The organism is Ramlibacter ginsenosidimutans (genome assembly GCF_016654015.1).
Classification (GTDB): domain Bacteria; phylum Pseudomonadota; class Gammaproteobacteria; order Burkholderiales; family Burkholderiaceae_C; genus Ramlibacter; species Ramlibacter ginsenosidimutans.
This window is the reverse complement of sequence record NZ_JAEPWM010000017.1, coordinates 1-55647: the sequence shown is the minus strand read 5'-3', so window position 1 is coordinate 55647 and position 55647 is coordinate 1. Positions and strand designations below refer to the sequence as shown.

51 protein-coding genes, 1 tRNA gene and 1 pseudogene (1 of these 53 only partly in view) are annotated in these 55647 nt (G+C 70.2%); 27 read left to right on the top strand and 26 right to left on the bottom strand.

The features are described 5' to 3' along the window. Positions 1 to 545, top strand: the 3' end of a protein-coding gene (locus tag JJB11_RS24710) for an ABC transporter ATP-binding protein (protein ID WP_201177811.1). It extends 1267 nt beyond the left edge of the window; the window shows 545 of its 1812 coding nt (coding positions 1268-1812); its start codon lies beyond the left edge, outside the window; its stop codon occupies positions 543 to 545. A 45-nt stretch (positions 546 to 590) separates the two neighbouring features. On the opposite strand, the gene JJB11_RS24705 is transcribed toward JJB11_RS24710, so the two are convergent. After that, entirely contained in the window at positions 591 to 1472 is an 882-nt protein-coding gene (locus JJB11_RS24705) for an MBL fold metallo-hydrolase (RefSeq protein ID WP_201177818.1), read from the bottom strand. Positions 1473 to 1773: 301 nt separating this feature from the next. On the opposite strand from JJB11_RS24705, the gene JJB11_RS24700 reads away from it, so the two are divergent. After that, complete coding sequence (locus tag JJB11_RS24700) at positions 1774 to 4485, top strand: response regulator (protein WP_201177809.1); 2712 nt, start codon at positions 1774 to 1776, stop codon at positions 4483 to 4485. Between the two features lie 222 nt (positions 4486 to 4707). On the opposite strand, the gene JJB11_RS24695 is transcribed toward JJB11_RS24700, so the two are convergent. Continuing rightward, complete coding sequence (locus JJB11_RS24695; protein WP_201177807.1) at positions 4708 to 6540, bottom strand: ATP-binding protein; 1833 nt, start codon at positions 6538 to 6540, stop codon at positions 4708 to 4710. Between the two features lie 589 nt (positions 6541 to 7129). Here JJB11_RS24695 and JJB11_RS24690 point away from each other — a divergent pair. After that, positions 7130 to 8707 carry a phospholipase D-like domain-containing protein gene (locus JJB11_RS24690; protein WP_201965091.1) on the top strand — a complete coding sequence of 526 codons (1578 nt, stop codon included), beginning with the start codon at positions 7130 to 7132 and terminating at the stop codon, positions 8705 to 8707. 61 nt (positions 8708 to 8768) lie between these two features. On the opposite strand, the gene JJB11_RS24685 is transcribed toward JJB11_RS24690, so the two are convergent. The 3 genes from JJB11_RS24685 to JJB11_RS24675 all read right to left on the bottom strand — a co-directional run bounded on the left by JJB11_RS24685 (position 8769) and on the right by JJB11_RS24675 (position 10378). Beyond that, positions 8769 to 9158 carry a hypothetical protein gene (locus tag JJB11_RS24685; RefSeq protein ID WP_201177805.1) on the bottom strand — a complete coding sequence of 130 codons (390 nt, stop codon included), beginning with the start codon at positions 9156 to 9158 and terminating at the stop codon, positions 8769 to 8771. 97 nt (positions 9159 to 9255) lie between these two features. Beyond that, positions 9256 to 9633 (bottom strand): response regulator transcription factor, encoded by a 378-nt coding sequence (locus tag JJB11_RS24680; RefSeq protein WP_201177803.1) that lies wholly within the window; start codon positions 9631 to 9633, stop codon positions 9256 to 9258. Between the two features lie 70 nt (positions 9634 to 9703). Next, complete coding sequence (locus JJB11_RS24675) at positions 9704 to 10378, bottom strand: response regulator transcription factor (RefSeq protein ID WP_201177801.1); 675 nt, start codon at positions 10376 to 10378, stop codon at positions 9704 to 9706. Positions 10379 to 10654: 276 nt separating this feature from the next. Between JJB11_RS24675 and JJB11_RS24670 the strand changes: the two genes are divergently transcribed. Continuing rightward, complete coding sequence (locus tag JJB11_RS24670; protein WP_201177799.1) at positions 10655 to 12742, top strand: MASE1 domain-containing protein; 2088 nt, start codon at positions 10655 to 10657, stop codon at positions 12740 to 12742. A 10-nt stretch (positions 12743 to 12752) separates the two neighbouring features. Here the strand turns inward: JJB11_RS24670 and JJB11_RS24665 are convergent, their stop codons facing one another. Further along, on the bottom strand, positions 12753 to 13979 hold the full coding sequence (locus JJB11_RS24665; protein WP_201177797.1) for a hypothetical protein: 1227 nt from the start codon (positions 13977 to 13979) through the stop codon (positions 12753 to 12755). 138 nt (positions 13980 to 14117) lie between these two features. Between JJB11_RS24665 and JJB11_RS24660 the strand changes: the two genes are divergently transcribed. The 4 genes from JJB11_RS24660 (at position 14118) to JJB11_RS24645 (ending at position 18417) form a co-directional block, all read left to right on the top strand. After that, positions 14118 to 14741: a response regulator transcription factor gene (locus JJB11_RS24660; RefSeq protein ID WP_201177795.1), complete on the top strand. Its 624-nt coding sequence runs from the start codon at positions 14118 to 14120 to the stop codon at positions 14739 to 14741. Between the two features lie 13 nt (positions 14742 to 14754). Further along, positions 14755 to 15537 (top strand): DUF2092 domain-containing protein, encoded by a 783-nt coding sequence (locus tag JJB11_RS24655; protein WP_201177792.1) that lies wholly within the window; start codon positions 14755 to 14757, stop codon positions 15535 to 15537. Positions 15538 to 15575: 38 nt separating this feature from the next. After that, positions 15576 to 16130, top strand: a complete 555-nt coding sequence (locus JJB11_RS24650) for a lipid-binding SYLF domain-containing protein (protein ID WP_201177790.1) — start codon at positions 15576 to 15578, stop codon at positions 16128 to 16130. A gap of 145 nt (positions 16131 to 16275) precedes the next feature. Next, the gene (locus tag JJB11_RS24645) at positions 16276 to 18417 is read left to right on the top strand and encodes a patatin-like phospholipase family protein (protein WP_201177789.1); all 2142 of its coding nucleotides are present in this window, start codon (positions 16276 to 16278) and stop codon (positions 18415 to 18417) included. 23 nt (positions 18418 to 18440) lie between these two features. Here JJB11_RS24645 and JJB11_RS24640 read toward each other — a convergent pair. Beyond that, a tRNA-Leu gene (locus tag JJB11_RS24640) sits at positions 18441 to 18525 on the bottom strand. Between the two features lie 578 nt (positions 18526 to 19103). Here JJB11_RS24640 and JJB11_RS24635 point away from each other — a divergent pair. Further along, positions 19104 to 19499, top strand: a complete 396-nt coding sequence (locus tag JJB11_RS24635; RefSeq protein ID WP_201177787.1) for a carboxypeptidase regulatory-like domain-containing protein — start codon at positions 19104 to 19106, stop codon at positions 19497 to 19499. A 52-nt stretch (positions 19500 to 19551) separates the two neighbouring features. Here the strand turns inward: JJB11_RS24635 and JJB11_RS24630 are convergent, their stop codons facing one another. Next, complete coding sequence (locus JJB11_RS24630) at positions 19552 to 20022, bottom strand: hypothetical protein (RefSeq protein ID WP_201177785.1); 471 nt, start codon at positions 20020 to 20022, stop codon at positions 19552 to 19554. 193 nt (positions 20023 to 20215) lie between these two features. Between JJB11_RS24630 and JJB11_RS24625 the strand changes: the two genes are divergently transcribed. Then, positions 20216 to 22384, top strand: coding sequence for an FUSC family protein (locus JJB11_RS24625; RefSeq protein WP_201965090.1), 2169 nt, complete (start codon positions 20216 to 20218; stop codon positions 22382 to 22384). Positions 22385 to 22411: 27 nt separating this feature from the next. Here JJB11_RS24625 and JJB11_RS24620 read toward each other — a convergent pair whose 3' ends face one another. Next, positions 22412 to 22804: a hypothetical protein gene (locus JJB11_RS24620; protein WP_201177782.1), complete on the bottom strand. Its 393-nt coding sequence runs from the start codon at positions 22802 to 22804 to the stop codon at positions 22412 to 22414. A gap of 223 nt (positions 22805 to 23027) precedes the next feature. On the opposite strand from JJB11_RS24620, the gene JJB11_RS24615 reads away from it, so the two are divergent. Further along, positions 23028 to 24251: a YhjD/YihY/BrkB family envelope integrity protein gene (locus JJB11_RS24615; RefSeq protein WP_201965089.1), complete on the top strand. Its 1224-nt coding sequence runs from the start codon at positions 23028 to 23030 to the stop codon at positions 24249 to 24251. Between the two features lie 9 nt (positions 24252 to 24260). Here JJB11_RS24615 and JJB11_RS24610 read toward each other — a convergent pair whose 3' ends face one another. From JJB11_RS24610 to JJB11_RS24595, 4 genes are read right to left on the bottom strand one after another with little or no spacing between them, the layout of a single operon-like run. Then, a complete protein-coding gene (locus JJB11_RS24610; RefSeq protein WP_201177780.1) occupies positions 24261 to 25469 on the bottom strand; it encodes a CaiB/BaiF CoA transferase family protein in 1209 nt (402 codons plus the stop codon). Continuing rightward, positions 25469 to 26443 (bottom strand): Bug family tripartite tricarboxylate transporter substrate binding protein, encoded by a 975-nt coding sequence (locus JJB11_RS24605; protein ID WP_201177778.1) that lies wholly within the window; start codon positions 26441 to 26443, stop codon positions 25469 to 25471. Before JJB11_RS24605 ends, JJB11_RS24610 begins: the two co-directional genes overlap by 1 nt. Further along, a complete protein-coding gene (locus JJB11_RS24600) occupies positions 26440 to 27591 on the bottom strand; it encodes an acyl-CoA dehydrogenase family protein (protein ID WP_201177776.1) in 1152 nt (383 codons plus the stop codon). The genes JJB11_RS24605 and JJB11_RS24600 overlap by 4 nt, the downstream gene beginning before the upstream one ends. After that, positions 27588 to 28748 (bottom strand): acyl-CoA dehydrogenase family protein, encoded by a 1161-nt coding sequence (locus JJB11_RS24595; protein WP_201177774.1) that lies wholly within the window; start codon positions 28746 to 28748, stop codon positions 27588 to 27590. The genes JJB11_RS24600 and JJB11_RS24595 overlap by 4 nt, the downstream gene beginning before the upstream one ends. A gap of 100 nt (positions 28749 to 28848) precedes the next feature. Between JJB11_RS24595 and JJB11_RS24590 the strand changes: the two genes are divergently transcribed. The 4 genes from JJB11_RS24590 to JJB11_RS24575 all read left to right on the top strand — a co-directional run bounded on the left by JJB11_RS24590 (position 28849) and on the right by JJB11_RS24575 (position 31889). After that, positions 28849 to 29673 (top strand): IclR family transcriptional regulator, encoded by an 825-nt coding sequence (locus tag JJB11_RS24590; RefSeq protein WP_201965087.1) that lies wholly within the window; start codon positions 28849 to 28851, stop codon positions 29671 to 29673. A 121-nt stretch (positions 29674 to 29794) separates the two neighbouring features. Continuing rightward, positions 29795 to 30094, top strand: coding sequence for an HAD family hydrolase (locus tag JJB11_RS24585; protein WP_201177770.1), 300 nt, complete (start codon positions 29795 to 29797; stop codon positions 30092 to 30094). A gap of 8 nt (positions 30095 to 30102) precedes the next feature. After that, the gene (locus JJB11_RS24580; RefSeq protein WP_201177768.1) at positions 30103 to 30870 is read left to right on the top strand and encodes a fumarylacetoacetate hydrolase family protein; all 768 of its coding nucleotides are present in this window, start codon (positions 30103 to 30105) and stop codon (positions 30868 to 30870) included. Positions 30871 to 30881: 11 nt separating this feature from the next. Continuing rightward, positions 30882 to 31889 carry a 2-dehydropantoate 2-reductase gene (locus JJB11_RS24575; protein ID WP_201177766.1) on the top strand — a complete coding sequence of 336 codons (1008 nt, stop codon included), beginning with the start codon at positions 30882 to 30884 and terminating at the stop codon, positions 31887 to 31889. 45 nt (positions 31890 to 31934) lie between these two features. Here JJB11_RS24575 and JJB11_RS24570 read toward each other — a convergent pair whose 3' ends face one another. Beyond that, positions 31935 to 33470: a tripartite tricarboxylate transporter permease gene (locus tag JJB11_RS24570; protein WP_201177764.1), complete on the bottom strand. Its 1536-nt coding sequence runs from the start codon at positions 33468 to 33470 to the stop codon at positions 31935 to 31937. Between the two features lie 133 nt (positions 33471 to 33603). On the opposite strand from JJB11_RS24570, the gene JJB11_RS24565 reads away from it, so the two are divergent. Both JJB11_RS24565 and JJB11_RS24560 read left to right on the top strand, forming a co-directional pair. Next, positions 33604 to 33810, top strand: coding sequence for a hypothetical protein (locus JJB11_RS24565; RefSeq protein WP_201177762.1), 207 nt, complete (start codon positions 33604 to 33606; stop codon positions 33808 to 33810). A gap of 37 nt (positions 33811 to 33847) precedes the next feature. Continuing rightward, positions 33848 to 34354: a hypothetical protein gene (locus JJB11_RS24560; RefSeq protein ID WP_201177760.1), complete on the top strand. Its 507-nt coding sequence runs from the start codon at positions 33848 to 33850 to the stop codon at positions 34352 to 34354. Between the two features lie 22 nt (positions 34355 to 34376). Here the strand turns inward: JJB11_RS24560 and JJB11_RS24555 are convergent, their stop codons facing one another. Beyond that, complete coding sequence (locus tag JJB11_RS24555; protein ID WP_201177758.1) at positions 34377 to 35183, bottom strand: class I SAM-dependent methyltransferase; 807 nt, start codon at positions 35181 to 35183, stop codon at positions 34377 to 34379. Between the two features lie 141 nt (positions 35184 to 35324). Between JJB11_RS24555 and JJB11_RS24550 the strand changes: the two genes are divergently transcribed. Continuing rightward, positions 35325 to 35687, top strand: a complete 363-nt coding sequence (locus tag JJB11_RS24550; protein ID WP_201177756.1) for a hypothetical protein — start codon at positions 35325 to 35327, stop codon at positions 35685 to 35687. A gap of 19 nt (positions 35688 to 35706) precedes the next feature. Here JJB11_RS24550 and JJB11_RS24545 read toward each other — a convergent pair whose 3' ends face one another. Next, positions 35707 to 36378 carry a YoaK family protein gene (locus tag JJB11_RS24545; RefSeq protein ID WP_201177754.1) on the bottom strand — a complete coding sequence of 224 codons (672 nt, stop codon included), beginning with the start codon at positions 36376 to 36378 and terminating at the stop codon, positions 35707 to 35709. A gap of 202 nt (positions 36379 to 36580) precedes the next feature. Between JJB11_RS24545 and JJB11_RS24540 the strand changes: the two genes are divergently transcribed. Then, the gene (locus JJB11_RS24540) at positions 36581 to 37699 is read left to right on the top strand and encodes an ABC transporter substrate-binding protein (protein ID WP_201177753.1); all 1119 of its coding nucleotides are present in this window, start codon (positions 36581 to 36583) and stop codon (positions 37697 to 37699) included. Positions 37700 to 37747: 48 nt separating this feature from the next. Here JJB11_RS24540 and JJB11_RS24535 read toward each other — a convergent pair whose 3' ends face one another. From JJB11_RS24535 to JJB11_RS24525, 3 genes are all read right to left on the bottom strand, one after another. Beyond that, on the bottom strand, positions 37748 to 38989 hold the full coding sequence (locus tag JJB11_RS24535) for a DUF3443 domain-containing protein (protein ID WP_242529109.1): 1242 nt from the start codon (positions 38987 to 38989) through the stop codon (positions 37748 to 37750). Between the two features lie 2 nt (positions 38990 to 38991). After that, a complete protein-coding gene (locus JJB11_RS24530; RefSeq protein ID WP_201177749.1) occupies positions 38992 to 39447 on the bottom strand; it encodes a DUF2844 domain-containing protein in 456 nt (151 codons plus the stop codon). Between the two features lie 147 nt (positions 39448 to 39594). Next, positions 39595 to 40701, bottom strand: coding sequence for a porin (locus tag JJB11_RS24525; RefSeq protein ID WP_201177747.1), 1107 nt, complete (start codon positions 40699 to 40701; stop codon positions 39595 to 39597). A 222-nt stretch (positions 40702 to 40923) separates the two neighbouring features. On the opposite strand from JJB11_RS24525, the gene JJB11_RS24520 reads away from it, so the two are divergent. Continuing rightward, positions 40924 to 42150 (top strand): serine hydrolase, encoded by a 1227-nt coding sequence (locus tag JJB11_RS24520; RefSeq protein ID WP_201965086.1) that lies wholly within the window; start codon positions 40924 to 40926, stop codon positions 42148 to 42150. A gap of 148 nt (positions 42151 to 42298) precedes the next feature. Here the strand turns inward: JJB11_RS24520 and JJB11_RS24515 are convergent, their stop codons facing one another. Further along, the gene (locus JJB11_RS24515) at positions 42299 to 42601 is read right to left on the bottom strand and encodes an ATPase with chaperone activity (protein ID WP_201177744.1); all 303 of its coding nucleotides are present in this window, start codon (positions 42599 to 42601) and stop codon (positions 42299 to 42301) included. Positions 42602 to 42905: 304 nt separating this feature from the next. On the opposite strand from JJB11_RS24515, the gene JJB11_RS24510 reads away from it, so the two are divergent. Then, on the top strand, positions 42906 to 43340 hold the full coding sequence (locus tag JJB11_RS24510) for a hypothetical protein (RefSeq protein WP_201177743.1): 435 nt from the start codon (positions 42906 to 42908) through the stop codon (positions 43338 to 43340). A 74-nt stretch (positions 43341 to 43414) separates the two neighbouring features. Here JJB11_RS24510 and JJB11_RS24505 read toward each other — a convergent pair whose 3' ends face one another. From JJB11_RS24505 to rfbC, 5 genes are read right to left on the bottom strand one after another with little or no spacing between them, the layout of a single operon-like run. Continuing rightward, positions 43415 to 44764, bottom strand: coding sequence for a Rieske 2Fe-2S domain-containing protein (locus tag JJB11_RS24505; RefSeq protein WP_201177742.1), 1350 nt, complete (start codon positions 44762 to 44764; stop codon positions 43415 to 43417). A gap of 19 nt (positions 44765 to 44783) precedes the next feature. Then, positions 44784 to 45608, bottom strand: a complete 825-nt coding sequence (locus tag JJB11_RS26475; protein ID WP_201177741.1) for a pyridoxamine 5'-phosphate oxidase family protein — start codon at positions 45606 to 45608, stop codon at positions 44784 to 44786. Next, positions 45605 to 46576 carry a Bug family tripartite tricarboxylate transporter substrate binding protein gene (locus JJB11_RS24495; protein WP_201177740.1) on the bottom strand — a complete coding sequence of 324 codons (972 nt, stop codon included), beginning with the start codon at positions 46574 to 46576 and terminating at the stop codon, positions 45605 to 45607. Before JJB11_RS24495 ends, JJB11_RS26475 begins: the two co-directional genes overlap by 4 nt. Beyond that, entirely contained in the window at positions 46576 to 47538 is a 963-nt protein-coding gene (locus JJB11_RS24490; protein WP_201177738.1) for a Bug family tripartite tricarboxylate transporter substrate binding protein, read from the bottom strand. Before JJB11_RS24490 ends, JJB11_RS24495 begins: the two co-directional genes overlap by 1 nt. Continuing rightward, a complete protein-coding gene (gene rfbC / locus JJB11_RS24485; protein ID WP_201177736.1) occupies positions 47535 to 48107 on the bottom strand; it encodes a dTDP-4-dehydrorhamnose 3,5-epimerase in 573 nt (190 codons plus the stop codon). Before rfbC ends, JJB11_RS24490 begins: the two co-directional genes overlap by 4 nt. A gap of 93 nt (positions 48108 to 48200) precedes the next feature. Here rfbC and JJB11_RS24480 point away from each other — a divergent pair, with 93 nt between their 5' ends. From JJB11_RS24480 to JJB11_RS26260, 6 genes and pseudogenes are all read left to right on the top strand, one after another. Then, positions 48201 to 49181: a DODA-type extradiol aromatic ring-opening family dioxygenase gene (locus JJB11_RS24480; protein WP_201177734.1), complete on the top strand. Its 981-nt coding sequence runs from the start codon at positions 48201 to 48203 to the stop codon at positions 49179 to 49181. A gap of 144 nt (positions 49182 to 49325) precedes the next feature. Beyond that, positions 49326 to 50186, top strand: a complete 861-nt coding sequence (locus JJB11_RS24475) for a helix-turn-helix domain-containing protein (protein ID WP_201177732.1) — start codon at positions 49326 to 49328, stop codon at positions 50184 to 50186. 13 nt (positions 50187 to 50199) lie between these two features. After that, positions 50200 to 51684: a carboxylesterase/lipase family protein gene (locus JJB11_RS24470; protein WP_201177730.1), complete on the top strand. Its 1485-nt coding sequence runs from the start codon at positions 50200 to 50202 to the stop codon at positions 51682 to 51684. A 220-nt stretch (positions 51685 to 51904) separates the two neighbouring features. Next, positions 51905 to 52783 carry a glutathione-dependent disulfide-bond oxidoreductase gene (yghU, locus tag JJB11_RS24465; RefSeq protein ID WP_201177728.1) on the top strand — a complete coding sequence of 293 codons (879 nt, stop codon included), beginning with the start codon at positions 51905 to 51907 and terminating at the stop codon, positions 52781 to 52783. A gap of 6 nt (positions 52784 to 52789) precedes the next feature. Beyond that, on the top strand, positions 52790 to 53422 hold the full coding sequence (locus JJB11_RS24460) for a glutathione S-transferase family protein (protein WP_201177726.1): 633 nt from the start codon (positions 52790 to 52792) through the stop codon (positions 53420 to 53422). Between the two features lies 1 nt (position 53423). Next, positions 53424 to 53624: pseudogene (locus JJB11_RS26260) on the top strand (aldo/keto reductase); the annotation flags it as partial. Between the two features lie 143 nt (positions 53625 to 53767). On the opposite strand, the gene JJB11_RS24450 reads toward JJB11_RS26260, so the two are convergent. After that, positions 53768 to 55168 (bottom strand): MFS transporter, encoded by a 1401-nt coding sequence (locus tag JJB11_RS24450; RefSeq protein ID WP_201177722.1) that lies wholly within the window; start codon positions 55166 to 55168, stop codon positions 53768 to 53770. Positions 55169 to 55647 lie beyond the last annotated feature (479 nt).

Genomic DNA, 55647 nt, shown 5'->3' with positions numbered 1-55647 from the left:
CGCTGGAGGGCATCGCCGAGGAGAGCTTCCGGGCGAGCATGGGCCTGGTGCCGCAGGACCCGTTCCTGCTGGCGGCGAGCGCGCGCGAGAACATCGCGCTCGGCCGCGCCCTGAGTGACGAACAGGTCGAGGCGGCCGCGCGTGCCGCCCACGCGCACGGATTCATCACGGCGCTGGAGAACGGCTACGACACCTTCCTGGGCGAAGGCGGCGCCCGCCTTTCCACGGGCCAGAAGCAGTTGCTCGCGATCGCGCGCGCGCTCGCCGGCAGCCCGCGCATCCTGCTGCTGGACGAGGCCACGGCGCACATCGACTCGGAGACGGAGCAGGTGGTGCAGCAGGCGCTGGCGGAACTGCGGGGCCGCGTGACGATCGTGGCCATCGCGCATCGGCTGTCCACCGTGCGCGATGCGGACCGCATCGTGGTGCTGAACCACGGCCGCATCGCCGAACTCGGCACGCACGGCGAGCTGATGGCCATCGAGGGCGGCCTGTACCAGCGGCTGTATCAGTTGCAGCAGCTGGAAGAGGAACTGCCGCCGTAGCGCAGCCTGTTCAGTTGAACAACGACGGCGCGAAAGGCGCCTCGCTCAGACCCGGTCCACCGGGATCTTCAGGTAATGCACGCCGTTGCTCTCGGGCGGCGGCAGGTGGCCGGCGCGCATGTTCACCTGAACCGCGGGCAGGATCAGCACCGGCATCTCCAGCGTGCGGTCGCGCGCGGTGCGCATCGCGACGAACTCCTCCTCGACTATGCCGTCGTGCACGTGGACGTTGTGCGCGCGTTGCTCGGCCACCGTACTGACATGGCGCATCTCGCGGCCGCCGGGCTGGTAGTCGTGGCACATGTACAGGCGCGTTGCGGGCGGCAGCGCGAGCAGCTTGCGGATCGAGCGGTACAGGGTGCGCGCATCGCCGCCGGGGAAGTCGCAGCGGGCGGTGCCGTAGTCGGGCATGAGCAGCGTGTCGCCGACGAACGCGGCCGTCTGCTGGCCGTCGCCGACAAGGTAGGTGACGCAGGCCGGCGTGTGGCCGGGCGTGTGCAGCACGCGCGCCTGCAGCCCGCCGATCGCGAAAACTTCGCCGTCGGCTAACAGGCGGTCGAACTGTCGCCCGTCGCGCGCGAACTCGTCCCCGGCGTTGAACAGCTGACCGAACACTTCCTGCACCCGCGTGATCCGGTCGCCGATGGCGATCCGTCCGCCCAGCTGCTGCTTCAGGTAGGGCGCAGCGGTGAGGTGGTCGGCGTGGACGTGGGTCTCGAGGATCCACTCCACCCGGGCGCCGAGCTCGCGCACGCGGGCGACGAGCCGGTCGGCGCTGGTGCGCTGCGTGCGTCCGGCTTTCGGGTCGTAGTCGAGGACGCTGTCCACGAGGGCGCAGTGACGCGACTGCGTGTCCAGCACGAGGTAGCTGAGGGTCGAGGTGGCAGGATCGAAGAAGGCTTCGACCTGCAGGCGGGCTGTCTTCATCCGGTGGCTCCTGGCGGCGAAGGACAAGGGACGAGCCACTCTACGCGAGACACGCGCGGCTGCAAGATCGCTGCGCCGGGCGTCGCGGTCACTGGCGCTGCCCACGGCATAGGTGAGGTCCACCAGCGCAGCGCGGGGGATCACGATGGCGAAGGCGCCGCTCGCGGCCACGGCGAGGCGGGGCGGCGTGAACTCCAATTGCGCACCGGGATCGCGGGAACGCAACATCCGGCCGCTGCATGCCCCGCGTCTCGCGGCCTGCGCGCGAGACGCCGCAGGGCAAGCTCTACACTGCGCGTTCATGACCGGCCGGTGCCTCCTCGCCCTCCTCGCCACGCTCTGCGGACTGCTCGCGGCGCCCGCCGGCGCCGCGGAAGCGGCGCCGCTGGCCCGGGCCGGCCGGCTGGAACTGCCCACCCTGCCGGCCGAGGCGGTTCCGCTGCGCGGCGAATGGGGCTTCGCCTGGCACCAGTTCGTGGACCCGTCGTGGCAGTCCCTGCCCGCGCAAGCCGTGGCGACCGTGCCCTCGCACTGGAACGAACTCACCGCCGACGGCAAGCCGCGCGGCGAAAACGGCTGGGGCAGCTACGTGCTGCAGGTGGATTGCCCGCGCGGCCAGTCGCTGGCCGTCGAGGCCATGGGCGAACGCACGACCTCGCGCCTGTTCATCAACGGCACGCTGGTCGCCCAGCATGGCACGCCCGCCCCGGACGCCGCGCACAACCAGGCGGCGATCTACAACCGCGTGCCGATCACGCCCGAATTCGCCTGCCCGCTGCGCCTGACGCTGCATGTCGCCAACTACGACCACCGCGCCGGCGGCTTCGTGCGCCCGATGATGGCGGGCACCGAGGCAGCGCTGGAGCGCCAGCGCGAGCGGCAGGTGGTGTACGGCGCGGGACTGCTCACCGTCTACCTGCTCACCGGGCTCGTGTCGCTGATCATGTTCGCGGTGCGCCCGCGCGAGCGCGTGCCGCTGGTGTTCGGCCTGTTCTGCGTGGCGATGGCGATCTACACCGACATGATCGGCGAGCGCCTGTTCCTGCGCGGCCTGCCCGACGAGATCGACTGGATCGCCTACATGCGGGTCGAGTACGTGTCCTGGATCGCCGCGATGGCGCTGTTCCTGGTGACGCTGCGCGGCCTGTTCCCGCAGGAGATCCACCGCATCTTCATGCGCGTGGCGCTGGCGGTGCTCGCGCTCGCGGCACTTTCCGTGTTCGTGCTGCCTCCCGGGATCTACTCGTACGTGGCGACACCGGGCCAGGCCATTGCCGTCGGCGTGGCGATCTACATCGCCGACGCCCTGCTGCGGGCCGGCCGGCGCGCGCCCGCGGACGCGCGCGTGCTGCTCGTGGGCCTGTTCGCCGTGCTGGTGACGATGGGCGTGGACCTGCTGCTGATCGACGCCCCGCGTCCCGACAAGAAGTTCGCACCGATCGGCTTTGCGCTGTTCATGCTCTCGCCCGCCGTGGTGATCGCGCGCCGCCTCGCCTCCGCGCTCAACGCCGAGGAACGCAACCGCACGCTGGAAGAGAACGCCCGGCTGCGCGAAGACGTGGAACGCATGTCGCGCCACGACCTGAAGACGCCGCTGAACAGCATCCTCGGGGCCTCGCGCCTGCTGCGCGACGAGGGCCGGCTCACGCGCGAGCAGGGCGAGCTGGTCGACGTGGTGCAGCAGGCCGGCACGCGCATGCTGGAGATGGTGAACCTGTCGCTCAGCCTGTTCCGCATGGAGACGGGCAGCTACGAGTTCCGGCCGCAGTCCGTGGACTTGCGCGAGGTGCTCACGCGCGTGCTGGTCGACCTGCACGCGTACGCCGAGGCCGCGCGCGTGACGCTGCACCTGCAAGGCTCGCCCCGTGCGCCGACCTGGGTGCGCGGCGAGGAGCCGCTGGCCTATTCCATCCTCGCCAACCTGGTGAAGAACGCGGTCGAGGCAACGCCCCCCGGCGGCACCGTGACGCTCGCGCTGCAGCCGGGCGACCCGGTCGTGGTCACCGTCCACAACCCGGGCGAGGTGCCGCCCGCGATCGCGCAGCGCTTCTTCGAGAAGTACGTGACCAACAAGAGCGGCGGCACCGGGCTGGGCACCTACTCGGCGCGCCTGATGGCCCGGGCGCAGGAGGGCGACGTGCAGGTGCGAACGGGCGCCGCCGAAGGCACGACGCTGAGCGTCAGCCTGCCGGCCGCCCGCAGCGAGAGCGCGGACGCGCAGCCGGCTCTCGCGCACGAAGACTCGCTGCTGGAGGCGGTGGCCAGGCTGCCCGCGCGCGACGTGCTGGTGGTGGACGACGACGAGTTCACGCGCCTCGTCACACGCCGGCTGCTGCCCTCGCCTCCGTTCCGCGTGCAGACCGCCAGCAACGGGCTGCAGGCGATGGAACTCATGGGCCGCCACTGGCCGGACCTGGTGCTGATGGACATGGAGATGCCGCAGAAGAGCGGGCTGGAGACGGTGCGCTGGATCCGCGAGCAGGAGGCGGCGCTGGGACGCCCCCGCTGCCGCATCGTCATGCTGTCCGCCAACGATGGCGAGACCGTGCCGGGCCGCGCGCTGCTGGCCGGCGCGGACCGTTTCCTCGCCAAGCCCGCCACCCGCGAGCGCCTGCTGGCCACGCTGCTGGAACTGGAGCGAGCGCTGGCAGAGGACTCCGCCCTTGCCGCCGCACGCACGAACGGACCGGCGGCGTCAGGCGAGCCGCCGGAGGGGGGCGAGGAGATCCTGGTGGTCGAACCGGAATGGGCCGAAGCCTTCCCCGCCTTCCTGAGCGGCTTCCGCGACAGCGTCGAGGGCATGGCGCGCGCGCTCGCGGAGGGCGACCGCGTGGACCTCCAGTTCCTCGCCCACCGGCTCGCCGGCGGCCTGTCGGCCATGGGGCTGCACTGGGCTTCGCGCGAGAGCCGCCAGCTGGAACGCGACGCGCTCGAGGGCGCGGCCGAGCAGCTCGACACGCGCATCCGGGGCTTGCGCGAACACCTGCGCAAGGTGCGCATCGAAACGGCCTGAGGCCCAGAAGCTGTGAATGGATTGATCGCGCCCGCGACGGGGTGCCTCAGGGTGCAGACGTAGGCGCGGGCCGCAGCCCAGGCTGGCCGCCTGGGCAAGGCGCGCAACGCCCGCCTGCGCCCTGAGGCGCCCCGGCCCGAAGGGCGAGCCGGGAGACGACGCTTGTGAATCGACGTCCTTGAGCACGGCTCGCGCGGGTGCGAGCAATTCGTTCACAGCTTCTCAAGCCGCGGCCCGTTGCGCGATGAGCTCGGCGATCCGGGCCTGCAGTTCCCTGGGGTCGACCGGCTTCACCAGGTGCAGGTCGAAGCCGGCCTCGCGTGTCTTGCGCCGGTCCTCTTCCTGGCCCCACCCGGTGATCGCCACCAGCACCGGCCGGGCGCCGGCAGAGCGCGAGCGGATGATCGCCGCCACGTCGTTGCCGCTCATGTCCGGCAGCCCCAGGTCCAGCAGCACGATCTCCGGCTGCGCACTGTCGAAAGCGCGCAGCGCGCCGGCGCCGTCGTAGCCGGTGGTCACCACGAAGCCCTGCGCCTGCAGGATGCCGGCCAGGGTGTCCGCCGTGTCGCGGTTGTCGTCCACCACCAGCACGCTGCGCTGCTGTCCCGGCAAGGCCACGGGGGGCGCATCGCTGCCGTGCACAGGCGCATCCGGCAGGCGCGCGAGCGGCAGGCGCATGGTGAACTCGCTGCCCCGGCCGGCGCCTTCGCTGGCCACGGTGATGCCGCCGCCGTGCAACTCCACGAGTTGCTTGACGACGGCCAGGCCGATGCCCAGCCCGCCGCGGCCGCGACCCGGCTGCTGCAGCTGCGTGAAGAGCTCGAACACCTGCGCCTGGTCCTGCGGCGCGATGCCGATGCCGCTGTCCTGCACGCGCACCACCGCGTACTGCTCGTCCCGCGTGACCGCCAGCAGGATCTGCCCGCCCCGGTCCGTGTACTTGGCCGCGTTGTCCAGGAGGTTGCCCAGCACCTGCTGCAGGCGCGTGGGATCGCCGTTCACCAGCACGGGCGTGTCCGGCAGCTGCAGCGTGAGCCGGTGCGCCATCTCGGCGCACAGCGGCCGCACGTTGTCCGCGGCCAGTTGCGCGGCCGCGCGCAGGTCGAACACTTCGCGCTGCAGCGTGATCGCATTGCGCGTGATGCGGCTCATGTCCAGCAGGTCGTCGAGCAGGCGCGCCATGTGCGCCGACTGTCGCGCGATGATGGCGCGGGCCTGCTCGCGCACGCCCGGCGGGGCGTCGTCGCGCAGCAGCGCCACCGCGTAGCGGATCGGCGCCATCGGGTTGCGCAGTTCGTGCGCCAGCGTCGCCAGGAAGGCGTCCTTGCGCTCGCCCTCCCGCCGCAGCTGTTCCTGTGCCGCGCGCAGGTTGGTCACGTCCGCGGTGATGCCCGTGACGCGCACGGCCCGGCCCTGCTCGCCGCGGTGCACGTGCCCGTGCGTCTGGACCCAGCGCAGCTCGCCCGTGTCGGCCCGCTGCATGCGGCTGACGAAACTGTAGTCCGTGCCCTCGCGCAGCGCCGTCTCCATCACGCCCTTGATCCGCAGCACGTCGTCCGGATGGCTCACCCGCCACGCATCCCGCATGTGCGTCCAGGTGGTCCCGAACAGGGCGCGCGCGCCGTCGGACAGGCGCACCTCGTCGGTGGTCACGTCCCACTCCCACGCCGCCATCCGTCCGGCCGCCAGCGCCATGTTCAGGTGCCGCCGGTTCTCGCGCCCCTCCCGCACGAGGCTGCGCGCCCAGGCCGACACGGCCAGCACCATGCCACCCGCGACCGCGAACAGCGCGAGCAGCAGCAGGTCGGCGGAGCTGGGGACGGCGAACGAATGCCGCGGCGCCATGTTGAAGTACGCGAGCGCCGGCATGGTGACGAGCAGCAGCGCGAGGCCGGGGGCCGCTCCGGCGAAGAAGCCAGTGAGGACCAGCGCCGGGAAGTAAGGCAGCAGCGGCGAGCGGTAGCCCAGGACGGGCTGGATGAGGACGTTCAGCAAGGTCGCCGCCGCGAAGGCGGCGAACGCGAACAGCCAGGCTTTCCACCGCGCGGAAATCATGAGCCACATTGTCACCGGGCCGGGGGGTCATGGGGACATCGTGCTTACCCGGGACGGCGATCGGGGCGCGTTGGTCTCGTCCCTTGGCCCGGACCAGGACGGGCCCAGTGTTGTGGCGGTCGAAGCGGAGCGCGTAGGCTGGTGGTGAGCCGCAGGCGAACCCCAGCTTGGTGCGTTGCGCCGGGTCGCTGGGGTTCGCGTTGCTCACCGCCAGCCTACGCGATCCCCAGCGGGCCTGCACCGCACGCCGCCTGCCGCGACGCCCCCGCACTCCGAAGAGGACGGATGACCGCGCTCCCCGAACTCCAGCCAGCAGGCAAAAAAGAGCCCGTCGGCCTGGGGCCAACGGGCTCACTCCACGCCATCGTGGGCCTGTCGAAGGGGAGACACTTCCAGGCAGGCCCGGCGGGACACCTCGCAATCAGTGCCTGCAGAATGGCGCACGCATGCCGCCGCTGCCATGGGACCTTGGGCCTAGGAACCGGCTCGCAGCGCTGTACTCCCTGCCCCTGGGCCCGATTGCCAGCGCTGCCTCGGCAGGCGACGCTTGCACCGCGCCCCCGTCCACGCACCCCCGGAGTCCAGCGCCTTGTCCACCCTGCCCCTGCCGCGCATCGCGCTCGCCCTGCTCGCCGCCTTCACGCTGGCCGGCTGCGCGACTCTGCCGCCGCCTCCGCAGCGCACGGCCAGCACGGCGTTCACCGACACGGGCCGCACCCGCATCGGACGCGTCGTGGAGGCGCAGGCCGTCGGGCATCCTGGCCGCTCGGGCGTGCGCGCGCTGCCCGATGGACGCGAAGCGTTCGTCGCGCGCTACGCGCTGGCCGAAGGGGCGGACCGCGGCATCGACGTGCAGACCTACATCTGGCGCAACGACACCAGCGGCAACCTGCTGGCGCAGGCCCTGTGGGACGCGGCGGAACGCGGCGTGCGGGTGCGCGTGCTGCTCGACGACGCCAATACCGGCGGCATGGACGCCGGCATCGCGGCGCTCGATGCGCATCCCAACATCGAGGTCCGGCTGTTCAATCCGTTCGCCAACCGCAGCTGGCGCCTGGGCGACATGGTCCTGGATTTTTCGCGCGTGAACCGGCGCATGCACAACAAGTCGTTCACGGTGGACGGCCTGGCGACGGTGGTCGGCGGCCGCAACATCGGCAACGAGTACCTGGGCGCACAGAGCCCCGTGGCGTTCGCCGACCTGGACGTGCTCGCGGTCGGGCCGGTCGCGCGGGAAGTCGACCAGGAATTCGATCGCTACTGGAACAGCGCATCGGCGTGGCCCGCGCGCGCCCTGCTGCCCCCGGCACCCGGTACGGTGAACGCGGACACGCGGCAGCACTGGCAGGAGCAGCGGGCACGGCCCGCGGCAGCCGCCTACCTCGAGGCCGTCGGGCAGCTTCACCTGCTCACGCAATTGCTCGCTGGCACCCTTGCCTACGACTGGGTGCCCGCCCGCGTGATCAGCGACGACCCCACCAAGGTCGTGATGCCGCCGGAACGCCGCGACGCGCACATGGGCCCGGAGCTCTCGGCCGCATTCGGGGGCGCCAAGCGCGAGCTGGTGCTGGTGTCGCCGTATTTCGTCCCCGGCCCGGAAGGTGCCGCCACGCTCGCCGCGATGGCGCGGCGCGGCGTGCAGGTGAAGCTGCTGACCAACTCGCTGGCGGCAACGGACGTCGGCGCCGTGTACTCCGGGTATGTGCACTACCGCGAGGAACTGTTGCGTGCCGGGGTTCGCCTGTTCGAGCTGAAGCCCGCCGCCCTGCCCGTGCGCTCGGACGACGATGAAGAACTGGAGCGCCGGCGCAGCGTCGGCGGCAGCCAGGGCGGCAGTTCCTCGGCGAGCCTGCATGCCAAGACCTTCGCCGTGGACCGCAGCCGCATCTTCGTGGGTTCGTTCAACCTGGACCCGCGCTCGTCGCGCCTGAACACCGAGATGGGGCTGGTGCTGGAGAGCCCGACGCTGGCAGCGAAGTTGGCCGATGCGTTCGAGGGCGCCATCCCGCGCAACGCGTACGAATTGCGGCTGGAAGGCGGGCAGGTCGTCTGGATCGAACGCACGGACGCGGGCGAGGTGCGCCACACGAGCACGCCCGGCGTGGGCGCGCTGCGTTCACTGTGGATCGCCTTCCTGTCCGTGCTGCCGATCGAATGGCTGCTATGAGGTAGCGGGCCGTCCCAAGGCGACTCGACCAGTGCGCCGCGCGCAGCGGCGCCCGCCGCCCTTACTTGACGGAATAGCCGCGGCCCTGCATGCAGGCAGCGTAGGCGTTGCTGTTGTTCTGCTGCGCGGCGCTGGCCTGCGCGTTCTGCTGGCGCCCCGCGCGGACGCCACCGATCACGGCGCCGGCCGCCGCGCCCTTGCCGGAATCGCCATCGGCAACGCCGGCCACGACGGCGCCGCCGACCGCACCACGCGCGGCGCCGCGCGCGACCTGCCCACTCTGCGGAGGCGGGGCGGTGCCCGCCTGGCTCGCCGCCCAGGACTGGCATTCGGCCTGGTCCTTCTGCTGCTGGCTCGCGCTCTGGCCCTTGGCGGGATAGGCGACCTGCGCCTGCACGGCGACGGCGGCGAAGCACAGGACGAGGAAGCTCGATTTCGGATGGATGCGCATGCGGGTCTCCTGAGTTGGGCGGGGATAAGACGATCACCCCTGGACGGGATTGCAGCGGAGTGGAACGCGCATTGCCATGGGACCAAGGGGCCGAGGCTCACGCCGGATCGCGCACCGCGTTCTGGATGGCCTCGATCAGGAGCGCTTCGTCGACCGGCTTGCGCAGGAAAGCGCGGGCGCCGCAGCGCAGGGCGCGCTCGCGGCTGTCGGCCGCGTCATCGCCCGTGATGATCACGACGGGCACCGTGACACCGCTGCGCTGGAGGGCGGACTGCAGCTCGAAGCCGCTCAGCACCGGCATGCGCAGGTCCATGACCACGCAATCGGGACGCGTGCGCTTCAACGACTGCATGAATTCCACGCCCGATCCGAACATCTCCACGCCGTAGCCGGCCGACCGGATGAGCCGGCCCAAGGCCTTGCGGACCGACTCCTCGTCGTCCACCACTGCCACCAGCGAAGGGTCCTTGTTCATGACCCGTGACGCTAAGGCAGGGGGTGCGCCGGACCAATGAGACCTTGGTCTTAGGTAAGGAGGGAGCCGCTCAATCCAGCCAGCCGAGCCCCGGGTGGGCGCGTTCGACCATGCGCACCAGCTCCGCGACGGAGCGCACGCGCATCTTCTCCATCGCGCGGGCGCGGTGCACCTTGACCGTCTTTTCCGCCGTGCCGATGTCGGAGGCGATCTGCTTGTTCAGGCGACCGTTCATCACGTGCTCGAGCACTTCGCGTTCGCGCGGCGTCAGGCTGCCCAGGCGGGCCTCCGTCTTCACGGTGTGCGTGCGCGCGAGCCGACGCACCGCATCGTGCTCCAGCGCCATGGTCACTGCGCGCACCAGTTCCTCCTCGTCCACCGGCTTGGTCAGGAAGTCCACGGCGCCGTTGCGCATGGCGGCCGCGCATAGGGGAACGTCGCCGGAGCCGGTCAGATAGACGATGGGCATCGCGTCGCCCTGGTCCACCAGCCGCTGTTGCAGGCCGGGACCGTCCAGGCCCGGCATGGCCACGTCGAGGACGATGCAACCTGCGGAATCGGGATCGTAGGCGTCGAGGAAGCTTTCGGCATTGCCGTGCAGGGTGACATGGAAGCCCCGGCTGCGCAGCAGGCGCCCCACCGCGGTCCGCACCCACTCGTCATCGTCGACGAGATGGATCTGCGCCGGCTCTTCGCGCACGTGGACTGCCCGCTGCCCCTGCTCCGCCCTGCTTGCCGCTTCCATTGCATTCCCCTTCTGCCATCACGGGTCCAGTTGAATTGCCCGCATACTTTCAGTGTAGAAGCACATCCTGCGCGGTCAAGATACCAAGTCCGGCTTGCCTGATCTACCTCAATTTGTTCGAAAGCCCAGGCCGGGCTGACGGCGCGGAAGTGCCACGGGCGGGGAGTGATCTGCATCAATCGATGTGGACCTGCCTTGCGCGAGGCTTGTCATCGACGGTGCGGGATACGGGTGCGGCGCCCGTGCCTTCGGCGTCCATCGCTCAGGGGAGGCTTCTTGCAGTTCCTGCGGCCATCGAGCCACCAACACCTGCCCGGGTCCAGCGCGGCGGACCCTGCGGGCTCGCTGCTGCGGGTCGCCGCGCTCGTCGGCCTGGGCTATTACGCAGGCGCCCGTGTCGGCGCCACGGTGGCCTTTTCCGAGGTGCGCCTCTCCATGCTGTGGCTGCCCACGGCCGTGCTGATGGCAGCCCTGCTCCTCACGCCGAGACGCTGGTGGTGGGCGGCTTTCGCCGGGGCGCTTCCCGCCCACCTGATGTTCCAGTTGCACGCCGGCATCGCGTTGCCGGTGGTGCTCGGCACGTTCGTGTCGAACGGAATCGAGGCGCTGCTGGCAGCCCTGCTCGTGACACGCTGGTCGCCGGCGCCGGGTTTTCGCACGTTGCGCTCGGTGGTGGCGTTCTGCACCGCCGCCGTCGTGGCGCCGCTCGTGAGTGCGCTGATCTCGGCGGCTTTCCTGCGGCTGGCGGAGTGGAACCACGGCGACTTCGCAGCCTTGTGGCGCATGCTGTTCTTCTCGCACGTGCTGGCCGCGCTGACGCTGGTGCCGGTGCTGGTCAGCTGGAGCGCCCTGGAACCGATGCAGCTGCGCCAGGGGCGGGCCCACCTGCTGGAGATCGGGCTGCTCGTGAGCGGCCTCTTCGCGGTCGGCCTGATCGTGTTCGACTCCAGCAGCGGCTCGCTGCGCACCGGCCCCGCGCTGCTGTACCTGCCGCTGCCCTTCCTGCTCTGGGCGGCGCTGCGCTTCGGCCCGGCCCTCACGAGCGCGGCGTATGCCGTCGTTGCCTTCCTCGTGATCTGGGGGGCGGCGCACGGCCGGGGGCCGTTCGAGGTGCCTGGATTCGCGCCGGACGCGCTCGCCATCCAGCTGTTCCTGGTGAGCATCGTCGTGCCGCTGCTGATGCTGGCCGCCGTGATCGAGGAGCGCCGCGACGGGGAACGCAAGCTGCGCGCGTCCGAGGAACTCTTCTCCACCGCTTTCCGCCGCGGACCGGATGCCATGGCCATTGCGCGCCAGCACGACGGCAGCATCCTGGAGGCGAACGCGCGCTGGCTCCAGCTCCTGGGCTATCCCGGCGACACGGCGGTGGTCGCGCCGCAACCCCTGGCCGCGCACCTGGATGAGGCCAGCCGCAGGCGCATGGAAGCTGCGTCCGGCGACACGGCCGCTCCCCAGGAGTTCGAGATCCAGCTGCGCGACCGCGCCGGCGGCGCGCACGCGGCGCTGGCGTCGACTGCGGCCGTGGAGGTCGGTGGTCAAGCGTGCCAGATCCTCCTGCTGCGCGACATCACGGAACAGCGCGTCGCGGAGCGGGATGCCCAGGACCAGCGCCGGCAGCTCACGCACCTGACCCGCGTCGCCTCGCTGTCCGACTTCTCCAGCACCATCGCCCACGAGCTGAACCAGCCGCTCACCGCCATCCTGGCGAACGCGCAGGCGGCAGTGCGCCTGCTGCAGCTCGATCCGTCGAACGTCGAGGAGATCCGGACCATCCTCGACGAGATCGCCGACGCGGACAAGCGCGCCGGCCTGCTGATCCACCACCTGCGCCTGCTGATGAAGAAGGGCAACGAGGAGTTCGTGCAGGTGGACCTGAACCATCTGGTGCAGGACGTGCTGGACTTCATCCGCGGCGAATTCCTCGTGCGCGGCGTCGAACTCAAGACCAGCTATGCGCGGGACCTGCCGCAGGTGCACGGCGACCGCGTCCAGCTGCAGCAGGTCGTGCTGAACCTCGTCGTGAATGCGTGCGACGCCATGCAGGACATGCGCAAGCCCCGGGTGCTGAGCGTCGGGACTTCGCAGACCGCGGAAGGCCTCGTGCAAGTCAGCGTCTCGGACACGGGCAACGGCATCGCGCCCGAGCAGATCGAACGCATCTTCGAGCCGTTCTACACCACCAAGGAAAAAGGGCTGGGCATGGGGCTGGCGATCTGCCGGCGCATCGCCGGTGCCCACGGCGGCACCCTGTCGGCGCAGAGCCGGACCGGCGAAGGCGCGGTGTTCAAGCTGGCCCTGCCGGCAGTCGTCCCCGCGGGCAGCGCGGGCAGCGCGGGCGTGCGGCAAGTCGCCGGGGCCGGCTAGGAGCCTGCTCCTAGACCAGCACGCCGACCACCAGCTTCAGCAGGGTGTCGAAGGGAAGCGCCAGCAGCGCGACCGGGAAGAACGGCACCAGGGTGGCGATCGCGAGCAGGGCGACATTCACGCGATCGAGCGGGAGGAAACGCATTGCCTTCACGCGATCGACGATCTGGTACAGGTCGGTCGCCGCGGAGAAATCCGGGCGCTCGAGCGTGTCGCGCTCCACCTTGCGTCCGGTGAACCACTCGCTGCGGAACTGCAGGCCGAAGGAGGTCGCGAGCTGCCCGAAGTGCTTCATGCCCGCGCGGCGCTCGGCGGCCAGGCGCGGGGCGAGCACGCACATGGGGGCGCAGAACAGCACCACGCAGACCGCGGCGGTGCCGCCGATCACGTAACGCAGCGACAGGAAGGACACGCCGTTGTGGATCACCTGGTTGGCGACCGCGCCCGCGACGATGGCGCCGAAGGCCGCGGCGACGAATGCGAAGCCGCGCACCGTGTAGCCGATGAAGCCCAGGCCACCCGCCTGGTCCGGGTGCTCGGGGACGATCGGGAGGTCCAGCTTCGCCACCTGCACGAGGAACGAGGTCCACACGACCAGTCGCCAGAGCCAGCCGACCACCAGCAGCAGCAACAGCGGCAGGCTCACCACGGCGTACCACCAGCCGGCGACCGACAGGTGCTCCGGATGCAGCTGGCTGTGTTGCCAGTACGGCAGCTGGTCGAACGGCAGGGTGTGCAGCATGGCGACGATGATGAGCAGCACGGTCGCCGCGATCGCGAACTCCAGCAGCGGGCCGTCGCGCAGCCGCACCGTGGACGCCGCCGCCCGCGTGAAGCCGGCGCGCGCGCTGGGCGACAGCTCGCACAACCAGCCGAAGCGCGTCGCGACCCGGCTCAACTCGCGGCCCGCGAGCACGTCGGCGAGCAGCAGCAGCGGCCCGGCCACCCAGGAGCGCGAGAACGCGCCCAGGTCCACGAGGAAGCCGATCCCGTGCGAGCTTGGCATCAGCGTGCCCTCCAGCGCCGTCATCACGCACAACGGCATCCACGTCAGCACGATGAACAGCACGCAGCGGCGGCCGGTGTGCAGCCGCCCGGGGCGCACGAGCCCCAGCTTGCCTTCGACCAGCATGGGAGGGCCGCGCATGAACAGCTCCTCGTATTCCTGCAGCCGCCCCGGCGCCGCGGCCGGCGTCGCCGGCAGCTCGCTCGTGACCTGCACTGGTACTTCGCCCATGGCATCCCGCTTGCGGTTTCCCCAGGGACAGAGCATCGCCACCCCCTCCCCGCCGGCCTATTGCCCAAAAGTCCAATAGGCCCTGGGCGGGGGCGCGCGGAACATGCCTGCAGGAACGCGGCTTTTCCGCGGCGAGCCATGACCGGAACCATCCACATCATCGACGACGACGCTTCCGTCCGCGCTGCGCTCCAGCGCGTGCTGTCCTCGGCCGGCTACACCACGCGCTGCTACGCCGCCGCGGGAGACTACCTGTTGCCCGCGCCCGATCCGGAGCCGGGCTGCCTGCTGCTGGACCTGCAGTTGCCCGGTTTCAGCGGGCTGGACCTGCAGGACGCCCTGGCGCGCCATCCCGGCTACGAGCACCCGATCGTCTTCCTCAGCGGCGCCGACGACGTGCGCGCCAGCGTCCGCGCGATGCGCAGCGGCGCGCGCGAGTTCCTCACCAAGCCGGTGGACTTCGACGTACTGCTGGCCGCGGTGGAAGATGCGATCCAGCACGACATCCGCCAGCGAGCGCGCCGCCGCGAGGCGGAAGAAGCGCGCGCGCGGCTGGCCGCACTCGGCCAGCGCGAACACCTGGTGCTCGAAGGCATCGCCGCCGGGCGCCTGCACAAGCAGCTCGCGGCCGACCTGGGCGTGAGCGAACGCACGATCAAGGCGGACCGCGCGCGCATCATGCGCACGCTGGGCGTCGACACCTTGCCCGGCTTGCTGCTGGCGCTGCGCTGCGCGAGCGAGCGCGCAGTGTCCCACGCCTGAACGAAGGACCCCGATGCGCCTCGCCATCTCGCGCCGCTCGCTCCGCCGCCTGCTGGTGGTCGCGGCCTGCTGCGCCGCCGCCGTCCCCGCGCTCGCGCAGATCGACAACGGCCCCGCCGTCGAGCCCGAGGCGATGGCCGCGCTCACCCGCATGGGCAAGTTCCTGCAGACCTTGCAGTCCTTCCGCGTGAAGGGCGACGCCAGCACGGAGGAGGTGCTGGGACAGGACCTCAAGGTGCGCTACGACACCGCGTCCACCATGGACGTCACGCGCCCGGACCACGTGCGCGCCGAGCAGACCAGCGACCGCCGGCATCGCCTCGTGGTGTACGACGGCAAGACCTTCAGCGTCTACAGCAAGTCCAGCGGCTACTACGCGCAGGCGCCGATGACGGGCACGGTGTACGAACTGGCAAACAAGCTGGAGAGCGACTACCCCGTGCAGTTGCCGATCCTCGACCTGTTCGCCTGGGCGGACGACCAGGCGAAGCCGCCGGAGATCAGGATGGCGCGCGTGGTGGGCTTCGCCACGATCCGCGGCGTTGCCTGCGACCAGTACGTGTTCCGCGAGGCAGGCCATGACTGGCAGGTCTGGATCCAGCGCGGCGCGCAGCCGCTGCCCCGCCGGCTCGTGGTGACCCTGACCGACAAGGTGTCGCGGCCGCAGTACAGCGCCGACTACGACTGGACGCTCAACCCGCAGATCGCCGCCACCTCGTACCAGTTCACGCCGCCTGCCGGCGCCATCTCGGTGCCACTGGCACGCGTGAAGGAAATCGCGGTGCCGCGCCGCTGAGGCGCCGCACCCGTCCCGTCATCGAAGAGGCATCCAGCATGATCCACCGCAGACATCTCCTGCTGGCCGGCGCGGCACTCGCCGCCGGCTGCAGTTCCACCATGGACCCGGCGCAGGCCAGCGCCAAGCGCCGCGAAATCGACACGCAGGTCGACTCCGCGATGGGCGAGCTGTTCGCGAACGCGCCGGGCGCGCGCGCCATGGCGAACGCGGCGCAAGGCGTGCTCGTGTTCCCGCAAGTGGTCACCGTGGGCTTCGTGATCGGGGGCTCGCACGGCAACGGCGCGCTGCGCAAGGGGAACACCACCCTCGGCTACTACAGCCTCAACAGCGGCTCGGTGGGTCTGCTGGCGGGGGCGCAGTCGCGCACCCTCTACATCTTCTTCATGACGCCGGAGGCGCTGAACCAGTTCACCAGCAGCAACGGCTGGGTCATGGGCGGCGATGCATCGGTGGTCGTGGTAGACGCCGGTGCCATGGCGCGCCTGGACCAGGCGCGCGGGCCTGCCGTGGTGGCGCTGGTGCGCGACCAGCAAGGGTTCATGGCGAACCTGAGCCTCGACGGCACCAAGGTCAGCAAGCTGGTCTTGTAAGCCGGTCTTGAAACACCGCTTCGCCAGGTGCCGCGCGCTCGCGTGCGCCGCCGCCCTGGCGGGGCTCGCGTCGCACTCCCTCGCGCAGGCGCCTGCTTCCGGCGCACCTGCGACAGCCGCGGCACCCGTAGCACCTACCTCACCAATGTCCTTGTCGGGTGCCGCGCGGCCGCGCGTGTGCCTCGTGCTCTCCGGCGGTGGCGCGCGCGGCGCCGCCCACGTGGGCGTGCTCAAGGTGCTGGAAGACCTGCACGTGCCGGTGGACTGCATCGTCGGCACCAGCATGGGCTCCATCGTCGGAGCCGCCTATGCGTCGGGAGCGACGGTGCAGGAGATGGAGGAGGTGCTCTCCAGGCTTTCCACCCGCCTCCTCTTCAAGGAGCAGCCGCCGCGGGAAGAGCGCGCGGTGCGCCTGAAGCGCGACGACGCGAAGAACCTCGCCCCGGCCGAAGTGGGCCTGGGCTCGAGCGGGCTGCTGCTGCCCAAGGGACTCGTCTCCGGCGTGCAGCTCGAAGCGGTGCTGCGGCAATTGAGCAAGGTACGCGGTTTCCGCCAATTCGACCAGCTCCCCATCCCGTTTCGCGCCGTCGCCACCGACCTGGTGAGCGGCAAGGCCGTCGTGCTCAAGGATGGCGAGCTCGCTGCCGCCATGCGCGCGAGCATGTCGGTGCCCGGCGCGATCGAGCCCGTGCGCATCGCCGACCGCCTGCTGGTGGACGGCGGGCTTACCGACAACCTGCCCGTGGATGTGGCGCGTGCGATGGGCGCCGAGGTCGTCATCGCGGTGAACCTGGGCACGCCGCTGCTGCGCGCCGACCAGCTGAACTCGATCCTGGGCGTCACCGCGCAGATGGTGAACATCCTCACCGAGCAGAACGTGCAGGCCTCGCTGGCCAGCCTCAAGCCCACCGACATCCTGGTGGTGCCGCACCTGGACGACTTTTCTGCCACCGACTTCGATCACCTCACCGACGTCGTGCCGAGCGGGGAAGCCGCCACCCGCGCCGTCGCGGACCTGCTGGCACCCTACGCGCTCTCGCCCGATGCGTATGCGCGCTGGAACCAGAAGCGCCAGTCCGCGCCGCCCCTGGAAGCCTTCGTGCCCGACGAGATCCGCCTGAACCCGTTGCAGTGGGTGGACCCGCAGATCGCGCGCGCCGAGATGCAGACGCGCGAAGGGCAGCCGGTGGACCAGAAGGTGCTGGACCGCGACATGCAGCGCCTGTTCGGCACGGGCGACTTCGAGCATGTGAGTTACTCGCTGCTGGAGGAACCGGGCAAGCGCGTGCTGGCCGTGGATGCGGTGGAAAAGAGCTGGGGCCCCAACTACCTGCGTGGCGGGCTCGGGCTGTCGTCCGACTTCCAGGGCGACGCCTTCTTCAACCTGCTGGTGAACTACCGCATGACCTGGCTGAATTCACTGGGCGCGGAGTGGCGCATCGACGGCCAGCTCGGTCGCACCAGCCGGGTCGCCACCGAGTTGTACCAGCCGCTGCAGCGCGGCCCCGGCTTCTTCCTCGCGCCGCGCGCGCTGGTGCAGCGGCGCAGCGTGGACGTGTTCAAGGGCGACCAACGCATCGCGATCTTCGACGGCACGGATGCGACGGTGGAACTCGCCGCCGGCGCGCAGCTCACGCACTACGGCGAGACGCGCCTGGGCCTCGAATACACGCGCCACCGGTCCACGGTGGATACCGGACCGCCCGTGCTCGATACGTCGCGCGCGGACGTGAACTCTTCCGCCGTGACGCTGCGCGCGCTGGTCGACCAGCTGGACAACCTGCATTTCCCCCGCAAGGGCTATGGGGCCACCGTGGACATCGTGGCGGCGCAGAAGTCGCTCGGCGGCGACGTGAACTTCACGCGCCTGGATCTCTCAGGCACCTACGTGCACTCGTTCGGCGACAACACGTTCCAGGTCTCCGGCAAGCTGGGACGCCGGCTGGGCAGCGATGCGCTGCCGCCTTCGCAGATGTTCCAGTGGGGCGGGCTGTTGCAGATGTCGGGACTGCCGACGGGCGCGCTGATCGGGGAGGACCTGCGCTTCGCCCGGCTCGTGTACTACAACCGCCTGAAGAACTGGAGCCTGCTCGATGGCATCTATGCGGGAGGCTCGCTGGAGATCGGGCGCATGAGCCACTCGCTGCTGCCCGGCAACGACCTCGGCACCATCCGCTCGGCGTCCCTGCTGCTGGGCGTGGACACGCCGCTCGGGCCGCTGTACCTCGGGTACGGGCACGCGAGCAAGGGCTACGACAGCTTCTACGTGTTCCTGGGCAGGCCTTGAGTGGCTGCGCCCGCGCGTGCGGCTGGTGCCCAGGAGAGGACTCGAACCTCCACGGTGTTACCCGCTAGTACCTGAAACTAGTGCGTCTACCAATTCCGCCACCTGGGCATCTCAGGAGGCGCGATTGTAGGGGGGCGGCGCGCCGGACCCTGAAGCAAGCCTGAAGAACGGCGCGCGGCGCCACGGCCGCGTGGGCAGGCAACGACAGCAGACGCCCTGCGTCAGTCCCGCGAAAGCGACTGCGTGCGCAACAGGCAGCACCCCGGATCGCCGCACCGGCGCGGCCTGTGGCGGGACTCCACACCCTTGTCCACAGCGTTCTCCACGCCTGCTGTGGGCATCTCGCGCGGCCGGGTGTGCTAGAGAAAGACCGGCCGCACGCGGCGGCCGGGGGAAAGGCCCGCCGTGTCAGAGAGGCAGGCAAGGAGATGACGCACGTTCGCGACCACGCGCCGCGACCTTCGCCGCAACGCGGGAACGCTCCCGCGAAATGAGTGTGGGCCTGGGGTACTGACCCTCACCTGACCCGGCGGCAGCGCAACGCCGGGCGGTCCGGCAACGCGGCACTCCAGCACCCCGGAACGGCATGAAGCGCGCGAGACGCGTCCTACGCCAGGGAATCCCCCTCCCTGACGCGCCTGCCCCGCGTTGGGCGCACGATGGCTGCACAGCCTCAGGAGCACCTCATGAACGCACGATGGTTCAGCCTGGCCATGGGCCCGGCCCTTCTGCTCGCAGCCGCCGTCCCTGCGCTGGCCGCAGGCCACGAAGCGGGCTTCCGCTGCGGTGGTATCGGCGAATCCGAGCAGGCCAGCATCAAGCAGGAAGCGCCGCGCCACGATGCGCTGCTCACGTTCGCGACGCGCGGCGGCGCGTATCTCGCCGGTGTCGACTTCACCGTGACGTCCAGCGACGGCAACGTCGTGCTGCAAGGCACCTGCGACGGACCGCTGATGCTGCTGGACGTGCCGCGCGCCGGCAGCTACCGCGTGCAGGCGAGCTACAACGGCCACGCCCAGACGAAGACCGTGCGCATGGGCGAGCACACGGCGCGGATGTCCTTCCTGTGGGACGCGTCCTGAACCAGCGTCACGCGTCGATCGGAGAGGCCGCGGGCCCGGACCGGCGCAACAGCTAAGGCGCCGCCTGCTCCCACAGCAGGATGGTCGCGCGCCCCGTGGCGGCCTGCGCCTGCTCCCACTGGTCTTCCTGGAACCCCGGGCACCGGCGCCGCAGCTCGGGGAGCAGCCCGTGCCGTTCGGCGACGGCTCCCGGTACCGCCACGCCCGCGTCCCCCGTGCCGTACAGCAGGAACAGCAGGTCCTTGCGCCCCGGCCCGGTTTCGTGCGTCAGCACCTCGATGCGCCGCACCTGGTCCCAGCGCACGCTTTCGTTCTGCACCTTGCGCAGCTTCGATCCGTGCTGGCGCGTGATGCCCTGGTCCGTTAACGACAGCTCGTCCTGGTAGGCGTCCATGCGCGCGATCACGCGCGTGGCGATCACCACCACCGTGAGCAACATCCACAGCCACGGCGACAGCGCGCCGGAGCGCACCAGCAGCAGGCCGGCCGCAAGGAAAGCGACCAGCAGCACGGTGCGGGTCATGGGACTGCGAATCATGATCTCGGAAGGGGCGCAAGCAGGCAGGCGGGGCCGTCGACGATACACCATTGCGGGCGGGACGGACTCGGCCATGGCGCGCGAAGCCGCTAGACTTCGCGCTGGCTGCAGCAAGACCCGTCGCTGCCGTGTTGCACCGGCGTCTTGCGGCCTGATAGCCGGGAGCCCCGACGACGACGTGAAAGAACACCTCCGCACCGCCCGCCGCATCGCGCTCAGCTCCTATGTCGCCAACGGACTCGTGACTGCGCTGGGGCTGCTGCTGGTCTCCACGGTCGTGCACCTGCTGTTCGGGCCGGCCGCTGCCGCGGCCGCCACCGTCGGCGTGATCGTCGTGACGCCGCCCGACCAGCCTGCCCCGCGCAAGGGCAAGTTCACGCACTTCCTGCCCGCCCTCCTGATCGCGATCCCGCTGTTCTTCGCCACCGGCATGCTGCGGCATTCCACCGTGGAACTGGGGACGCTGCTGGTGGGCGCCACGTTCGTCGCCTTCCTGGGCGCAGCCTGGGGCAAGCGCGGCCTGCCGATTTCCGTCTCGATCATGTTCGCGATGATCTTCGCGCTGGCGGCGCCGCCGGCCGAGAGCACGCGCGAGGTGATCGACGCGACGCTCGCCTTCGCGCTGGGCGCCTTCCTCTATGTGTTGTGGGGCACGGCGGCCAACACGCTGCTCAATCCGCGCTACCGCGTGCTGGCGCTCGTCGATTCGCTGCGGGCCGTCGCCAACCTGATGCGCACGCAAGGCATGCACTTCATCCTGCCCGCGCAGGAGCAGCAGCGCACTGCCCTCATGGGCCGGCTGATGAAGCAGCAGGCGGCGCTGGCCGACCAGCTGCAATCCGCGCGCAACATCCTGCTGGAGACCCCCACCACGCCACGCCGACTGCAGCTCGCCGGCATGCTGCTGCAGGTGCTGGACATGCGCGACCACCTGGTGGCCTGCGCGCTCGACATCGACGTGGTGCGCGCCGTCCCGCAGCACCAGGAACTGCTGCGCGTGCTGGGCCTGGAGATCCAGGCGCTCGCGGGCGACCTCGAGGCGCTCGCCGATGCACTGATGCTGGGGCGTGAGCCGCCGGATTTCGTGCATCCCCGCCCGGCGCTGGCGCTGGCCGCGGTGACGGCGCCGCCTGCGCCGGAGCTCGCCGGCAGCGACGAACCGCCGCCCCGGCAGCTCGCCGGTGCGCTGGCGCGGCGCGTCGGCTACGTGCACGACGAGGTCGCACGCCTGGTGGCGCTGGCCCGCGGCGCCCGCGCGCCGGACGCGGAGGTCGTGCGCACGGCCTGGCAGCTGTTCGTGAGCCCCACCAAGTGGAGCTGGCGGCCCTTCCTGTCGCTGTGGCGCTGGGACGCGCCGCCCCTGCGTCACGCGCTGCGCGCAGCGCTGGCCATCGCGGCCGGCTACCTCGTCGGGCTGGTGCTGCCCTGGGGCTCGCACGAATACTGGATCCTGCTGACCATCGTGGTGGTGCTGCGCGGCAGCCTCGCGCAGACGCTGGAGCGGCGCAACAGCCGGGTCGCCGGCACGCTGCTCGGCTGCGTGATCGCCGGCGCGATCCTGTACGCGCACCTGCCCGCGACCGTGCTGCTGCTGGTGGTGACCGCAGGCCAGGGCATCGCGCATGCCTTCGCGCTGCAGCGCTACCTGGTCACCGCCGTCGCGGCCACGGTGCTGGCGCTGGTGCAGGCGCACCTGCTCGGCGCCGCCGGCTCGCCGGTGTTCCAGCTGGCCGAGCGCGTGATGGACACGCTGATCGGCGTGGCGATCGCCTGGTCCTTCAGCTACGTGCTGCCCTCGTGGGAACGCACGCAGGTGCGCTCGCTGGTCGCCCGCACGTTGACGGCGCAGGCGCGGCACGCGCAGCTCGCGCTGGCGCTGGGCCAGCTGCGCGAGCTGGACACGAAGGCGGAACTGGCCTGGCGGCTCGCGCGGCGCGAGGCGTATGACAGCCTGTCGGCGCTGGTACAGGCCATCCAGCGGTCGCTGTCGGAGCCGCGCGCGGTGCGGCCGCCGCTTGCGGAGCTCGAACGCATGCTGGCGCACAGCTACCAGCTGCTCGCCCAGCTCACCGCGATCAAGACGATGCTGCTGCAAAGGCGCGACCGGCTCGACCTGGACCAGTTGCAGGGGCCGCTGGAGGACGCGACACGCGCCATCTCGGCGGCGCTCGCCACCGACGCGCCGCGGCCGGACGCAGCCCCGGCGCACGAGGAAGCGCCACCCATGCTGGAGTTCCCCGACGGGGAGCACGACCTCACGCCCTGGCTGGTGCGCCGCCTGCGGCTGGCCGTGGGCATCGCGCGCGAACTGCAGGTGGATGCGGGGCGGGCGCTGCGCCCCGCGTGAGCCGTCCGGGCGGCCAGCGGCGGGCCGCTACAAGGCCTCCCACTCCGGGATGCAGTGGCGCGCCAGCGCCGTGACCCAGTACGGCTCGCGCGGGTCGAACGCCAGGCCGAAGGCCGGGCTCACCAGGAAACCGGCGCGCTCGAACGCTTCGTCGTCCTGGCTGCGCACGAAGGACGCGAGCGCCTCGAAGGGCATCGCCACGTTGCCGACCGTGATGACCTCGGCCTGGAAGGTGACTTCCTCCAGGCGACCGCCGTCCTGGAAGCGGTACACCTTGTCGCCGTAGTCCAGCTCGTTCAGGCCCACGGCATTGCGGCCGGACTTCCAGGGCTGGCCGCGCGCTCGCAGCAGGTCGGCGCTGCTCGCCGAGAACGGCGTGCCGTCCACCGCGACATAGGGCTGCAGCCTCGCCTTGATCATGATTGCCAGTGTAGGAGCATGCGCGCGCAAATGGCGAGGAGGTCCCGCGCGTGCGCTCGCCGGCGTCCGCGCCTGGCAGCGCGCACGCTGCCGAGCCGCCTGCCCGACAGCGGAACCTTCCGACGATCGCTCGCGGGGCCGACGACACCCCAACCGTGCTACCGTGCCCCACCCTATGGGCTTCCGCGCCCACCCGCGCGCCGCAGCGACTCCTGGAGTGACCGTGAAGCTCAAGCTCCCCAAGAACCTGTTCCGCCTCTTTGTCCAGGCGGCCAAGGCCTGGTCCGACGACTACGCGCCCAGCATGGGCGCGGCGATCTCGTACTACACGGTGTTCTCGCTGGCGCCCCTGCTGGTAATCGTGATCGCGGTGGCTGGGGCGGTGTTCGGACGCGACGCGGTGACCGGCCGGATCGTCGCGGAGATGCGCGGCCTGGTCGGCGACCAGGGCGCGAGCTTCGTGCAAAGCCTCGTGCTGGCTTCCAGCAACCCTCACCAGGGACTCGTTGCCGGCGTCATCAGCATCGTGGTGCTGCTCCTCGGCGCGACATCCGTGTTCACCGAGTTGCAGACCGCGCTGGACCGCATCTGGCACGTGCCGGCATCGGCCCGGCCCACCGGGGTGCGCAGCATCCTGCGCGCCCGACTGATGTCCTTCGGCGTGATCCTCGCGCTGGTGTTCCTGCTGATGGTGTCGCTGATCGTGAGCGCGGCGCTGACGGCCGTGGACAGCTGGACGATCGGGCTGATCCCCGGCATGGCGGTGCTGGCGCACGTCCTGAATTTCGCGCTCTCGCTGGGCGTCGCGACCGCCCTGTTCGCCTTCATCTTCAAGATGCTGCCCAGCACGCGCATCGCATGGAGCGACGTGTGGGTCGGCGCCTTCACGACCGCCGTGCTGTTCGAGTTCGGCAAGTTCCTGATCGGCCTGTACCTCGGGCGCAGCAGCCTCACGCAGCCCTTCGCCGCGGCGGGATCGCTGGTCGTGGTGCTCGCGTGGGTGTACTACGCGGCGCAGATCTTCCTGCTCGGTGCGGAGTTCACCAAGCTGTACGCACACGACCAGGGCTCACGGTGCGCCAATGCCGCCGGGGCCGCCGCCAAGCCGGGGCTGCCCACGGCACCGGCTGCGCCCGTGGAGCCTGCGTCCTCGCACCACGAGCAGCCGGTCCCCGAGCAGCCGGTCCCCGAGCATCCGGGCCACGCGCAGCAGCCCTCGCCGGCGATCGCGCGGCTGGAGCAGACGCGCCACCGGCTGGAAGCGGAAGTGCCGGTGCGCGTGGCGGAGTTGAAGCAGAAGGCGACTCGCGCGTCGACCGTCGGCGGCGCCGCCTTCGCGGTGGGCGCGATGGCGCTGCGGCTGCTGCGCCGCAAGGGCTCGCAGAAGAACGCCGCAGCGAAGTCGCGTCCTGCGCAGCGCCCGCGCCTCTCGCGCCGCAGCGCCTGACCCGCGCGTTCAGATCACCTTGGCTTGCTTCAGCGCGGCCAGTTCCGCCTGCGAGACGCCGAGCGCACCGTACACCTCGGCGTTGTCCTGGCCCGTGTCCGGTCCGACGGTGGGATGCGGCGGAATGCGGCCGGTGAAGCGCGGCACGGGCGCCGGCGCGGGGATGCTCCCGAGCACGGGGTCGCTCATCTCGATGGTCGTGCCGCGCGCGCGGAAGTGCGGGTCCGCCTCGACATCGGCGATCGAGTAGACCTTGGTGAACGGCACGTCCTCGGCCGCCAGGCGCTGCGCCAGCTCGGCGAGGTCGAGGCTGCGGCACCACTGCGCCACCTGCGCGTCCAGCGCGAGCAGGTTGGCCGTGCGGTGCACGTTGGTGTCGAAGCGCGGATCGCGAGCCATCTCCTCGCAGCCCATCGCGCGGCACAGGCGCGCGAAGATCGGATCGGACGAGCCCACCAGCGTGATCCAGGCGCCGTCGCGCGTCTGGTAGACGTTCGATGGCGCCGTGTAGCCGGCGCGCGAACCCGTGCGGCCGCGCACCACGCCCGCGATGCGGTGTTCCGCGGCCAGCGGGTCCAGCAGCCGCATCATCGCCTCGGTGGCCGACAGGTCGATCTCCACACCCTGCTGCTGCTCGCGCGGCTTCGCATTGCGTTCGACCAGGGCCGTGGCGATCGCGAACGCGCCGAACAGTCCGGACACTGCGTCGCCCAGCGGATAGTTCATGTGCTGCGGTGCGCCGTCGGCTTCGCCGGTCAGATGCGTGAAGCCGCTCATGGCCTCGAAGATGCGCGCGAAGCCGGGCCGCCGCGCGTACGGGCCCGTCTGGCCGAAGCCGGTGAGGCGCAGCACGATGAGCCGCGGATTGCGCGCATGTAGAGTCGCCAGGTCCAGTCCCCACTGGTCCAGCGTGCCGGTGCGGAAGTTCTCCACCAGCACGTCGAAGTCCTCGATCAGCCGCAGGAACAGCGCGCGGCCTTCCGGCTTGCGCACGTCCAGCGAGATGCCCTTCTTGCCGCGGTTGGCCGTCTTCCAGAACAGTGCATGGCCCTCGTGCACCGGCGCCAGGCCGCGCAGCGCGTCGTTGCCCTGCGGCAATTCGAGCTTGACGACCTCCGCGCCCATGTCGCCGCACAGCGTCGCGGCAAACGGCGCGGCGAGCACCGTCGCCATGTCGAGGATGCGTACGCCTTGCAGCGGATACCCGGCGTCGGCCATCAGTTGGTCGTCTTGAGGTTCACGTTCTTCAGCACGTCGCCCCAGGAGCGGCGGTCGGTCTTGATGCGTTCCGCGAACGCGGCCGGGGCGGGACTGAGCGGCGCTGCGCCGAGCTTCGCCAGCTTCTCGCGCGTCGCCGGTTCGTTCATCACCTTGGTCAGCGCGGCGTTCAGCTTGGCAACGACGTCCTTGGGCGTGGCCTTGGGCGCCATCAGTCCCATCCACAGGCCGGTCTCCAGGCCGCCGATGCCCAGCTCCGCGAAGGTGGGGACATCGGGCACGGCGGGCGAGCGCGTCTTGCCGGTCTGCGCGAGGATGCGGATCTTGCCGCTGCTCATGTAGGGCAACGTGCCGCCGAGGTTGTTGCACATCACGGGAATCGTGCCCGCCATCAGGTCGTTCACCGCCGGCGCGTTGCCCTTGTACGGCACGTGCTGCAGCTTGATCTTCGCCTCGTGGTTCACCATCTCGCAGACCAGGTGCGAGGGCGTCGCCACCCCGGCCGAGCCGAAGGACAGCGATCCGGGCTTGGCGTGGTCGGCCGCGATCAGTTCGGCGAGCGTCTTGTACGGCGTCTTCGCGTTGACGGCGATCACGTTGGGCAGGTCCGCGACCAGGCCGATCGGCACGAAGTCGTCGATGGCATCGAAGCGCATGTCGGGATGCGCGTAGGGCAGGAACACGTTGGTGAGTCCCGCCATCAGGATGGTGTAGCCATCGGGCGCTGCCTTCGCGACGTATTCGGAGCCGATCAGGCTGCCCGCGCCCGGCTTGTTGTCCACCAGCACGGTCTGCCCCAGGGCCGTGCCCAGGTCGGCTGCTACCACTCGCGCGACGAGGTCCGTGCTGCCGCCGGCGGGGAACGGCACGACCAGCTTGATCGGCTGGTCCGGCCACGCAGCCAGCGACAGCGTGCACCAGAGGGCGGCCGCGAGCGCGGCAGCGCCGCGGCGGAACAGACGGAACGATTTCATGCCTTGTCTCCTTGGGAAATTTTCAGGAAGCGCCGACCGAGGGTGGCGCGATGCAGTTCGGATGCGCCGTCATAGACGCGGAAGGGTCGCAGCTCGCGCAGGATGAGCGACACGGGCGCGTCCTCGGACATGCCCAGCGCCCCCATCAACTGCGCGGCCCGATCCGCCACGCGCCAGAGCGCCTCGGACACGAACACCTTCGCCATCGCGGACTCCGTCTTCACCGACGCTCCGGCGTCCATGCGCGCAGCGCAGTCCAGCGTCATGAGCCGGCTGGCATGCAGGTCGATGTGGCAGTCCGCCACCATGGCCTGGACCTGCTGCAGATCGGCCAGCCGGTCGCCGAAGGACTGGCGCTCGTTCACGTACGCCTGCGCGAGTTCCAGGGCACGTCGCGCGCGCCCCATCAGGCGCATGCAGTGCGACAGGCGGGCGGGCTCCAGGCGCTGCTGCGCATACTGCAGCCCCTGGCCCACTTCGCCCAGCACGGCGCCGCCGGCGACACGGCAATCCTCGAACAGGATCTCGCCGTGGCCGCCGATCGCGAAGGGATCGATCGCGTGGATCGCGCGCACCAGCCGGAAGCCGGGCGTGTCGGTGGGCACGATGAACTGCGTGGGACCTTCGTCAGCGCGGGCCAGCACGATGGCGAACGTCGCGCCCACGGCGCCGGTGATGAACCACTTGTGGCCGCGGATCACCCAGTCGTCGCCGCTGCGCGTGGCCGTGGTGCGCAGCATCGAGGGGTCGGACCCCGCGCCGGGTGCGGGCTCGGTCATCGCGAAGCAGGATCGCACCGTGCCGGCAGCGAGCGGCTCCAGGTACTGGCTGCGCTGCGCGGGCGAACCCTGGCGCAGCAGGCTGATCATGTTGGGCTGGTCGGGCGCGGCGCAGTTCATCGAGCCCGGACCGAGGTAGCTGCGGCCCGCCTCCTCCAGCAGCGCCGCGCGCTCGACCCAGCCCAGGCCGAGCCCGCCGTGTTCCACCGGCAGCTGCGGCAGGTACAGGCCCCACTCGCGCGCGAGCGGGCGCAGCTCGGCCAGGGTGCGATCGAGCGCCGCCGGATCGTGCACGTGCGCGACCGTCTCGCGCGGGATGCAGTGCGTTTCGACGAACTCGCGCACGCGCTGCAGGCGGTCCTCCGTCATGCCGCCGCCCTCGCGCGCAGGACCAGCTTCGCGATGTTCAGCTGGTGGATCTGGCTGGTGCCTTCGTAGAGGCGGAACAGCCGGACGTCGCGGTAGTAGCGCTCGATCGGGCTGAAGTCGGCGACGTAGCCCGAGCCGCCGAACATCTGCACGCAGCGGTCGGCCACGCGGCCGCACATCTCGGAGGCGAAGTACTTGCACATCGAGGCGCTGAGCGCCACGTCCTCGCCGCGGTCGCGCGCGCGCGCCGCTTCCAGGATCATGGAGCGGGCCGCGAAGATCTCGGTCTGGCTGTCGGCGATCATCGCCTGCACCAGCTGGAAGCTGGCGACGGGCTGTCCGAACTGGTTGCGCTGCTGCGTGTGCGCGATCGCGAGATCGAGCATGCGGATGGCCGGGCCGGTGCACAGGGCCGCCAGGTGCAGGCGTTGCTTGTTCAGCACCTTCATCACGGTCTGGAAGCCGACGCCTTCGCGGCCGCCGATGACGTTGAAGGCGGGGACGCGGCAGTTCTCGAACATCACGTCGGACACCGGCGAGCCCTCCTGCCCCATCTTGCGGTACGGGGCGCCCGTGCGCAGGCCGGCGCTCTCGCGCTCCACGATGAAAGCGGTGAGCCCGCTGCTGCCCTTGCTGCCTTCTTCCGTGCGTGCAATCACCGTGAACAGGTCCGCAATGGGCGCGTTGGTGATGAAGCGCTTCGTTCCATCGAGCACGTAGTGGTCGCCTTCGCGGAGCGCCGTGGTCTGCACGTTGCTCGCTTCGGAACCCGCATCGGGCTCTGTCAGCGCGAGGCAACCCGTGAGCTCGCCGCGCGCCATGCGCGGCAGCCAGCGCCGCTTCTGTTCCTCCGTGCCGTCCGCCACCAGCGCCTCCGAGCCGATGCCGGTGTTGGTGCCGACCCGCGCGCGCAGCGCCACGGACGCCTGCGACAGCTCGAAGGCGCACAGCACCAGTTCCTCGGTTGTGAGGCCGAGCCCGCCGTACGCCTCGGGAATGCTCCAGCCGAAATAGCCCTTGCGCCGCAGCTCGTGCACGACTTCCTCGGGCACGGCGTCCTCGCGTTGGACGCGCTCTTCGAGCGGATGCCAGCGTTCGCGCACGAAGGTGCGGATGTCGGCGAGCAGGGCATCGAGTCGGGCAGGGTCGCGAATCATGGTCCGCACTGTAGGCCGGGGCATCGCAAGTTGCGAACCTGCGTTCCGCATATTGGAACGCGGATGCCGGAAAATCGGCGCTGCACCGAGAATGACCGCGATGCGACAACCCCGCTCCCTGCACCTCATCAAGGACCAGCAAGCCCTGCGCAAGGTGCGGGAGGACGATCCCGACTTCTCCGGCACGCTCGCCAAGGGGCTGATGATCCTGCAGAGTTTCGTCAGCGATCCGCGCGCCCATGCGAATAGCGAATTCGCCGAGCGGCTGGGCCTGCCGCGCCCCACGGTCTCGCGTTTGTGCCGCACGCTGCAGGCGCTGGGCTTCCTGGACCACGACGACCGGCTCGATCGCTACTTCATCGGGCCAGCCGCAGTGACGCTCGGCTATCCCTACGTGATCAACACGCCATTGCTGCCGCAGCTGCGCCCGGCGATGCAGGTGCTGGCCGACCGCTTCGAAGGCGCGGTGTCGGTCGGCGTGACGATGGACCTGGACGTGGTGTACGTCGAGACTTCGGCGCACGAGCACGGAACCTTGAAGCGGCCCGGCGCGGGCGCGGTGCGCGGCATCGTCGAGACCGCGATGGGGCGCGCGTGGCTCGCGCAGCTCACGACCGCGGAGCGCAACAAGTTTCTCGCGCGCGCACGCTCGGAGCGGCCGGACGAATACGAGCGCAGCACCGAAGGCCTGAAGGACAGCCTCGCCAATTACGCGAAGCGCGGCTTCTCGATCAACATGGGCGATGCGGGCCTCGGGGTGCTCGCGGTGGGCGTCGCCTCCGGCATCCGCTACGGGCCGCGCAAGCTGCTGTTCAACTGCGCGGTGCCGGGATTCCGCGCGCGCCCGAGCGACTTGCTCAAGACGATCGGGCCGCAGCTGGTGCAGCTGGTGAACATGGCGGACCGGCAGGTCGGCTTGCGCTAGGAGCCTGCGCGACCGTAGTCGCGGTCATTACCGGGAACTTATGAACATCATCAAATAGTTTCACTTTCATTGATCCTCGGCGCAGCCTAGATTGGGTCCACGCCCATTCCAGGAGACCGCCTTGCCTCAAGCCCTGCACGCTCCCGCGCCCATCGACACCGCATCCGAAGCGCACCGCCACGCCTACAACGCGGCCTTCCAGGAACTCGACCTGCCCTGGTACTGGGATGCCCGCCTGTTCGCCACCCTGCAGCCCACCGGCCGCGCCGGCGTGCGCGCGTGGGTCGCGCAAGAGCAGCCGCACCTGCTGCGTGCGTACCCGCTGGACTTCCTCGTCGACGCCATCGAGGCGACGCAAACGCGCTGCCACCAGCGCATCGTCGGCGCCATCGCCGCACCCGCCCCCCGTCTCGCTGCCTAGGAGCCGCCATGCAACTGCACTGGATCCGCTTCCTCGAGGGCGGCAAGGAACAATTCGGAACGCTGGAAGGCGAGCGCGTGCGCGTGTGGCACGGCGACCTGTTCGAGTACCCGCAGCGGGGCGATCGCACGCTCGCGCTGGCCGAGGTGCGCCTGCTCACGCCCGTGCGCCCGACCAAGGTCATCGCGCTGTGGAACAACTTCAAGGCGCTGGGCGAGAAGCTGGGGCTCGCCGTCCCGGCCGAGCCGCTGTACCTGGTGAAGACGCCGAACTCGTATCTCGAACCCGGCGGGACCATCCGCCACCCCGGCGGCAGCGCGAAGGTGGTGTTCGAGGGCGAGCTCGGGATCGTGATCGGCAAGACCTGCAAGCAGGTCGCGGAGCGCGATGCGCTCGCGCACGTGCTGGGCTACACCTGCGCCAATGACGTGACCGTGGCCGACATCCTGAACCGCGACGCCTCGTTCGCGCAGTGGGTGCGCGCCAAGGGCTTCGACACCTTCTGCCCGTTCGGCCCCGCGGTGGCGACGGGACTGGACCCAGAAAAGCTGCGCGTGCGCACGCTGCTCGACGGCCAGGTGCGGCAGGACTATCCCGTGAGCGACATGCGCTTCTCCGTGGCGCAACTCGTCAGCCTGATCTCGCAGGACATGAGCCTGCTGCCCGGCGACATCATCCTGTGCGGCACCTCCATCGGTGTCGGCTCCATGAAGCCGGGCAGCACCGTCGAAGTCGAGATCGACGGCATCGGCCGCCTCACGAACCGGTTCAACTAAGGAGCTTCCCCATGAAGATTGCCATCATCGGTGCCGGCGCCATCGGCGGCTACGTCGGCGCGAAACTCGCGCTCGCGGGCGAGGAGGTCACGTTCATCGTGCGCGGCGAGAACCTGCGCGCGATCCGCGAGCACGGCATGCGCCTGCAGTTCGCGGACGGCAGCGAGCAGGTCGCGCGCGACGTGCGCGCCACCGACGACTACGGCGCCGCAGGCCCGCAGGACCTGGTGATCCTCGCGACCAAGGCGCACCAGGTCGCCGCCGTCGCGGGGGAGCTGCCGCGCCTGTTCGGTCCCGACACGGCCGTCGTGACCATGCAGAACGGCATCCCCTTCTGGTACTTCCACAAGACCGGCGGCCCGCTCGAAGGCAGCCCGGTGCGCAGCGTCGACAGCGACGGCGAACTGGCGCGCCGCATCCCGCCCGAGCGCGTGATCGGCTGCGTCGTGTACCCCGCGTCGGAGCTGGTCGCTCCCGGCGTGGTGCGCCACATCGAGGGAGACCGCTTCCCGCTGGGCGAGCTCGATGGCGGCAGCAGCGAGCGCGTGCAGCGCATCTCCGAATGCTTCACGCGCGCCGGCTTCAAGGCGCCGGTGCTGGACGACATCCGCTCCGAGATCTGGCTGAAGCTGTGGGGCAACCTCACGTTCAACCCGATCAGCGGGCTCACGCAGGCGACGCTGGTCGACATCTGCCAGTACTCGCTGTCGCGCGGCCTTGCCGCCGACATGATGCGCGAGGCGCAGGACGTGGCGGCGAAGCTGGGCATCTCCTTCCGCGTCACGCTGGACAAGCGCATCGCCGGTGCGGAGAAGGTCGGGCGGCACAAGACCTCGATGCTGCAGGACATCGAAGCGGGCCGCGCGCCGGAGATCGACGCGCTGGTCGGCTCGGTGGCGGAGCTGGCCCGCATGACCGACACGCCGACGCCCCACATCGACACGGTCTATGCGCTCGTGAAGCTGCTGGCGCGGAACATGGAAGTGGAGCGCGGGCGGGTGAGCATGCAGCCTGCGTGATGAAAGCAGGCGCAGCGTCCCGCACGGGAGCTGCGCCGGCGCATCTCAGGCGCCTGCTTCCCTCGTCTTGGGCGGCGGTTCCGCCGCGGCCGGCGAGGCGCGGTCGCTGCGCACCTTGAGGAAGAACGCGACCAGCTGCCAGACGATGAAGAGCGCGACGATGCCCATGAGCGTGCCGCTGATGGGACGGTCCACAAAGGTCGCGAAGCTGCCGCGGGACAGCAGCAGGGCGCGGCGGAAGTTCTCTTCCAGCATCGGGCCCAGGATGAAGCCCAGCATCAGCGGCGCGGGGTCCAGCTCCAGCCGCATCATGAGATAGCCCATGAGGCCGAACGCCGCGGTGATGAAGATGTCGTCGACGTTGTTGTTGACCGAGTAGGTCCCGATGCAGCAGAAGAACAGGATGCAGGGGAACAGGACCACGTACGGGATCTTGAACACCGACAGCCAGTAGCGCACCAGCGGCACGTTCAGCACCACCAGGAACACGTTGCCGATCCACATGGAGGCGACCAGGCCCCAGAACAGGTCCGGGTGGCCCGCGATCATGTTGGGGCCCGGCTGGATGCCCTTGATGATGAAGGCGGCCATCATCAGCGCCATCACCGCGTTCTCCGGGATGCCGATGGACATCAGCGGGATGAAGCTGGTGCGCGCAGCCGCTTCGTCGGCCGCCGCGTAGCCCGCCACCCCCTCGATCGCGCCGTAGCCGATCTCGCTGCGGTACTTGCTGACCTTGCGCTCCAGCGCGTAGGCCGCGAACTGCGCGATCACGGTGCCGCCCCCGGGCAGGATGCCCATGAAGGAGCCCACGGCACTGCCGCGCAGTGCGCTGGGGATGATGCGCTTGAACTCGGGCCAGGACGGGATGAGCTTGATCTTTCCGTTGAAGGGCGTGCGCTCGGTCTTCTCGTCGAGGTTCTTGGTGATCTCCGCGATGCCGAAGCAGCCCAGCGCGATGCTCACCACGCCGAGGCCGTCCGCGAGGAAGGGCAGGTCCATGGTGAAACGCTGCATGCCCGAGTTCACGTCCGTGCCGACCTGCCCGAGCAGCACGCCGATCAGGCACATCGACAGGCCGTTGAGCACGCTGCCCGTCGTCACGAAGCTCACGCAGATGAAGCCCACGAGCATCAGCGCGCAGTAGTCGGCGGGCCCGAACAGGAAGGCCACCTCGCCCAGCTTGGGGGCGAACCAGGCGAGCACGATGATCGCGACGGTGCCGCCGATGAAGCTCGAGATGCCGGCGGTGAACAGCGCCAGGCCGGTCCTGCCCTTCAGGGTGAGCGCATACCCGTCGATGCAGCCCACGATCGAGCTGGCGTGCGGGATCTTCATCGTGATCGCCGACACCGAGTCGCCGTACTGCGCACCGTAGTAGATGCCGGCCAGCATGATCAGCGCGCCACCCGTGGGAATGGAATACGTCAGCGGCAACAGGATCGAGATGGTCGCCAGCGGGCCGAGGCCGGGCAGCAGCCCGACCAGGGTGCCGACCACGCACCCGATCGCGCAGTACATCAGGTTGTGAAGCGTCAGGGCGTGCGAGAAGCCGAACGCGAGATTGTGGATAACTTCCATCGGGGCAGTCAGCGAGGTTGGGCGGCGAAAGGACTGACCGGTTTTGTACAAACCGATCTTTATTTGTGCAAAACTATATCCGCATTGCCGCCCCGGGGGAAGACCGTCGGGGTAAGCCCTGTCGGTTGAAAGAATGCATCCGCGCAATGGCCGGGCACTTTCGGCACCGCTGCTGCGCATCGGCAGCCGCCGCCCCGACTGCGGCGCTGCGCTTACACTGGCATCCGTGTTCACGGCCGAGTTCATTGCCCGCGCAGAGTTCTGGGCCTACCGCGTCGGCGTCTTCGTCATCCTGAACGTGCTCGACGATCCGGCCTGGCTCGCGCTCATCTTCTGTTGAGGGCCCGCGCATCCCGCCGGCCCCTTCGCTTCGCTCCATGCAGTACCCCACCCTTTCGACCTGGCGTCACGCGTTCGCGCTCGCCTGCCTCGCCGCGCTGCTGGCCAGCGCGCAGGCGCAAGACCTGCCCGATACCGTGCAGCTCGGGATGACGCCGCAGCAGTTGCAGCAAGCCGTGCCCGGGCTGCGGCCCGTGCATCGCGCCGTGCGCCTGGCCGGCGGACTGGTCGGCAGCTGGGCCGGGCCGCCGGCCGCGCTGGCCGGCGTCGCCATGGCGCCCACCTACTTCTTCGCGGAAGGCGAGCTGCGGCGCATCGAGTACCTCGCGCCGGCCGATGCGGACGCGCACGCCTACGACGCCCTGCTGTCCTGGGGACGCAGGACCTGGGGCCCGGAGCTCGCGTCGCAAGGCCCCGAGGGCGCGTACGCGACCTGGAACTCCGACGCGATGGAGGTCTACCTGCAGCGCACCGGCGACGCGCGCCGCCCGCAACTGCGGCTGGTGATCAAGGCTGCCGCCGGCAAGGACGCGAGCGAGCTCTGAGGCGCAGCGCCGGGCGCCGCCATCACCGCGGCTTCACGAAGCGCAGCACGAATTCGTCCTTGGGCATGGGCGGCTCGGGCGTGTTGCGGTCGCGCGGGTCGGCCGGATTGCGCAGGAAGTCGCCGGACGACTCGAGCCGGAAGCCCGCGGCCTCGACCTCGCGTACGACCAGCGCTTCCTCGACGCGGTGCAAGGTGCCCGACTCGGTGATGCCGGTGCCCGCGCGACCGGAGTGGTCCGCGATCACGTAGCTGCCCCCGGGCTTCAGCGCGCGGAACACGGCGGCGTTCAGCTGCGCGCGGTCCACGCCGAGATGGCCGAAGTCGTGGTAGTTGAACATCAGCGTGACGAGGTCCAGCCGGCTTTGCGCTTCGGGCGGCACGGGGTCCTCGAAGGGACGCGTCACCGGCACGAGCACGGTGGCGAGCGCGGGATTGCGCATGCGCTCGGCGAGGGTCGGCGTCACCGCGGGCGCGGTGGGCATGGGCGGTGCGGACGCGCCTTCGGGCTGGGGCGGCGGCATGCGGGCCGGGTTGCGCGGCGCGGTCTGCGCGTACACCTTGCCCTCGGGCGCGACCGCCCGCGCCAGCAGCTCGCTGGTGTAGCCGCGTCCCGCGCTCACGTCCTCCACCACCATCCCCGGCTGCACGCCCAGGAACGCGAGCATCTCGACCGGCTTGCGGCGCACGTCGTTGCGACGATCGGCCTCCGACCGGTCCGGAGCAGCGACGATGGCCTGGTAGCGGCTGGTCGTGTCGAACGACTGCGGCGTCGTGGCACAGGCGGCGAGAACGGACGCTGCGAGGGCGAGCGCGGCAAGGTGACGCATGGGGAGCTCCTGGCTGGATGACGCATTGTCGTCGCACGCGCCTGGGACCAAGGTCCCATGCGCGGTTGCAGGCGAAGCGCAATCATGTGGGCAGCGCGACGCATTCCCGTGCGCACCGCAACGTTCACGAAAGGACTCCGCATGAAGATCGCTCCCCGCGTGGGCGTGCTGCTCGCGGTGGCAGCCAGCGCGCTCACGGCCTGCGTCTACGCACCGACCATGCAAAGCTCGTTCGCGTTCGACCGCCATCCGGGCGTGTTCATGGAAACCTGGTGGCAATACGACGCGGCCGGCTACGGCTACCCGGTCACGCTGCTGGTGAACCGCAGCACCGTCGACAAGTGCGCCTGGACGGCCGCGCTGCCCAGCCGCGTGCTGCATCCGGGCGAGACCTGGCCGGTGAGCCAGGGACAGTCGCCCGGCGCCGTCGGCATCTCGAACGTGCTGCCGACGGACCCGAACTGCGCCAATGCCAAGCAGACCTACGGGACCACGCTGCAGTGAGCCCGCGTGCCGGCCGCGATCAGTCCGCCAGCGCGGCGAGCGCCAGCAGCGCGAGTGCCGCAGGCAGCAGCCCCCAGAAGCCGAAGGCCAGGTAAGCGTAGGCCGCGAGGATCGCGCCAAGGGCGAACGCTGCGATCGGCAACACCTGCCGCCGTGCGCGCCGCATCGACCGCTGCCGCTCGGGCCCCCGGGTGCGCAGGGCGTTGACCACGTCGAGCATCACCTGCGTGATGTTGGAAGTCATGACCGCCGTGGAGCCGAGCTCGCGCAGCGCGAGCCGCCCTTCGGCGTTCTGCACGCCCATGGCCATGGCGCCCAGCACCACCGCCACGAGCGCCAGCGTCCCCATGTTCTCGCCCTCCTTCACGGGCCCCGCAACGTGGCCGGCCAGCATGAAGGCCACGACGGCGACCGCCTCGGCCAGCAGCAGTGCGCGCACCGACGAGCGCCCGCGCGCCTTGCGATGCGCGTGCAGCAGCGCCGCGAGCGCCACGCCGGCGAAGAAGGCCGGGAACACCAGCAGCTTGGGGAGGAAACCGCTCTCGGTGCGGATCAACTGCTGCCCGATCAGCACCAGGTTGCCCGTGAGGTGTGCGGTGAACACGCCGGCCAGGGCGAAGAAGCCCAGGGCGTCCACCCAGCCGGCCACCGCCGCCAGCAGCGTGGCCATGAGGACAGGCCGGTGTTGCATGCGGCGAGCTTAGCGGCTGTACTGGCCCGCGCTGCGCCGACCGGCCCGGCGGCCCGCTGTACTGAAAAAGTGATGAAACCCGCGCGATCGCGGCGCGCACGCGACAGATAAGGCAGCCACCGATTCAAGAAGCGCGCGCTATCGGCTAGCGTGCGGGAACGGCTGGGCTTTGGTATCCATCAGCCTTCGACGGGAGATCTCCATGCATGCATCCACGCTGGCCCGCTGCGGCCGCGCCCTCGCCTTGTGCGCGCTGTTCGCGCCCGCCCTGGCCCTTGCCGACATCGTGCTGGGCACCTCCGGCGACCTCTCGGGCACCTCGGCCGCCCTCACGAAGGACTACGTGCGCGGCATGTCGGCGCTGTTCGACGAGGTGAACCGCAAGGGCGGCATCCGCGGGGAAAAGATCAAGCTGGTCGTGCTGGACGACGGCTTCAGCCCGGACCGCACGGCGGAGAACACGAAGGCGCTGATCGAGCAGAACGCACTGGCGCTCGTGGGCTACCGCGGCACGGCCAACGTGCAGAAGATCATTCCGATGCTGCAGGCGTCGGGCATCGCGGAGATCGGCAACACCAGCGGCGCGAAGTCGTTGCGCGACCCGTACGTGGAGAACCTGTTCCACCTGCGCGCGAGCACCGGCGACGAGATCGAGGCGGCGGTGAACCACGCGTGGACCATCGGCATCACGCGCATCGCCGCCGCCTACCAGGACGACGCTTTCGGCAAGGAGAGCGTGGAGGCACTCAACGTGGCGCTGAAGAAGCGGGGCAGTGCGCCGGTGGCGCTGGCACCGGTCCCGCGCGGCACCGTCGACGTCGCCAAGGCCGTGGAGACCGTCGCGGCGCAGACGCCGCAAGCGGTGATGTACTTCGGCCAGTCCAAGCCCGCCGCGGCCCTGGTCCGCGGCATCCGCGCCAAGGGCGTGCAGCCGCAGTTCTTCGTGCTGAGCGTCGCCTCCGGCCTGCACGCGGACCTCGGGGACGAAGCGGCCGGCGTGATCGTGAGCCAGGTCGTGCCCTACCCCTTCACCGAGCTGGGCAACCCGGTGGTGCGTGAATACCAGAAGGTCGTGGGCGCGCAGGACGCCGGCAAGTTCAGCTACAACAGCATGGAAGGCTTCCTCACCGCGAAGCTGGTCGTCGCCGCCCTCCAGAAGACCGCGCCGCCGCTGACGCGCGCCCGCCTGATCACCACGCTCAAGGGCCTGAACAACGAGGACCTCGGCGGCTTCGCCATCAGCTACGGCCCGCAGAACAACCTGGGCTCGCGCTTCGTGGCGCTGTCGATGATCCGCAAGGACGGCTCCTTCGCGCATTGAGCCGGGGAGCGGGGAGTGGGGAGCCCGGTCGGGCCTCCCCGCGCAGCCTCAGAACGCCCAGTACGGCCCCACGCCCCACGGCGTGCTGGCACCCTGGATGGCCACGAACACCGTGCGGCCGAAGAAGAAGGGCAGGCCCCAGTCGAAACTGGAGGACAGTCCCAGGTCGCCGGCGAGGTGCGCGGCAGCCGTGGAGCGGGGCAGCATCGCGACGTTTTCGACCTGGAACGGAATCTCCTTCGTCGCGCCGTTCGCCCCGGTGACGGTGGCCGACAGCGCCAGCGGGGTCGGCGGGCAGTAGAAGCCGCCGCCGGCACATGACGGGATCGACGCGTCGTGCACGAAGATGCCGTTGGAGCCGCTGTCGATGAAGCCGTCCACCGTGCTGCCCTTGTACGCGATGCTGAGGTTGCCCTTCGCGTTGGGGGTGTACTGCTGGGCGCTGCCCAGCTGGTTGTTCGCGGCCGTGCCGATGCCGAACACGAGCAGTCCGGTCGCCTTCGACGCGCCTCCGGGGGGCACCTGCGGCATGCTGATCGCGACGCCGTTGTTGTCGGTCGCAAACAGCGCAACCGGGTTGGTGACCTGCGAGCTGAGCGGGGCCAGCGAGCTGGCGCAGCTGCCGTTGCCCGAACAGGCGTAGTACACGTTGGGCGCGGTGCTGTTGGTACAGGCCGCTCCGCAGTCCTGCCGCTGGAAGCCCACGCCCAGGATGCCCTTGGCGCCGTTGCCCACGCTCATGTTGGGGCCGGTGGCGGTGCAGGGGGAGGGAATGGTCGAAAACTCGGGGTTCCTGTCGTCGACGACCTGCACGGCCACGCCCACGGCCGATTCGCCGCCGATCTGCACGTCGGCCTTGCGCACCGACCCCCAGGCGAAGCCGCTCACGAAGCCGGCGCACTCGGCCAGCGGTGCGCCGTTGGGTGCGGTGACCGTGGGCAGCGTCATCTGCGCATCCAGGGCGGAGGCCGCGAGGCGCAGGCCGTAGGAGCCGGTGTCGACCATCACGTGGTCGATGGTCCGGCAGGTCGAGGAGCCGGGCATGCAGACGACGACGTCCACGAAGGGCGTGTTGACGGCCGTGCCGTCGATGCCCTGGTCGGCGACCAGGGCCACTGCGTTGCGAGCGGGAGGCGAGGCGGGCAGGCTGACCGCGGGCCCCGCGGGAGCCGACGACGCTGAACTTCCGTTCGGCGACGAGCCGCCGGAGCCGCCGCCGCCGCACGCGGCGAGGGCCAGGACAATGGCGAACGCGCCGACCCGCGCGATGCTGGTGGTCACTGCGCGCATGTTCACTTCATCTCCTGCGTATCGAAGCCCGCGGGCAGGCGGGAAGGAACCCAGGCCCGTCCTTCGAACGCGCCCATGTGGCCGCCCGACTGCACGACCAAGTCGTCGGTCTTGCCGCCCTGGGCGGCTGGGCTCAGCGCGCCGAAGTGGCGGCCCAGCAGCTTCCTCAGGTCCGGCTTGAAGGGCCCGGACCAGGTGACTGCGAAGACCGACCCGGTCGGGTCCACGAATTCATGCACCACCGTGCCCGACTTGAGCGTGCGGGCGATGTCGGTGTAGCCCGCGCCGGCGGCGGTGGTGCCCGCCGTCCGGTGGACCTTGGCCGTCGGCAGCTCGGAGGGCGCTTCTTCCAGCGCAGCGAAGGCGCAGGCGCAGCCCAGCGCGAGCAGCAGTGCGGACGCGGCCTTTGCCAGTGAGGGCAGGCGCGCGCGCCGCCAGTGGAGGGACGATGAATTCATGTGAGCCGGGAGTGTGGGAGCCAACCGCCGATTTTCGCCTGCCGCGGACGTTCATGGCCATGTGAAACAGCCGAGTCGAGAAATATTCGCGGCCATGGCCGCAGCCGACGACCCTTGGCTCGCAAGGGTAGCCCATCAGCGGCGGCCCTAGAAGGTCAGCCGCAAGCCCACATCCCAGCCCGAGGCGCCGCGCCCGGCCTCCGGCGTGGGACCGGAGTCCGCGCCCACGTTCACGGGAATCGCCAGTGCGTTCTTGTTGGCTATGCGTGCGTACGTCGTGTAAACGGCCGTGCGCTTCGACAGCGGATACACGTAGCCGAACGAGATCTTGCTGGCGCTGCTGCTGTCCGGGTCGTTGCGCGTCACGCGCGTATAGGCCACGGGGACGTAGCCCACCGGGAGGTAGACGAGCGCGCCCAGCTGCCAGAAGGGCGCGCGGGTGCCGTTGTTCAAGGGGGCCACGGGCCGGCCGGTCCGGTTCTCGCCGACCAGCAGCATCAGCCGCGCCCACTTCGTCTCCAGGAAGCCGCCGCCCGAGGTCTGCGTGAAGTCGGCCACGGCGGCGCTGGTCGTCTTGCTGCGGGCGATCGAAACCTCCCACGTCGGCGCGCCATAGCCCAGACGCAAGCCGGCCACCCTGCCGTCGTCGGGCGCTGCCGAGCCGCTGCCGTTCTCGCCGAGTGCGTACATCAGTTGCGCGAACGGGCCCTTGCACACCGCGTCGCATCCCGGCGTGAAGTAGCCGATGCTGTTGGATGCGCGCAGGTTGGTCACGGTCGTACCGAGGATGGTGATGCCGCCGAAGCCGACGCCCGTGCGGAAGGGGTCGTACAGGTAGATCGGCCAGAACGAAGGCACGTAGTCGCGCCCCAGGCGCAGCTCGCCCCACTCGCCGCCGATGCCGACGATGGAGCGGCGGTTGAAGGTGAGCGACGGGACGTTGCCACTGCCCGCGGGGACGATGCCGCTCACCTGGTTGTTGGTGTTGGAGGCCAGGCCCGCGCCGGTGTCCGCCGCGATGCCGGCCTCGAGCTCGAAGCCCGCGTACCAGCCGCCGCCCAGGTCCTCGCGGCCGCGGATGTTCAGGCGGCTGTTCTGGTTGCCGCCGGAAATCAGTTGCGTGCGGGAGCCGCCCCCCTCGCCCTTGTAGTGCGCGACGGCGAGGTCGAGACCGCCGGAGACGATCAGGCCCGATTGCGCCAGGCTCGCTCCCGCCCAGGACAGCGCCAGGCAGGCCGCCATTGTTCTTTTCATTGCAACTTCCTGCGCCTCGCTCGTGCGCGCGTGGCGAGCATGCGGCCGGGACCTGGGGCGGGCAATCTGCGGTGGGGCAGCGTGGCCTGCCCACAACCCGAAGCTGCGCGCGGTCCCCGGTGACGCAACGGCGACAGGCCCGCGGGGCCCTGTCGTCCGGGGCGCTGGCAAGTGGCGCCGTGATCGTGTCCAATGCCCGGGTTCCGATTCGGGGAGTGCAACGTGAAGAAATCCGGCAAGATCGTCGTGACCGTGCTGGCCTCGCTCGCCGTGCTGGCCGGCGTGGGCTGGGCCGGCCTGGACAAGGAGACGCGCGGGCTGCTCGCCACGGTGCCCACCAACCGGGACCTGCTGTTCTGGAAGCAGGACCAGCGCGACGCCGCCTTCCGTGCGCTCGATCGCATCCCGCTGCTCGCGAAGGCGCACGTCGTGCCGGCCGGCGGCACGCCCATGCCGCTGCCGCCCGGGCCGCCCCTTGCCTTGCCCGTCGATGTCGATACCTACATGGCGGGCCAGCACAGCGCGGCCCTGCTGATCGTCCACGACGGCAAGCTGCGGCTGGAACGCTACGGCCTCGGCTTCGACGCGCACGGACGCTGGACCAGTTTTTCCGTGGCGAAGTCGTTCACGTCCACGCTGGTCGGCGCCGCGCTGCGCGACGGCTACATCCACAGCATGGACGACAAGGTGAGCCAGTACATCCCGGAGATGAAGGGCTCGGCCTATGACGACGTGAGCATCCGGCAGCTGCTGACGATGACCTCGGGCGTGCAGTGGAACGAGGACTATGCGGACCCGAACTCGGACGTCGCCCGCTTCAACAACCACAAGCCCGAGCCGGGGGTGGAGTCCATCGTGAGCTACCTGCGCCGCCTGCCGCGCGCGGCGCCGGCCGGCACGCGCTGGCACTACAGCACCGGCGAAACCAACCTGGTGGGCGTGCTGCTCGCCAACGCGACGGGCAAGCCGCTGGCGACCTACCTCTCGGAAAAGATCTGGGTGCCGGTCGGCATGGAGCAGCAGGCGACCTGGATCCTGAGTCGCACCGGCCAGGAGATCAGCGGCTGCTGCGTGCAGGCGGCCTCGCGCGACTACGCCCGCTTCGGCGTGTTCGTGATGAATGGCGGCAAGGTCGATGGCCGGCCGGTCGCACCGGAAGGCTGGCTGGCGCAGGCCACGAGCAAGCAGGCCGGCATCGGCGACCCGGGCCGCGGCTACGGCTACTTCTGGTGGACCTACGACGACGGCAGCTACGCGGCGAAAGGAATCTTCGGCCAGGGCATCTTCATCGACCCGAAGCGCAGGATCGTGATCGTGTCGAACGCGGACTGGGCCGGCGGTGCGACCGACCGCAAGGCGAGCCAGGCGCGCGAGGCGTTCTACCGCACGGTGCAGAAGGCGATCGACGACGAGGCGAAGGGCGTGACCGCCGCAGCGGCGGCACGCTGACGCGGCGCGTCCCTGCGCGAATCATGGGCGCGACCTGAGGCGGACTCGTAGGCTGGCGGTGAGCCGCAGGCGAACCCCAGCTTGCGGCGATGCGATCGCTGGGGTTCGCGTCGCTCACCGCCAGCCTACGAATCGGACTTCGGCCAGATCAGTCGAACGACCAGTTCAACAGCTCCGCCAGCCGGCGCACCACCCACTCGGCTTCGTTGGCCTGCACGGGCGATCCATCCTGCTGGAATGCCGCCTGCATCTTCTCCAGCACCTCGCGCTCGCTCGCATCGCTCTTGAAACGCGCCGTCGCGGCCTGCTCCGTCAGCATCTGCGCGAGGTCCTCGCACAGCTCGTAGCGCTGGCGCACAACCGACATCGGCTCCAGCAACTTGTAGCCTGACGGCGACGCGAACAGCGCGACGAAGGACGGCGGGACTTCGATCTGGTTGGAATCGTCCATGGAATGCGGGGACAGGGCCCGGGAGCATACCGCGCGCAGTGCGGGGCGAGAGAAGACGCACATGCGGACGCACAGGCGCAACGATTTCCCCAAAAGTTGCAAAACGACGCCTTCAAGGAATTCGCTGTTTGCGAGCCTTGACTGTGCGCTTTTCCACCCTTGCGACCGGATGTCCGCTTTGCCCACGGCGCGAGTCAGACCCGGCTGTCACGCAAGCAGCACCGCCTCTTGCGGCCGCCGCTCCAGCTTCGCGCTTCAATAGCTTCACAGGCCCTGATGGGCCGCAATGAAGAAGGAGTACCTCATGAAGAAGTTCCAGACCCTTGCTGCCGCGCTTGCCATCGGCCTCGGCGCCGCTGCCGCCGGCCAGGCTGCTTTCGCGCAGGACCGCGACACCACCGTCATGCGCGACACGCCCAATGGCGTGGTGACCAAGCACATCCGCCGCGAGGTCGACGGCCCGGTGGTGCATCGCACGGTGCGCGTGGACCGTCCCGACGGCACGACGGTGATCCGGCACGTCAACCGCTGGCGTGGTGACGACGCGTACCGCCACCACGACGTCAACTACCGCGACCACGACCGCGGCTATTACCGCGACCATGACCGCGGGATGCACCGCACGGTGGTCATCCACCACCGCGAAGTCCCGATGCGCCACGTCGTGGTGCGCGAGGTGCACCGCCACCCGGCCTACGTCGTGAACCGCCACGTGACGGTGATCCACAACGCGGGCTGACGCTGCAGTGATCGCATGAAAAAAGGCCGACCGCCATGCCGGTCGGCCTTTCTTCGTCGCGCCCGACGGCGCTGCTACTTCGCCGGCGCCAGCTCCGGCGCCGGCGCGGGCGCGGCCTGCGACTTCAGCACCCGCTCCGCCGTGCGCACCTTCTGCGCATAGGCCTGCTGCCAGTCCACCGACGACGGCATCTCGAAGAAGCCGCTGCGCGCGCCCATCAGGACTTCCGGCTCCATGAGGCCGGGCGCCGGCGTGCCGGCCGCGAACGCGCGCGCTGCCGCCAGCGCACGCCGGCGCGTGCGCGCGATCATCACGTCGCCCGGGCCGAGGTTCTCGTGCATGTGGTTCGTGATGCCGCCCATGCTCTCCGTCACCGCCTGGTCCTGCAGGCCGATGTGGTCGATGCCCGAATAGATGCGCTTGGTGCGCTGCGCCTCCCGGTCGATCAGCCAGTCGTTCGACTCCTCGGCCACCACGCGGTAGCGGCCCAGCCAGCTGGTGTCGCGCGGATGGAAGTCCGGCGCCGGACGCGCGCCCGCCAGCGGCTTGCCGTTCTTCAGCGGTTCGGCGCTGCTGCGCGGGCCGCCCGTGCGGCGGCGCCAGAAGATCATCATGGTGTGCGTGTCGTCCAGCGGCACCCATGCGCGCGCCTGGATGTTCACCGGGAACTCGCCCTGCGGCGTCTGCGTGAAGAACGGGAACATGTAGTTGGCGAACCGCCAGTACGTGGTCTGCGGCTTCACCTCGCGGTAGGCGCCGTAGGTGGTGCCCCAGGGCGTGTCGCGCACGTGGTATTCGGGCGCGCGCTCGCCCGCCGTGTGCTGCAGCGGGTGGCCCTCGGGCACCTCGTCGGGGTCCAGGTGCCCGACGTGCAGGAAGCCGAAGTGCGACGTGTCGATGTCGCCCTCCAGCGCCTGCATCCAGTTGCAGCTGCGCATCATGAAGCTGATGTCCACGTCCTGCTCGGCGAGCAGCGTCGCCTCGATCATGGGCAGCGGCGGGGGGGCGTCCTGGTTCGGGCCCATGTAGACCCAGACGATGCCGTTACGGTCCGCGGCCCGGTACGCCTGCGCCTTCACCTTGTCCTTGAAGCACAGGTGGGCCGGCACGCTGGGCATGTCCACGCACTGGCCGCTCACGTCGAACTTCCAGCCGTGGTAGATGCAGCGGATGCCGCCCTCCTCGTTGCGTCCGAGCACGAGTGAGGCATTGCGGTGCGGGCACATGTGGTCCATCACGCCGACGCGCCCCTGCGAGTCGCGGAAGGCGACGAGCTTCTCGCCCAGCAGCAGCAGGCGCATGGGCGTGCCGTCCACCTCCAGCTCGCTGGACTTGGCCGCGGGGATCCAGTACTGCCGCATGAAGTTGCCCATGACGGTGCCGGGACTGACGTGGGTGAGGTCTTCGCTGTCTTTCGGGTTCATCGTTGTCGCTCCATCGGGTTCAAGTGGACGCCGCGCCTTCGCGCAGCATGCGGATGCCGTCGACCTGCCCTTGCGGGCCCAGGCCGGCATAACCTTCGACGCGATCGAGGTCCACCACCACGGCGGCCCCCAGCTTCGCGAAATCGTGGGCGCGCTCGGCGGCGGGCGCGCGCTGGAAGATGTGCTCGCGCTCGGCGGGCGCGTCGGTGACGCGGGCGCGTCCCTGGAACTGGTAGGTGGCCTTCGCCTGCTCGTCGCGGTACATCAGTGCGATCCGCGGGTTGGCGCGGATCGCCTGGATGAAACCGCCCCCGGCGTTGCGGACCCAGAGCGCGAGCTGGTCGTCGCCGTGCACCTGCACCGAGCCGCGGAAGCTCAGGATGGGCTGGCCCTGGGCGTCGACGTGCGCGACGAGCATGGGGTGCTGCTCCACCAGCGCGTTGTCGATGCGGCGCTTCAGCGCATCGGGCAGCACGATGGCTTGCGCTGCCACGGGCGGTGGCGGCGTGCGCTGCTCCTGCACGATCGCGATCGCGTCGCCCTCGAAGTGCAGCGTCACCACCAGTCCGCGGTCGCGCGTGCCGGGCCGGCGCCGCCCCGCCAGGCGCACCTGGGTGCCGGCCGGCTGCGGTGCGTCCCAGTCCAGCCGACGCGCCAGTTCGCCGTTGGGGCCCGTGACCAGTTCGCTCGCCACGTCCTGCGCGCCGGCCACTTCCTTGCCCAGCACCATGTAGCGCGCGTGCGGCGCCAGCAGCGCAAGCAATTGCGCGCGTCCGGCGTCGCCCCCGAGCAGGCGCGCGAGCTGCAGGCGCTGTGCGCAGTGCAATGCGTCCGCTTCCCTCACAGCGCCTCCGGCACGTAGCCGCTTTCTTTCGCGAGGATTTCGTAGCGCCTGCGCTCCTCGGCCAGCCAGCCCGCGAGCTGCGTGCCGTTCATGGGGAAGGGCACCATGCCCTGCCCCGCCAGCTTCTCCTGCACGTCGGTGCGGGCCAGCATGGGCATCACGGCGTTGTAGATGCGGTCCACCATCTCGCGCGGCATCTTCGCGGGTGCATAGAGAGCGGCGGAGTTCTGGATGGTGACGTTCATGCCCGCTTCGCGCAGCGTCGGCACTTCGGGCACCAGAGGCGACCTCTTCTCGCCCGACACGGCCACGATCCGGATGCGGCCGGCCTTGTGCATCTCCACGAGCGGGCTGGTGCCCGTGACCAGCATGGGCAGGCGCGCCGCCACGAGGTCGATCAGGCCGACGCCGCTGTCCTTGTAGTGCACCGGCTTGAGCGGCAGGTTGCTCGCCTGCGCCAGCGCGATGCCCACGAAGTGCGAGGACGATCCTGCGCCGGGCGCTGCGCCGTACACGGCGCCCGTGCCCTGCTTGGCCTGCCAGGCCATCAGCTGCTTGAGGTCGGTCGCCCCCGTCATCGGGCCGGTGGCGATGCCCAGGTCGAACCAGCTCACGCCCGCGATGGGCGTGAAGTCGGCGACGGGGTCGTAGTCCAGCTTGGTGTAGATGTGCGGATAGATGGCGAACAGGCTGCTGGTGGAAAACATCAGCGTGCGGCCGTCGGGCGCTGCCCGCTTCAGCTCGTTGAGCGCGAGGCGTCCGCCCGCACCGAGCTTGCTCACCACCACCACCGGGCGGCCGAGCACTTCCTGCAACTGCTGCGCGACCAGCCGCGCGGTGAAGTCCATCGAGGACGCAGCCCCGACCAGGATGGTCATGACGGACTTGTCGTCCTGCGCGCGCAGCGTGGGGACGCAGACGGCGGCCGCACCGGCGGCCAGGGACTGGAGGATGGAACGGCGGCGCATCAGGCGTCCTGCTTCGGGAAGTCGGTCGCCTTGACCAGCTGCTCGAACTTCTTGCGCTCCTCGACCAGCAGGGCGGCAAGCTGTTCGCCGTTGGCGGGCCAGGGCGTCATCGCCTGCTGCGCCAGCTTCTCCCGGATGCCGGGATTCGACAGCATGGGGATGATCGCTTCGTAGGTGGTCTTCACCAGCTCGGGCGGCATCTTCGCCGGGCCGAACACGCCGGTGTAGGTGCTGCTGGTGACATTCACGCCCGCTTCCTTCAGGGTCGGCACGTCGGGCACCAGCGGCGAGCGGGTCGCGCCCGACACGGCCAGCAGCTTGATCCGGCCGGCCTTGTGCATCTCGATCATCGGCTGCAGGCCGGTGATCAGCATGGGCAGGCGGCCGGCGGCGAGGTCCACGATGCCGATGCCGCTGTCCTTGTAGGGCACGTGCTCCATCGGAACCTTGGTGGCCAGCGCGGTGGAGATGCCGACGAAGTGCGAGAGCGATCCGTTGCCGGGCGCCGAGGCGAACACCGGACTCTTCTGCTTGCGTTGCCAATCGAGCAGCTGCTCCAGCGTGATGGCGCCGGTCATGGGACCCGTGGCGACCGCGACGTCGAACAGCGAGATGCCCGCGATCGGCGTGAAGTCGGCGACCGGGTCGTAGTCCAGCTTGGTGTAGATGTAGGGATAGACCGAGAACGGCCCGCTGGTGGCGAACACCAGCGTGCGGCCATCGGGCGCGGCCCGCTTGCATTCGCCCAGCGCGAGGCGCTGGCCTGCACCGAGCTTGCTGGAGACGATGGCCGGGCGGCCGAGCGCCTGGCGAAGCTGTTCGGCAATCAGGCGCGCGGTGAAGTCCATGGACGAGGCGGCGCCCACCAGCACGGTGGTCATGTCGTCGGCGCGCGCGGTGCCCGCGAGGGCGGCGGCCGCGCCTGCGGCCAGTCCGCGCAACACGCTGCGGCGAGTGGTCATGGGTCTGTCTCCTGGTGGTGGAAGGGGGAGTGCAGCGCCTCCAGCGCCGGCCACTGCCGGTCCGCGGGAAACACCCAGGCCGGCTGGTCGCCACACGGCCAGGCGATGCCCAGCGCAGGGTCGTTCCACAGCAGGCCGCCCGCGTGGTCGCGGTTGTTGTAGTCGGTGAGTCGGAAGGTGATCTCGGTGTCCGGCTCCAGCGTGCAGAAGCCGTGGGCGAAGCCGGGCGGCACGTGCAGCTGGCGCCAGTCGCCGCCGGCGAGCTCCACGCACGCATGCCGGCCATAGGTGGGCGAGCCGCGCCGCACGTCCACGCACACGTCCCAGATGCGCCCGCGCGCGACGCGCACCACCTTGTGCTGCGCGCGCGGCGGCTGCTGGAAGTGCAGCCCGCGCACCGTGTGCCGCAGCGCATAGCAGGAAGCGTGCTCCTGCACGTAGTGCGCGGCCGCGCCGGCGCGGGCGAAGTCCTGCTCGCTGTAGTAGTAGCTGTAGCGGCCGTGCGCGTCGGAGCTCACGTCGGGCTCCAGCACGAACAGGCCTTCCAGGCCCAGCGGGCTTTTCTGCATGGGGGGTTCTTTGACAGGCGTCCTTGACTTGAATCAAAATATAATTCCATTTTCCGATCGCAGCAACGGAACGCCCTAGGGGCAAACGCGTACATGGCCCACCTCGTCCTCGGCATCGGAACCTCCCACACCCCCATGCTCAATGCGCCGCTGGCCGATTGGCCCCGCTTCATCGAGCGCGACCGCATGCGCCCACACCTCAGCAAGGAGGGCCGCCCGGTCAACTACGACCAGCTGCTGCAGCTCGCGCCGCCGGGCATGGACCGGGAGCTCACGCCGCAGGTGTTCGCGGACAAGCACCAGCGCGCGATGGCGCAAATCGAGCGGCTCTCCGCCGTGCTGCGCAGCGCGCGCCTGGACACGCTGGTCGTGGTGGGCGACGACCAGAAGGAGCTCTATGACGACGCCAACATGCCGGCCGTGCTGCTCTATCGCGGCGACAGCATCCGCAACGTCCCGCTGAAGAGCTATCCCGGACCGGACTGGGCGCGCAACGCTTCGGCGCGCTACTACGAGCGCGACGTGGCGCGCGACTACCCGGTGGACGCGAAGCTCGCCGAGCACCTGATCTCCAGCCTGATGGAGGATTTCGACCTCTCGGTGGCCGACAGCCTGGCGGAGGGCCACGGCGAAGGCCACGCCTTCGGCTTCGTGCACAACCGGCTGCTCCCCGGCGCCACGCTGCCCGTGGTGCCGGTCTTCCTGAACACCTACTTCCCACCCAACCAGCCGACGCCGGGGCGCTGCTACCGGTTGGGCCAGGCGATCCGCAAGGCCGTGGAGAGTTATCCGGGCACGCAGCGCGTCGGCGTGCTGGCCTCGGGCGGCCTCAGCCACTTCACGGTCGATCCCGGCCTGGATGGCCGTGTGATCCGCGCGCTGCGCGAGAAGGACGCAGCCGCCCTCGCCGCCTTGCCGCGCGAGCAACTCAACTCCGGCAGTTCCGAGATCCGCAACTGGATCTGCATGGCCGGTGCGGTGGAACACCTCACGCTGCGGGGCATCGAGTACATCCCCGCCTATCGCACGCCCGCCGGCACGGGCACCGGCATGTGCTTCGCCGACTGGAGCTGAAGTGGACGCATCCGGCCTGGCGGCGAGTACGTCGCGCGGAGCGAACAGCGGCCCGCGCGTCCTCGCCCATTAGGAGCGACGATGGTGGACCGCAGCGACGCATCGCTAGACTTGCGGGGTTGGACGCATGACAGGAGAGGACACGTGGGTCGCCCCAGCCGAACGGACAAGCCGGTGTTGCCGGACTACTCCGAAGGCATACAGATCAAGACGGAGGACGACGATCCCCGCTTCAACAACGCCGTCGCGCGCGGGCTGGCGATCCTGCGTGCGTTCCAGTTCGACCGCAAGCTGCTCGGGAACGTGGAGATCGCCGCGGCGACGCAGCTGCCCAAGCCCACGGTCTCGCGCCTGACGTACACGCTCACGCAACTGGGCTACCTGCGCTACCTGCCCGAGTTCGGCAAGTACGAACTCGCCGCCGGCGTGGTGACGCTCGCCTATCCCTACCTGGTGAACATGCCGGTGCCCGCGATCGCGCGGCCGCTGATGGAAGCGCTGGCCGAACGCAGCAAGACCAACGTGGGACTCGGCGTGCACGAAGGGCTGAGCGTGCTGTACCTGGAGTACGCACTGGGCGAGCCGAACCCCAACCGCCGCCAGCGCGTCGGCTTCCGCGTGCCGCTGATCCGCACGGCCATGGGCCGCTCGTGCATCGCGGCGATGCAACCGCAGGAGCGTGGACGGCTGTACGACGAACTGAAGGACCATTACCGCAAGGAGTGGCCGCAACTGCAGGGCGAGCTGGACGACGCGGTGGAACAGGTGGACCGGCGCGGCTTCTGCATCGCCGCGGGCACCTTCCAGAAGACCACCAACTCGGTCGCCGCACCCTTCGTGCACACGGACGGCCGCACGCTGCTGTCGTTCAACTCGCAAGGCCATGCCGCGCAACAGACCGTGGCCGTGATGGAACGCAACGGCAAGCGCCTGGTGGAACTCGCCGCGGAAGTGCGGCGCCGCCTCGCGGCCGAACCGCCCACGCCCTCGCTGGGCCGGCGCTGAACCAGGAGTACGCATGGACAGGCAAGCGGGATCGGAGTACGTCACCGTCGAAACCGGCGCGGGCACGCTGCGCGGCCGCAGCGCGGGCGACGGCGGCGTGTTCCTCGGCGTTCCCTACGCGGCGCCCCCGGTGGGGCCGCTGCGCTGGCGGCCGCCGCAGGCGGCGCCCACCTGGCTCGGCGTACGCGACGCGCTGGCCTTCGGGCCGGACTTCCCGCAGGCAGCGAATCCCCGGTTCCGCGCGCCGCGCCAGGACGAGGACTGCCTCTACCTCAACATCTGGACGCCGGCACTCGGGGAAGATGCGCAACTGCCCGTGCTCGTGTGGCTGCACGGCGGCGGCTTCACGGGCGGCAGCGGATCGGACCTGCGCAGCGACGGCGCGCGGCTCGCGGCCGAAGGCGCGGTCGTGGTCACGCTCAACTACCGCTCCGGCCTGTTTGGATTCCTTGCGCATCCGGCGCTGAGCGCGGAGTCGCAGCACGGCGTCTCCGGCAACTACGGTCTGCTGGACCAGCTGGCCGCACTGGCGTGGATCCGCACCCACATCGAATCGTTCGGCGGCGATCGTGCGCGCATCACGGTGTTCGGTGTCTCGGCGGGCTCGGCGTCGATCTCGCTGCTGCTCGCCTCGCCGCTCGCCCGCAGCTCGTTCGACCGCGCGATCCTGCACAGCCCCGGCGCGGCGCGACCGCTGGCGTCGCTGGCCGACGCGCAGCAGGCTGGACGCAAGCTGGGGGACGATCTCGCCGCCTTGCGCTCGCTCTCCGCGAGCGAGGTGCTCGCCCGCACCTCCCTGCTCTCGCCGGCCGTGCGCGGCCTCACCACGCCGCGCGTGCTGCGCCCGATCCGCGATGGCTGGCTGCTGCCCGAAGACGAGCGTCCCGCCTTCCAGACCGGCCGCATGCATCGCATGCCGATCATCGTGGGCAGCAACAGCGACGAGGGCACGACGCTCACGAAGAGCTGGCCGGTCGACACGCTCGCCGCGTACCAGCAGCAGGTGGACACCAACTTCGGCGCCGCCGCGGCGGAAGCGGCCGCGCTCTATCCTGCGCACGGCGATGCCGAGGCACGGGCGGCCGTGGCGGCGATGTTCGCGGACACGCAGTTCAACTACGGCACGCGGCTCATCGCGCAGTGCATGGCGCGCCAGGAGCCGCGCACCTGGAAGTACCTGTTCGCACGCCGCCGGCCGCACCAGGCCGACGGCCCGCATCACGGCGAGGAAGTCGCGCACGCCTTCGGCACGCTGGACCGGGTCGCACCGGGCGAGCAGGCCGACTTCGACGCGCGTGACGAGGCCTTGTCGCAGGTGATGCGCAAGGCCTGGGTCGCATTCGCGGCGAACGGTGACCCCAACACGGCCGGCGTGCCGCCGTGGGACCGCTACCGCATCGCCGACGACAACCACCTCGTCTTCGGCGACGCGGTCACCCCCGGCGCCGCCTGGCGCAAGCCACAACTGGACTTCCTGGAGCGCTTCTACAGTCGGTGAGGCCTCGGGCGAGGCGAGCTCTTAAACCCAACAACCGGACGCAGAGGGCGCAAAGGTTTCGCAGAGGACGCAAAAGAAATCCATTTTTCATGGAAGTCCTTTTGCGTCTTCTGCGGATCTTCTGCGTCCTCTGCGTCCGGTTGTTGGTTTGTGTTTTCCGCATTCCAGCAGCAACTCCCACCCCTGCCTATACTGGCCGCGCCCCGAACAAGGTTGCATCATGAGCGATACGCCTGCCTATACACCGCCTGCCGTCTGGACCTGGAACAAGGAGAGCGGCGGCAAGTTCGCCAACATCAACCGGCCGATCGCCGGGCCCACGCACGACAAGCAACTGCCGGTCGGGCGCCACCCGCTCCAGCTGTATTCGTTGGGCACGCCCAATGGCGTCAAGGTGACGGTCATGCTGGAGGAGCTGCTCGCGGCCGGGCATGCCGGCGCCGAGTACGACGCGTGGCTGATCCCCATCGGTGAAGGCGCGCAGTTCAGCAGCGGCTTCGTGGCGGTGAATCCCAACTCCAAGATTCCCGCGCTGGTCGACCACAGCGGCCTGGCCCCCATCCGCGTGTTCGAGTCGGGCGCCATCCTGCTCTACCTGGCCGAGAAGTTCGGCGCCTTCCTGCCCGAGCCCGGAGCGGCGCGCGCCGAGTGCCTGTCGTGGCTGTTCTGGCAGATGGGCAGCGCGCCCTTCCTGGGTGGCGGCTTCGGCCACTTCTATGCCTACGCGCCCAGCAAGATCGAGTACGCCATCGACCGCTATGCGATGGAGGTCAAGCGCCAGCTCGACGTGCTGGACCGGCGACTCGGCGAGGCACGCTACGTCGCCGGCGACCAGTACACGATCGCCGACATGGCCATCTGGCCCTGGTACGGCGCCCTGGCGAAAGGCCAGCTCTATGGCGCCGGCGAATTCCTGCAGGTGGACGGCTACCGCAACGTGCTGCGCTGGACCGACGAGATCGCCGCACGCCCGGCCGCGAAGCGCGGCCGCATGGTGAACCGCACCTGGGGCGAGCCGTCCAGCCAGCTGCACGAGCGGCACGAGGCGAGCGACTTCGAGCTGCGCACGCAAGACAAGCTGGCCGCCGGCGCGGCCTGAACAATCATGATCACTCTCTACGATTGCGCCACTGCCCCCAGCCCGCGCCGCGCGCGCATCCTGTTGGCCGAGAAGGGCATTCCGCACGCGACCGTGCAGGTGGACCTGCGCAGCGGCGAGCAGCTCGGGGAAGCGTTCCGGCGCATCAATCCGCAGTGCACCGTGCCCGCGCTGCAGACCGAGGAAGGCGCGGTGCTCACGGACAACGCGGCGATCACTGCCTACCTCGAGGCAGTGTGCCCCGAGCCGCCGCTGCTGGGGCGCACGCCGCTGGAGAAGGCCGAGATCGCGAGCTGGAACTGGCGCATCGAGTTCGAAGGCCTGCTCGCAATCGCCGAGGGCTTGCGCAATGGCTCGCCCGCCATGGCGAACCGCGCCCTGCCCGGCCCGCGCAACTACGCGCAGATCCCCGAGCTCGCGCAGCGCGGGCAGCAGCGCCTCCAGGATTTCTTCCTCACGCTGGAAGAACGGCTGCAAGGCCGCGAGTTCATCGCGACCCACCGCTTCAGCATCGCCGACATCACCGCCGTCGTCGCGGTGGATTTCGCGCGGGCGGTCAAGGTGAAGCCGGGCGAGCAGCATCCCAACCTGCAACGCTGGCGCGCGGCGATGGCGCAGCGTCCGGCGATGGCGCTCTGAGATGATCGAGCGCACGCTGCCCTGCGGCGAACGCGTGCCCGCGCTCGGCCAGGGCACCTGGAACATCGGCGACGACCCGGCCGCGCGGGCCAGCGAAATCGCCGCGCTGCGCCGCGGCCTGGACCTCGGCCTGACGCTGGTCGACACGGCCGAGATGTACGGGGACGGCCGCTCGGAGCAACTCGTGGGCGAGGCCATCGCGATCCCGAAGACGGGCAGCCCCGAACGCCTGCAGGACAACGCCGCGGCGCTGGCGCACCCGCTGTCGCCGGCGCAACTCCAGGAGCTCGACCGGCTGTTCCCGCCGCCGAAGGGGCCCACGGCGCTGGCGATGCTCTGAGCCGCTCAGTTGCTGCGGCCGGCCGTGGCGCGCGTCATCTCTGCGCCCGCGTCGTCGGGCATCCGCCAGAACGACACCGTCGCCAGCGCGCAGAACAGGCCCATGGCCGCGAAGGCGGCGTGAAAGTCGGCCAGCACCAGCCGCGTGCCGCCATGCCAGCTCGCCGACACCGCGAGCACGATCGCGCCGACCGCGACGCCCAGCGCGGCGGCCGTCTGCATGGACATGGTCGCCAGCGCGGCAGCGGCAGGACGCTGCGGCGGCGTGACGTCGGCGAACATCAAGGTGTTGATGCCGGTCAGCAGCATCGACCGGATGCAGCCCGCCAACACGAGCAACGCAACGAGCACGAGCCACGGCGTCTGCGGGCCCACCAGCGCGAAGGCGGCGATGGCGGCCGCATTGCCGATGCCGGCGCCGACCAGCACCCGGCGGAAGCCCAGGCGCAGCAGGATGGGCGTGGTCACCGACTTCATGGCGAGGTTGCCCAGGAAGTAAGGCAGCAGCAGCGCGCCCGCGTCGACCGCGCTGCGTCCGAGCGCCAGTTGGAACAGCAGCGGCAACAGGAAGGGCGTGGACTGCAGGCACATGGAGGCGAAGGTGCCGCCCGCCGCAGTGGCGACCAGGAAGGTGCGGTGCTCGAAGGGCGCGAGGCTCACGACCGGATGCGGCGTGCGGCGCAGGTGGCGCACGGTCCAGGCCAGCGTCGCGGCGCCCGCGCAGATGGTGAGCAGCGCCTCGACCCGGGCCGCGCCCTCGCCCACCACGTGCGCAGCCCATTGCAGTCCGCCCAGCAGCAGCATGAGCCCGAGCGCCGCACCGGCGGCGCCCGGCACGTCGAGCGGTCGTGGTGCCTGCGGCCGGTCACGCGGCACCCAGCGCAGGATCAGCACGACCGCCAGCGCGCCCAGCGGCACGTTCAGCAGGAAGTTCCAGCGCCAGGACGCATAGGTGGTGATGAAGCCACCGAGCGGCGGACCGAGCACGGGCGCGAACAGGGCCGGCCAGGTGAGCAGGGCCGTGATGCCGATCAGGTCCTCCTTGCGCGCATCGCGCATGGCGATGGTGCGGCCCACCGGCATCATGAGTCCGCCGCCCACGCCCTGCAGCGCGCGGGCGAGCACCAGTTCCTGCGCGCCCTGCGCCAGGCCGCACAGCAGCGAGGCCAGCGTGAACAGCGCGATCGCGCCGACGAACAGGCGCCGGAAGCCGACGCGATCGCCCAGCCAGCTGGCCAGCGGCAGCATCGCGGCGCCCGCGAGCAGGTACACCGTGACTGCCGCACTCAATGCCAGGGGCCGCACCTGCAAGGCCTGCGCCATGGCGGGCAGCGAGGTGTTGAGGATCGAGCCATCGAGCAGCAGCATGAACAGGGCTGCCGCGACGGTGAGCGTCACACGATGCACATCGGATCTCCTGAGGGCGCGATTCTAGGGGGCGGGCAAGCGTTCTTTGCTGCTTCAGCGAAACCGTAGGCTGGTGGTGAGCCGCAGGCGAACCCCAGCTTGCTGCGCTACGCGGGATCGCTGGGGTTCGCGGTGCTCACCGCCAGCCTACGAGTACGAAGGTCCGTGAGCCTTCCGCGCAGGGGCCCGACTGTTCATCGTCGCGGCAGGTGGCGTGCGGTGCAGGCCCGCATGAAGGGCATCGCCTGGAAGCCGGTCCGGGCGGCGGAGCGCGGTTACGAGAGCGCAGCGTATCGAACCGCGCGTACGTTTCATGCTACCGCGGCACTTGTTTGAGCAGAGGGTTTGACCGCTGCGCGGGCAAACTCTCTGCGAGTTGTGCCGCGCGACGCCGCCCGGACCGGCTTCCAGGGGAGTCGGCGCGCAGCGCCGACCGATGCCCAGCGGGCCTGCACCGCACGCCGCCTGCCGCGACGCCC

Excerpts from the sequence above, each read along its gene's own strand:
- JJB11_RS24635 (WP_201177787.1), top strand. The coding sequence starts at position 19,104 with ATGAACGCACGATGGTTCAGCCTGGCCATGGGCCCGGCCCTTCTGCTC.
- JJB11_RS24685 (WP_201177805.1), bottom strand. The coding sequence starts at position 9,158 with ATGCGCATCCATCCGAAATCGAGCTTCCTCGTCCTGTGCTTCGCCGCC.
- JJB11_RS24680 (WP_201177803.1), bottom strand. The coding sequence starts at position 9,633 with ATGAACAAGGACCCTTCGCTGGTGGCAGTGGTGGACGACGAGGAGTCG.
- JJB11_RS24545 (WP_201177754.1), bottom strand. The coding sequence starts at position 36,378 with ATGCAACACCGGCCTGTCCTCATGGCCACGCTGCTGGCGGCGGTGGCC.
- yghU (WP_201177728.1), top strand. The coding sequence starts at position 51,905 with ATGAGCGATACGCCTGCCTATACACCGCCTGCCGTCTGGACCTGGAAC.
- JJB11_RS24540 (WP_201177753.1), top strand. The coding sequence starts at position 36,581 with ATGCATGCATCCACGCTGGCCCGCTGCGGCCGCGCCCTCGCCTTGTGC.
- JJB11_RS24605 (WP_201177778.1), bottom strand. The coding sequence starts at position 26,443 with ATGAAATCGTTCCGTCTGTTCCGCCGCGGCGCTGCCGCGCTCGCGGCC.
- JJB11_RS24510 (WP_201177743.1), top strand. The coding sequence starts at position 42,906 with ATGAAGAAGTTCCAGACCCTTGCTGCCGCGCTTGCCATCGGCCTCGGC.
- JJB11_RS24620 (WP_201177782.1), bottom strand. The coding sequence starts at position 22,804 with ATGATCAAGGCGAGGCTGCAGCCCTATGTCGCGGTGGACGGCACGCCG.
- JJB11_RS24560 (WP_201177760.1), top strand. The coding sequence starts at position 33,848 with ATGCAGTACCCCACCCTTTCGACCTGGCGTCACGCGTTCGCGCTCGCC.
- JJB11_RS24610 (WP_201177780.1), bottom strand. The coding sequence starts at position 25,469 with ATGGCCGACGCCGGGTATCCGCTGCAAGGCGTACGCATCCTCGACATG.
- JJB11_RS24460 (WP_201177726.1), top strand. The coding sequence starts at position 52,790 with ATGATCACTCTCTACGATTGCGCCACTGCCCCCAGCCCGCGCCGCGCG.
- JJB11_RS24470 (WP_201177730.1), top strand. The coding sequence starts at position 50,200 with ATGGACAGGCAAGCGGGATCGGAGTACGTCACCGTCGAAACCGGCGCG.
- JJB11_RS24630 (WP_201177785.1), bottom strand. The coding sequence starts at position 20,022 with ATGACCCGCACCGTGCTGCTGGTCGCTTTCCTTGCGGCCGGCCTGCTG.
- JJB11_RS24675 (WP_201177801.1), bottom strand. The coding sequence starts at position 10,378 with ATGGAAGCGGCAAGCAGGGCGGAGCAGGGGCAGCGGGCAGTCCACGTG.
- JJB11_RS24655 (WP_201177792.1), top strand. The coding sequence starts at position 14,755 with ATGCGCCTCGCCATCTCGCGCCGCTCGCTCCGCCGCCTGCTGGTGGTC.
- JJB11_RS24590 (WP_201965087.1), top strand. The coding sequence starts at position 28,849 with ATGCGACAACCCCGCTCCCTGCACCTCATCAAGGACCAGCAAGCCCTG.
- JJB11_RS24600 (WP_201177776.1), bottom strand. The coding sequence starts at position 27,591 with ATGACGGAGGACCGCCTGCAGCGCGTGCGCGAGTTCGTCGAAACGCAC.
- JJB11_RS24525 (WP_201177747.1), bottom strand. The coding sequence starts at position 40,701 with ATGAAAAGAACAATGGCGGCCTGCCTGGCGCTGTCCTGGGCGGGAGCG.
- JJB11_RS24650 (WP_201177790.1), top strand. The coding sequence starts at position 15,576 with ATGATCCACCGCAGACATCTCCTGCTGGCCGGCGCGGCACTCGCCGCC.
- JJB11_RS24565 (WP_201177762.1), top strand. The coding sequence starts at position 33,604 with ATGCATCCGCGCAATGGCCGGGCACTTTCGGCACCGCTGCTGCGCATC.
- JJB11_RS24530 (WP_201177749.1), bottom strand. The coding sequence starts at position 39,447 with ATGAATTCATCGTCCCTCCACTGGCGGCGCGCGCGCCTGCCCTCACTG.
- JJB11_RS24705 (WP_201177818.1), bottom strand. The coding sequence starts at position 1,472 with ATGAAGACAGCCCGCCTGCAGGTCGAAGCCTTCTTCGATCCTGCCACC.
- JJB11_RS24490 (WP_201177738.1), bottom strand. The coding sequence starts at position 47,538 with ATGACCACTCGCCGCAGCGTGTTGCGCGGACTGGCCGCAGGCGCGGCC.
- rfbC (WP_201177736.1), bottom strand. The coding sequence starts at position 48,107 with ATGCAGAAAAGCCCGCTGGGCCTGGAAGGCCTGTTCGTGCTGGAGCCC.
- JJB11_RS24645 (WP_201177789.1), top strand. The coding sequence starts at position 16,276 with ATGTCCTTGTCGGGTGCCGCGCGGCCGCGCGTGTGCCTCGTGCTCTCC.
- JJB11_RS24495 (WP_201177740.1), bottom strand. The coding sequence starts at position 46,576 with ATGCGCCGCCGTTCCATCCTCCAGTCCCTGGCCGCCGGTGCGGCCGCC.
- JJB11_RS24555 (WP_201177758.1), bottom strand. The coding sequence starts at position 35,183 with ATGCGTCACCTTGCCGCGCTCGCCCTCGCAGCGTCCGTTCTCGCCGCC.
- JJB11_RS24695 (WP_201177807.1), bottom strand. The coding sequence starts at position 6,540 with ATGATTTCCGCGCGGTGGAAAGCCTGGCTGTTCGCGTTCGCCGCCTTC.
- JJB11_RS24570 (WP_201177764.1), bottom strand. The coding sequence starts at position 33,470 with ATGGAAGTTATCCACAATCTCGCGTTCGGCTTCTCGCACGCCCTGACG.
- JJB11_RS24575 (WP_201177766.1), top strand. The coding sequence starts at position 30,882 with ATGAAGATTGCCATCATCGGTGCCGGCGCCATCGGCGGCTACGTCGGC.
- JJB11_RS24665 (WP_201177797.1), bottom strand. The coding sequence starts at position 13,979 with ATGGGCGAAGTACCAGTGCAGGTCACGAGCGAGCTGCCGGCGACGCCG.
- JJB11_RS24535 (WP_242529109.1), bottom strand. The coding sequence starts at position 38,989 with ATGCGCGCAGTGACCACCAGCATCGCGCGGGTCGGCGCGTTCGCCATT.
- JJB11_RS24660 (WP_201177795.1), top strand. The coding sequence starts at position 14,118 with ATGACCGGAACCATCCACATCATCGACGACGACGCTTCCGTCCGCGCT.
- JJB11_RS24505 (WP_201177742.1), bottom strand. The coding sequence starts at position 44,764 with ATGAACCCGAAAGACAGCGAAGACCTCACCCACGTCAGTCCCGGCACC.
- JJB11_RS24550 (WP_201177756.1), top strand. The coding sequence starts at position 35,325 with ATGAAGATCGCTCCCCGCGTGGGCGTGCTGCTCGCGGTGGCAGCCAGC.
- JJB11_RS24700 (WP_201177809.1), top strand. The coding sequence starts at position 1,774 with ATGACCGGCCGGTGCCTCCTCGCCCTCCTCGCCACGCTCTGCGGACTG.
- JJB11_RS24480 (WP_201177734.1), top strand. The coding sequence starts at position 48,201 with ATGGCCCACCTCGTCCTCGGCATCGGAACCTCCCACACCCCCATGCTC.
- JJB11_RS24515 (WP_201177744.1), bottom strand. The coding sequence starts at position 42,601 with ATGGACGATTCCAACCAGATCGAAGTCCCGCCGTCCTTCGTCGCGCTG.
- JJB11_RS24595 (WP_201177774.1), bottom strand. The coding sequence starts at position 28,748 with ATGATTCGCGACCCTGCCCGACTCGATGCCCTGCTCGCCGACATCCGC.
- JJB11_RS24580 (WP_201177768.1), top strand. The coding sequence starts at position 30,103 with ATGCAACTGCACTGGATCCGCTTCCTCGAGGGCGGCAAGGAACAATTC.